Below are 55369 nucleotides of genomic sequence, written 5' to 3' on the forward strand. Positions count from 1 at the left end.
TGGCGAAGCTCTACGAGCTGCACGCCACCCAGCCGGCGGACCGCCCGGCCGTCCGCCTCTGACTCCGGTCAGCGCAGCGCCTTCGCCAGCGCGTCCATGAACAGCCGCACCTTCGGCGGCACGAAGCGCGCCGAGGGATGGACGCCCCACACCGCCAGCGGCTCAAGCTCGCCGTCGCAGAGGCGGAGCGCGACCAGCGCGCCTTGCGCCACCTCCTCCCGCACGTCCCACTCGGACAGGATGGCAATGCCGAGCCCGGCGAGGCAGATGTCCCGCAACCCCTCGATGGAGTTGGCGGTGAAACGGCCGCGCACCCGGATGCGCCGCTCCCGCCCGTCGCCCGCGAAGCTCCAATGGGTCGTGCCGGACAGGCACAGGCACTCGTGCTCCGCCAGATCGACGGTGGCGGCGGGCGTCCCTCTGGCCGCCAGATAGCCGGGCGTGGCGTAGAGGCCCCGCGGGTTGTCGGCCAGCCGCCGCGCGATCAGCGCGCTGTCCTTCAGATGAGCGATGCGGATGGCGAGGTCGATGCCCTGCCCGACGATGTCCACCACCGTGTCGGTCAGCAGCAGATCGACCGAGACCTGCGGGTTGTCTTTCAGGAAGTCCGCGACCACCGGCACCACCACCTTGCGCCCGAAGGCGGCGGAGGCGGTCAGCCGCAGCAGCCCCGACGCCCCGGCGGAGGACGGGCGGACGCTGGCCCGCGCCGCCGCCTCGTTCTCCAGCATCGCCTGGGCGAAGGGCAGCATCGCCTCCCCCTCCGGCGTCAGGGCAAGGGAGCGGGTGGTCCGCTGCATCAGCCGCGCCCCCATGGCCTCCTCCAGCGCGGACAGCCGCCGCGTCGCCATCAGCGGCGAGATGCCCAGCCGCCGCGCCGCCCCGGCGAGGCTGCCGGCCTGGGCGGCTTCCACCAGAACAGCGAGTCCGGCGAGGTCCATTGCTTCACATTCCGACATACAGGCCATTCATTCTGCATGACTGATGCGGATTGTGAAAGTGCGATAGGGTCCGTTCCAAGGTTTTCGCACGTTGAGAACCCCTCTCCCGCCCCGGAAGGGTGAGGGTGCCGCCAAGGATCAGCGCTTCGATCCTTGGCGGCACCCTCACCCGGCGCCTCCGGCGCCACCCTCTCCCGGGGCGGGAGAGGGATTGTCGGAAAGGACCCCCGTCATGAGCATCACCGACACAATGCCCCACACATCGACCCACGCACCGGAACAGACCCGGCTCGGGCGCGGGCTGACCTTCGCCATGGCCACCGCCGCGGGGCTGGCCGTCGCGAACATCTACTACAACCAGCCCATGCTGGGCCTGATCGAGGGCGACCTGCCCGGCCCGCTGACCGGCATGATCCCGACCGCCACGCAGCTCGGCTACGCCGCCGGACTGCTTCTGCTGGTGCCGCTGGGCGATCTGGTGGAGCGGCGGCGGCTGATCGTCGGGCAGTTCCTGCTGCTCGCCGCGGCGCTGGTCGCGACGGCGCTGGCGCAGGGTCCCGCCCTGCTGGTCGCCGCCTCGCTGCTGCTCGGCGTCTCGGCGACGGTGGCGCAGCAGATCGTCCCCTTCGCCGCGCATCTCGCCTCGCCGCAGCGGCGCGGGGCGGCGGTGGGGACCGTCATGTCGGGGGTGCTGACCGGCATCCTGCTCAGCCGCACGCTGGCCGGCTTCGTCGGCACGCATGAGGGCTGGCGCGCCATGTTCTGGCTGGCCGTGCCGCTGGCGCTGGCTGCGGCCGCGCTGATGGCCGTCATGCTGCCGCGCAGCCACCCGAACGCGACCCTGCGCTACCCGGCGCTGATGCGCTCGCTGGTCCATCTGTGGCGGGAGTTCCCGGCGCTGCGGCTGGCCGCGGTCACCCAGGGGCTGCTGTTCGCCGCCTTCACCACCTTCTGGACCATTCTGGCGCTGCGTCTGGCCGAGCCGCGCTTCGGCCTGGGCGCCGACGCGGCGGGGCTGTTCGGCATCGTCGGCGCGGTCGGTATCCTGGCCGCCCCGATGGCCGGACGGATCGCCGACCGCAGCGGGCCGCACCGGGTGATCCTGCTGGGCACGCTGCTGACGCTCGCCTCCTGGCTGCTGTTCGGGCTGTGGACGTCGGTCGCCGGCCTGGTCGCCGGGGTGATCCTGCTCGACTTCGCGGTCCAGGCGGCGCTGGTGTCGAACCAGCACATCGTCTACGCCCTGCGCCCCGAGGCCCGCGCCCGGCTGAACACCATCTTCATGGGCGGCATGTTCCTGGGCGGCGCGCTGGGGTCGAGCGCGGCGACGCTGGCCTGGAACGCCGGGGGCTGGACCGCCGTGACCGGCCTGGGCATCGCCGTCGCCGCGGCGGCCACCGCCCTCCAGCTCGCCGCTCGGCGCCGGTAAGGGGGCCAGAAAATTGGAAGATCGGGGGGGCCTCAGCGCCCCCCGCTCCGCGCCGAGCGTTCCAGGGAGCGGATGTGGGACAGGCCCGGCAGGATCTCGGAGCGGATGAACTCCAGCCGGCGGACCGGGCCGCCGCCGCTGGAGAAACGGGCTTTCCACAGGGCCATCTTCACCGCCAGCCCGCACAGCACCCCGCCGATGGTGACGTGATGGTTGGTGATCAGGTCGCGGATGCTGCGGAAGCTCTGGGCGTTGATGTTGCGCCAGAAATCCTTGGAGCGATTGTCGAAGCTCTCGAACCGCCCGGTGATGGAGGCGGCGATCTCCGTCAGGTCGCGCCCCACCTCGTCGAGCATCCGGGAGTGGCGGGCGTCGCGGCGGACCTCGCTGAAGCCGCGCACCGCGTCCATCCAGGCCAGGAAGGCCTGCACGTCGGGCACGATCTCGTCCAGGCACTGCTTGAAATAGGCCAGCGACAGGAAGATGTCGCCGTACTCTTCCAGGAAGGCCGGGATGTCGGCCATGGCGATGTCCAGCCGGTCGGCCATCATGGTCAGCCGGCGGCGCACCTCCGCCAGATCGGGTTCGGCGAACAGGCGGATCAGGTCCTCGACATTCTGCACCTGCACGTCGTCGCTGCCGTAGACGCTTTCGATCAGCGGCCGCGTGAAGACGCGCATGTAGCGGGTCAATTGCTCGCGGCGGCGTTGCGACAGGCGGAGCGCGGCGTGCTCGTCCACCGCGATCTTCAGGCGGCGCAGCTCGATGCGCAGGGAATAGACGTCGAAGCTGGCGGCCTGGGCGATCTGCCCGATCATCAGCAGGTCGCGGTCCAGCTCGGGCGAGCGGTTGCCGAAATGCAGCGGCAATTGGCTGGGCATCACCTGCCCGCTGCCGGCGTGGACGTCGTTGAACAGCTCCACCACCGTCTGGAGCCGGACATTCTTGATGAGCCGCGCCCGGCGCAGGCCCGGGGTCTCCAGCGGCAGGATGGTCATCGGCAAAATGTGGAGGGAGTCGCGGGCCGTATCCTCGTCCCGGTCGTCCGGGCCGGGCAGCAGGGCCACGACGTGCGGCCAGGCGCCCGGCGGCCTGGCCTGTCGGCTCGGCTGCACAGCCAGTCTCCCGGAATTCGGCTTGCCGGAACGCCGCCGCTCAGAAGCGCGGGAAGTTCAGCAGCGACATGGTGATGGACGGGTCGATGGCGATGATCGAGGAGCGTCCGCGGCTGTTGATCGGCCCGATGTAGGGGAGGTTTGTGGAGGCTCCCGCGGGCCCGCCGTTCTTCAGGTCGTACATGGCCGAGAAGCGGTCCAGGAACTTCCCGAGCTTGTCCGGGTCCTTGAAATCGGCGATGTCGAAGCGCTTCTTCAGCTTGTCGACCAGCCGGTCGAGATCGCCCAGCGCCGACTGCTCGGGAATGTCGAGCGCGGTGAAGACCACCTTCTGGAGCGCGCGGTCGGCCATCACCTGATACCAGTTGGTGATGCTCGGCGCCTTGCGGTCGAAGTACAGCGCCAGACGGACGGCGGGGTTGCTCTCCTCCGCCTTCACCTCCAGCGACACGTCGACGTAGCGGTCGACGATGGCCTTGACGATCGCCGGCTCCTTCAGCGTGGCGCCGCCCGTCTCCTTGAAGGACAGGACGGTGGCCATCTCCTTGAACTTGGCGTCGTTCATGCGGTTGGCCAGCGCCTCCGGGTCCTGCACCCCCTGGTCCAGCACCTTGCGGATCAGGGCGCGGGCGTAGGTCTGGCTTTCCAGGTCGAAGGCCACCATGACGAAGCGGTAGAGCTTGTCGTCCTTCAGCAGTTCCTCGGCGCTGGAGATCTTGCCGATGTTGGCCTCGAAATAGGCGATGTTGCGCTTCACGTCGGGCCGCGAGCGGATCATCGCGTCGTAGCGGTCCTGGTAGCGGACGATCTGGCGGTAGTCCTGGAGCGTGCTCATGCCTTCACCTCCGGGGCCTTCGGCCGCCCGCTCTCCTCCGCGACGTCCTCCGCCGGGTCGGCGTAGGAGGGCGGGATGCGCAGGATCACCTCGCCGGTGTGGGTGTCCAGCACCTCGGTGGACAGGCGGCCGGTGCCGGGGTCGAGGTTGACGCGGTAGGGCGGGATGGGGTCGGGCTGGCGGCGGTTGTTGTCGGATTCCGCCGACACGCGAGCCTCCTCGACCACCTCGGTGGCCTTGACGGCCTCGGCCTGGGCGGCGCGCAGCCGGTCGGCCTGGCGCTGGCGGGCTTCGGCGATCAGGTCGGCGCTGGCGGTGCCGCGCTCGCCGTTGACGCCGGACACGCCGCCGGTCAGTCCCTGGATGGGTGCGGGCATGGCGGTCACGCCTCCACACGGGTCTCGGGAATGCGCTCGTCCCGCGGGGAGCGCTGCGCGTTCAGCAGCCCGTCCTCGTAGGCCATCACCGGCCGCAGGCAGGCCAGCGCCTTGTAGTAGTCGCGATCGCTGACGTTGCGCATCGCCTGCATGATGCGGTCCTGCATCTCCGGATGCATGAAGGCCGTGTAGAGCTTCGCCATCATGCCGGCGACGACGCTGCCGTACTCCTCCGCGGCCTGGGGGTCCAGCAGCATGCTCTGGATCACGAAATAGGCGCGGCGGACCGGGGTGTCGGCCTCGTCCTCCTGCATGATGTCGCTGCCGCGGATGATCTGGGCGAAATTGCTGACGGTCAGCGTGTAGCGGCGGTTCTCGTTCTGCACGACGCAGCCGTTGATGACCACGCGCTCGCAGGGCTTGAGGCGGAGCTTAAGCGCCATGGGCGGCCTCCATCGGAGCGGGGGCCTCCGTCCGGGCGACGCCCTGCAGGCCGCGCATGACCGACCGGTTGATGTCGATCAGCGTGCCCGCGTCGGCCTCGCCGCGCAGCACCTGGGTGGTCTGGCGCGCCACCGAGAAGGACAGCGAGACCAGCCCGGCGCGCAGCGCCTCGGGCAGCGCGTTGCCGTCCTCCAGAAGGTCGGCGCGCAGCGTGTTCCAGAGTTCCAGGTTGCGCCACAGCGCGTCCTTCAGCGCCGCCGACCGCCAGCCGGCGTCGCGGTTGGCCTCCAGGTCCAGGGTGATGCGGAGGAAGACCAGATATTCGATGCGGCGCGGGTCTTCGCACTCGGCCATCGTCTGCTGGTAGGCGGCGATGCTCATGGTCGCACCTTATGCAACGCGCACGGGGGCGCCGGAATGGGGCTGGGGCTGGGCGTGAGATGAAAAAAGGGCCGGCGCCCCGTCGGGAGCGGGACGCCGGCCGGACCGGGTTAGCGGAACAGCGAGAGAATGTTCTGCGGACCCTGGTTGGCGATCGACAGCGCCTGGGTGGCGAGCTGCTGCTGGACCTGGAGGGCCTGCAGGCGGCTCGATTCCTCGTTCATGTCGGCGTCCACCAGGGAGCCGATGCCCTTGTTCATCGAGTCGGTCAGCTTCGACACGAAGTCGTTCTGCACCGACACGCGGTTCTCGATGGAACCGATCACCGCGGCCTTGCCGATGGCCTTGTCGAGCAGGCCGTTGATGACCTCGAGCGACTTGGTGGCGTTGGAGGTCACGTCGATCTGCGTCAGGTCGGCCAGGCCGCCGAAGGCGTCGCTTTCCTTCGAGCCGACCCACAGGCTGTCCACCTTGGCGGTGAAGTTGCCGTCGGTGTTCAGGTCCTGGTCGGTGAATTCCAGCTTGTCGCCGTTGAAGGCCACCTGGAAGTCGCCGCCGGCCGCGGTCAGGGCCGTGTTGACCGCGGTCACGATCAGGCCCTGGGTGGTCGCCAGGTCGGTGGTGTAGTCGATGCCCGACAGGTCCACCGTCACGGCGGACTTGGTGCCCGCCTCGTTGGTGACGTTCAGGGTCAGGTTGCCCAGGCCCAGGTTCTGGCCGTCGATGAAGGTGGTGTCCGGCGCACCGATGGCGATGCCGACGCTGGCCTTCAGGTCGTTGGTGGAGTCCACCTGCTGCTCGATCGTGGCCTTGCCGACGATCGAGGTGACCTGCATGTCCTGGCGCTGGAAGCTGATGTAGCTCGGATCGACCGTGCCGGCGCTGCGGCTCAGCGACGCCAGGATGTCAACGTTCTGGTCCTTGGCCGTGCCGTCGTTGGAATAGGTGATGCGCAGCAGGTTGTCGCCGTTGAAGGAGGCGTCGGCGGCGGCGCCCTTCACCAGCTTGACGAGCTGGTCGATGTCGTTCTGGATCAGCGACTTGTCGACGCCGTTGGTCTGGCCGGCGATGACGCGGGCCTTCAGCGTCTGAAGGTTCTCGACGATGTTCTTGGACGCCACCGACGCGGTGTTGGTCGTGCCCGAACCCAGTTCCAGCGATTCCTTCACCGCCTTGAAGCCGGCGACGTCGGCGCGCATGGTCGTGGCGATCGACCAGTAGGCGGCGTTGTCCTTGGCGTTGTTGACCTTGAGACCGGTCGAAATGCGATCCTGGGTGGTCGCCAGATCGTCGGTCACGCGGCGCAGCGTCTGCAGCGCGGTCATCGCCGAGGTGTTGGTCATGATCGAGGCCATATGTATCTCCATTCGCGAGATGCAGAGCGCCTTTCTGACGCTGGGGCCGGGTGCGCGGGCCTTCCCACTTGGTTTTTATGGGCGCGCAACCGACCATTCGACTGTGACCGACCCCGTTTAAACCGGAGTAAAAAACGGCAAGATTTCCGGGGTGGTGAATTCGTCTTTCAAAGATGGGCATCTTTTAAAAGTAATCGCGCATTTTATAAAAATGCGGCGACCGCACAGGGCGGTTCAGCCCCCATGCCCCGAAGGGCCGCGGCCATGGCGTCTTTTCAAAATGTCGGAAGCGGAACGCAGGGCAGGACTTTTGAAATGGTGCCGTCACTCGGCGGCGACGAGACAGCCGGGGTGCAGGCCGGAGGCGGCGAAGGGCATGGCCGGGAAGCGGCGGGCGGTGGCGGCCGGCGCGGCGGCCGGAGCGGCCTCCTCATGCTCGGGCGGGGCCTCGAACTTGTAGCCGCGCCCATAGACGGTCTCGATGTAGCGGGCGCCGCCGGTGGCCTCGGCGATCTTCTTGCGGAGCTTGCAGATGTAGACGTCGATGACCTTGTCGAGCGGGTCGGCGCCGGACAGGCCATAGACCTCGTCGTAGATGTGCTCCTTGGAGACGACGCGGCGGTGGTGGGCGGCCAGCACGCCGAGGATGGCGTGCTCGCGCTGGCTCAGCCGCAGCCGCTCGCCGCCGACCTCCGGGTCGCGCCCGTCGAGGAACACCGTGAGCTGGCCGACCCGCACCGCGTTGCTCAGCAGGCCGCGCGAGCGCCGCCGCGCCACCTCGATGCGCGCCCGCACCTCGGCGCTGACCACCGGCTTGACCAGCACGTCGTCGGCCCCGGCGTGCAGCAGCTCCACCGTCGTCGTCACGCAGCGCCGGTCGAGCAGGCAGAGGATCGCCGCCCCGACCTGATGCGCCCGTAAGGCCGCCACGCAGCGCGCCGGATCGTCGACGCTGCCCAGGACGATGGCGTCGTAGCCCAGCCCGTCCGCCCCCTGCTCCTGCAGAAGCTCCTCCAGCCCGGCCCAGTCCTGGCGGTCGTAGCGGATCTTCCCCATGCCGAGCTGACGGCCGAGCGCGTCGGCGATCAGGGGGTTCGGTTCAACCAGGACAGCGCGCATGGGATTCTCCGCAACAGGGGTTTCAACTAGAGGGCGGGACGACAAGGCACTTAAAATTTTCCTTAATTCCGAGTGCTTTATTTTCTCACACCCTCAGGTAATAGCCTTCCTGTACCGCGAGTCAACCATCCGGCTTACCTCAAGGGATAATGTTACGGCCCGCTTTTATATGACTTTTAATATCCGTTAAGGCGTAGATTCTTGGCTGCTCTTTGCCTCGAAATTCGAAGCATTTTCCTCCCGAGTTGCCCGCAACGCCGAACCTCGCCGCACGCCGCCCCACAGGCTTGAACCGGGCTTTAACCGGGTTGTATTTGACTGGTGGCGATAGGATGCAAACGGGGGAGAGGAACCGATGCCGACCCGCAACCGACAGGCAATTGCCGGAACCGCCCTTGCGGGCGTCCTCCTGCTGGCGGGCGGCTGCGCAATGACCAGCCCGGCGCCCGACACCGCCTACCGGCAGGCGCTGGAGGCGACGGTGGTTGCCGGGCAATGCGAGGGGCCGACGGTGGAGGCGCTGTGGGCCGCCTATGACCAGTGGTTCGCCGTGGCCGCCAGCCTCGCCTCCTACCACCGCGGGACGGAGGCCGGCGCCCTGCTGCGGCAGGGGGAGGCGTTCCGCATCCTCGGCTGCCCCGCCGCGGCGCGCGACACCTACGAGACGCTTCTGCAACGCTTCCCCGATCCTGATTACGAGCTGGAGCGCAACGCCGCCCGCCGCGGCCTGATGGATCTGCCGATCAACCCGCCGACACCCTTGCTGCGGCCGGCGCCCGCCGTCACCTCGGCCCTGCGCGCGCCCGCCCCGACGGAGCACCGCGACGGCTGATCCGCGGGGCCATCTTGTGGATTCGCGGGGCCGGGCCGTATGGCTGCCATGACGCTCCGCACCATTGTTACCAGGCATGATATATCAGTAACCTGATGGTTAACCGGGCCGAGACCCGGGCCATCCGTTTGCCTGCCGCCCTCCTGCCTGGAAACGCCCCCCGGCCATGCCCGACTGCTCCCGCCCCCCGGAAGGGGTGTCCGCCGCCCAGACCGTGCCGTCCCACGGGAGCGAGCGCCGCGACGATCCCGTACGCGGGATTCTGATGGTCGTTGCGGCGGTCTTCTTCTTCTCCTGCTCCGACGCGACGGCGAAGTATCTGTCCCAGACGCTGCCCTCCATCGAGATCGGCTGGATGCGCTACGTCGGCTTCACGACGCTGCTGCTGCCGCTGATGATCCGCGGCGGTCCGCCGGTGATGAAGACCGCCAGCCCCGGCCTGCAGGTCCTGCGCGCCCTGGGGATGCTCGGGTCGGCGCTGTTCTTCATCATGGGCATGCGTTATCTGCCCCTGGCGGAGGCGGCGGCGACCAGCTACGTCTCGCCGGTCTTCGTCACGGTGCTGTCGATCCTGGTGCTGGGCGAGAAGATCGGACCGCGCCGCTGGGCGGCGGTGCTGGTCGGGCTCCTGGGCGTGCTGATCGTCATCCGGCCCGGCGGGGCGGCCTTCCAGCCGGCGGCCGTCTTCCCCATCCTGTCGGCGATGAGCTGGGCGACCGGCGTGGTCATCACCCGCAAGATGACCGGGCAGGAGCATCCCACCACCACCCTGATCTGGACCGCCCTGACGGGCCTTGCCGTGCTGACCGTGCTGCTCCCCTTCAACGTCGCGATGCCGACTTGGACGGAGGTGGCGCTGGGCGCCCTGATCGGTCTGGTCTCCACCATGGGGCAATGGCTGATGGTCCAGGCCTACCGCTTCGGCGAGGCGTCGGTGCTCGCCCCCTGTTCCTACGTGCAGATCGTCTGGTCCACCCTGCTGGGCTTCCTGATTTTCGGGGCGCTGCCCGACCACTGGACCTTCCTGGGCGCCGGAATCATCATCGCCAGCGGCCTCTACACCGCCCATCGCGAGCGGCTGCGCAAGAAGCAGCAGCAAAACGCCGCATGACCACCCCACGACCAGGGCCAGGGCCAGGGCCCGAAAAGCCTTGCCTCGGACATTGATATATTAGTATACTTGCTCTTGGGAGGCACGGGATTAAAAACCCGTGTTGTTCGAACTCTTTAGCAGGAACCGGCGGGTCGGCCCGCCGGACGGGGGATGGCGATGGGTGAGTCCGCGCGCCGGGTTGCGGCCCTTGGCGAATGCATGATCGAACTGGTGCGCCGTCCCGACGGGACCTTCACCATGGGCTTCGGCGGCGACACCCTCAACACCGCCGTCTATATGGCGCGGCTGGGCGTGGCAACCGATTACGTGACGGCTCTGGGCGACGACGGCAACAGCGACGCCATGGTCGCCACCTGGGAAGCCGAAGGGGTCGGCACCGGCCATGTGCTGCGCGTCCCCAACCGCGTCCCCGGCCTCTACATGATCGAGACGGACGACAGCGGCGAGCGGCGTTTCCTCTACTGGCGCGATTCCGCGCCGGCCCGCGACCTGTTCGTCCTGCCCGACAGCCCGGCGCTGGTCGCCGACCTGGAAAGCTACGACCTGCTCTACATGTCCGGCATCAGCCTGGCCATCTGGGGCGAGCGCGGGCGCGAGGTGCTGTTCCCCATGCTCGACCGCCTGCGCGAGCGCGGCGGCCGCGTCGCCTTCGACACCAACTGGCGCCCCCGCCTGTGGCCCGACCGTGAGACGGCGCAGCGCGCCTACGACGCGATGCTCCGGCGCGCCGACATCGCCCTGCCGGGCGTCGAGGACCTGCGCGGCCTCTACGGCGACGCCGACGCCGACAGCGCCATGGCCCGCGTGCGCGGCGCCGGGGTGACGGAGATCGTGCTGAAGCTGGAGAAGCCGGGCTGCATCGTCTCCGCCCCCGGCGTCGAGGAGACCGTGCCGTCGGAGAAGGTCGCCAAGGTCGTGGACACCACCGCGGCGGGCGACAGCTTCAGCGCCGGTTACCTCAGCGCCCGCCTGAAGGGCCTGGGCCCGGTCGAGGCGGCGCGCTCCGCCCACCGCATCGCCGCCGTGGTCATCCAGCACCGCGGCGCCGTCATCCCGCGCGACGCCATGGCGTCCGTGCTGGACGGCTGATCCCCTGACGGAGGGACCCTCCATGCCCCCAGGCCCAACGCCCACAGCCCTGACGCCCCCTGGCCAGACGTCGACCGCCCCGGGAACCATGAAGCCGCCCCGCGCGTCGCAGCGCGGGACCACGGCGGCGGCGGCGATCTACCGCGATCTGCGGGCCGACATCGTGTCGCTGGCCCGCAGGCCGGGCGACCCGATCGTGGAGAAGCTGGTGGCCGAAGCCTTCGGCGTCAGCCGCACCCCGGTGCGCGAGGCCGTCCTGCGGCTGGCCGACGAGGGGCTGGTGGAGGTCTTTCCGCAGTCGGGCACCTTCGTGGCGCGCATCCCCATCGCCGACCTGCCGGAAGCCAACCTGATCCGCAAGACGCTGGAGCAGGCGACCGTCCGCTTCGCGGCGGAACGCGCGACGCGCAGCCAGGTCGCCGCCCTCCAGGCCAACCTGGAGCGCCAGCGCGAGGTCGACGCCTCGGGCTGCGCCGACGGCTTCCACCAGGCGGACGAGGCGTTCCACGCGCTGATCGCCGACATCGCCGGCTATCCCGGCTTCTGGCCGATCACCCAGCAGGTGAAGGTGCAGATCGACCGCTGCCGCCACCTGACCCTTCCCTATCCCGGCCGCCTGGCGACCGTCATCGCCGAGCACGAGGCCATCGTCGCCGCCATCGCGGACCACGACCCCGCCCGCGCGGTGAAGGCGCTCGGCGACCACATCGACGGCCTGCTGCTGACCATCGACGACATGCGGCACGCCACCCCCTTGTATTTCTCTCCTGCCGAGGCCCTGACATGACCCACCCGCGTCTTGAACCCTCCCTGTCCGGCCCGCGCATCGTCCCGGTCCTCGTCCTCGACGAGCCGGACACCGCGGTCGCCCTGGCCGAGGCGCTGGTCGCCGGCGGCCTGACCACGCTGGAGGTGACGCTGCGCACCCCCGCGGCGCTGGCCTGCGCGGAGGCCATCGCCGCCCGCGTTCCGGGCGCCCTGGTCGGCCTCGGCACGCTGATCCGGCCTGAGCAGTTCGCCCAGGCCCGCGACGCCGGCGCCCGCTTCGTCGTCAGCCCCGGCCTGACCGACCGTCTGGCGGAGGCCGCCAAGACCGCCGGCCTGCCCTATCTGCCGGGCATCGCCACCGTGGCCGAGGCGCTGATCGCCATGGAGCACGGCTTCCGCGAGCTGAAGTTCTTCCCGGCGATGCTGAACGGCGGCGCCCCGGCGCTGCGCGGCATGGCGCCGCTGATGCCGGAGATCCGCTTCTGCCCGACCGGCGGCCTCAAGGCGGAGCATGTGAAGGAGATCCTGTCGCTCCCCAACGTCTTCGCGCTCGGCGGCACCTGGCTGACCCCGGCCGACGCGGTGAAGGAGCGCCGCTGGTCCGAGATCGAGCGGCTGGCCCGCGAGGCCTCCGCTTTGGCCCAGGGCTGACCGGCATGACGGGGCGGCGGCGCGTCGGCGTGATCGGGCTGGGCATGGCGGCGACGCCGCACGCCCAGAGCCTGCGGGATCTGGCGGACCGGGTGGAGGTGGCGGGCTGCTTCAGCCCGTCCGCCGAGCGGCGGGCCGCCTTCGCGGCGCGCTTCGGCCTGCCGGCGGTGGACCGGGCGGAGACGATCCTCGACGACCCCACCGTCTCCGCCGTCCTGCTGCTGACCCCGCCGGACACCCACGCCGACCTCGTCGCCCGCTGCGCCGCCGCCGGCAAGCATGTGCTGCTGGAAAAGCCGCTCGACGCCACCTCGGCCGGCTGCCGCGCCGTGGTGGAGAGCATGGAGCGCGCCGGGCTGACGCTCGGCGTCATGCTCCAGCACCGCTTCCGCGCCGCCGCGGAACGGCTGGCGGAGCTGCTGCGCACCGGCGCGCTGGGCCGTCCGCTGTCGGCCTCCGTCGTGGTGCGCTGGTGGCGCGACGACGCCTATTACGCCCAGCCCGGGCGCGGCATGAAGGCGCGGGACGGCGGCGGCGTTCTGCTGACCCAGGCCATCCACACGCTCGACCTCTATGTCAGCCTGCTCGGCCTGCCGCGCGAGGTCGCCGCCTTCGCCAACACCAGCGGCCTGCGCCCCATCGACACCGAGGACGTGGTGTGCGCCGCCCTGCGCTACGACGGCGGGCTGCTCGCCACGGTGGACGCCACCACCGCGGCCTATCCCGGCTACCCGGAGCGCATCGAGATCGCCGGGTCCGCCGGCTCCGCCCTGTTGATCGGCGACCGGCTGGAGGTGCAGCTGCGCTCCGGCGAGACGGTCCAGGCGGGGGAGACGGCGGGCACGCTGGGCGGCGGGGCCGATCCCATGGCCTTCTCCAACGCCCATCACCGCGCCGTTCTGGCCGACTTCCTCGACGCGCTCGACCACGGCACCCAGCCGCGCGTGTCCGGGCGGGAGGCGCTGAAGGTCCACCGGCTGATCGAGGCGATCCTCAAATCCTCGGAAAGCGGCGCCGTCACGGCGGTTCCGGAAGACTGAGGCGGATACGTCGCTCCCCTCTCCCGCCCCGGGAGAGGGTGCCCGCGCAGCGGGCGGGTGAGGGTCGCGCGAGGATCAAACCCCGATCCTCGGCAGTACCCTCACCCTCCCACCGCTTCGCGGCGGGTCCCTCCCTCTCCCGGGGCGGGAGAGGGACTCGAAGACTCCTCACCTTTCGCTCACGAACTCGTGTCCCGCGCTTGATTTGCCGGGAGCGGCGACCAAGGCTAGATGAGGGACGGGGGGCGCTGTCGCCTCCCGGCGGCTTTCCTGTGGAGAGTGTTCATGCTCATCAAAGTCCGGAGCGCGTCGCAAGCCAGCGAGAACGAGGTGACGCCCCGCGGCCTGTTCCTGTCCCGGCGCTCCATCATCGCCGGCGGCGCCGCAGCCCTGGCGCTCGGCGGCACGGGTGTCCTGCCGGGTCCGGCGCTGGCCGCGCCCTTCCAGGCTCCGCTGACGGTCAGCCCGAAGGACCCCAAGATGGACGCCCAGACTCCGATGAAGTCGGCGACCAGCTACAACAATTTCTACGAGTTCGGGACGGACAAGACCGATCCGTCCGAGAACGCCGGCACGCTGCGCACCCGCCCGTGGGAGATCGCGGTGGACGGCGAGGCCGGCAAGCCCACCACCTTCGGCATCGAGGACCTGCTGTCCTTCCCGCTGGAGGAGCGCGTCTACCGCCTGCGCTGCGTCGAGGGCTGGTCGATGGTCATCCCCTGGGTCGGCTTCCCGCTGGCCGAGCTGCTCAAGCGCGTGGACCCGACCGGCAACGCCAAATACGTCGCCTTCCAGACGCTGGCCGACCGCTCGCAGATGCCCGGCCTGAAATATCCCGTGCTGCAATGGCCCTATGTGGAGGGGCTGCGCATGGACGAGGCCATGCACCCGCTGACCATCCTGGCGGTCGGCATGTACGGCGAGACGTTGCCCAACCAGAACGGCGCGCCGGTGCGGCTGGTCGTGCCGTGGAAGTACGGCTTCAAATCGATCAAGTCGATCGTCCGCATCACCCTGACGCAGGATCAGCCGCCGACCTCCTGGAACCGCTCGCAGCCGCGCGAGTACGGTTTCTATTCGAACGTGAACCCGGAGGTCGACCACCCGCGCTGGAGCCAAGCGACGGAACGCCGCGTCGGCGAGTTCTCCCGCCGCAAGACGCTGCCCTTCAACGGCTATGGCGAGGAGGTGGCGTCCCTCTACACCGGCATGGATCTGCGGAAGAACTACTGAGATGGCCGCAACGTCGAAAGGCCCGGTCGCCCAGGCGCTCGCCTCGCGCTGGGCGAAGCCGGTGGTGTTCGCCCTGGGGCTCGTCCCGCTCGGCTGGATGGTCTGGCTGGGCCTGAGCGGCGGGCTGGGGGCCGAGCCGGTGGCCGAGGCGGTGCGGCAGAGCGGGCTGTGGGCGCTGCGCCTGCTGCTGGTCGCACTGGCCGTCACGCCGCTGCGCATCCTGACGGGTCAGGCGGGGCTGGCGCGGTTCCGCCGGATGATCGGGCTGTTCGCCTTCTTCTACGCGCTGCTTCACGTCTCCGTTTACGTCGGGGTGGACCAGTTCTTCGACTGGGCGGCGGTGTGGAAGGACATCGTGAAGCGGCCCTACATCACCGTGGGCATGGGCGCCTTCGTGATCCTGACGGCGCTGGCCGCGACCTCGACCAACGGCATGGTGCGGCGGCTCGGCGGGCGGCGCTGGAAGGCGCTGCACAAGGCGGTGTTCGTCGCCGGGGCGGCGGGCTGCGTCCATTACGTGATGCTGGTCAAGGGCTGGCAGTACCCGCCCTTCGTCTACGCGGCAATCTTGCTGGGGCTGGTCGCGCTGCGCTACGCGAAGTCGCCGGCGGCGGGGCGGCTCTCCCCGTCCTACCGGACCTGAGCCAGCCTCAGCCCGGCCTTTTGAGCCCGACTGGCAAACACACCCGCATCCCGTCCGTCCCCACGGCCACCACCTCCACCTCCGTCCCGTAGACCTCGCGCATCATCGCGGCGGTGATGACCTCCTCCGGCGTGCCGAAGCGGGCCAGCCGCCCGCCGTGCAGCAGCGCCACCCGGTCGGCGATGGCGAAGGCCTGCTCCGGATGGTGGGTGGAGAAGACCACCGTCAGCCCCTCGCCTCCCTCGCCGTCCGCCAGCCGCCGCACCTGTTCCAGAACGCGCACCTGATTGCCGAAGTCCAGGCTGGCGGTCGGCTCATCGAGCACCAGCACGCGCGGCGCCTGGGCCAGCGCGCGGGCGATCAGGGCCATCTGCCGCTCGCCGCCGCTGATGCGCAGCCAGTCGCGCTCGGCCAGATGCCCGATGCCCAGCCGTTCCAGCGCGGCCTCGGCGGCGGCGTGGTCGGACGCGGCGGGGGCGCTGAAGGCGCCGCGGTGGGCCGTGCGGCCCATCAGCACCATCTCGCGCACGGTGAAGGGGAACTGCCCCGCCCCCGCCTGCGGGACATAGCCGAAGGCCAGCGCCCGGCGGCGCGGCGACCAGCCGGCGGTGTCCTCGCCATCGACGCGCACCCGACCGCCGCGCGGCGGCAGCAGTCCAAGCAGCGTCTTGAACAGCGTCGTCTTGCCGCCGCCGTTGGGGCCGAGCAGGCACAGCACCTCCCCCGCCGCCACGGCGAAGCCGACCCCGGCGCCGACCATCCGCTCGCCATAGCCGAAGGCGAGGTCCTCGACCGACAGCCGCGCGCTCATGACCAGCCGCGCTTTCCGAAGGCGAGCAGCCAGAGGAAGACCGGCGTGCCGATCACCGCGGTCAGCACGCCCAGCGGCAGCTCCACCGGCCCCAAGCTGCGCGCCAGCGTGTCCACCGCCAGCAGATAGGCCGCCCCCAGCAGCACCGCCGTGGGCAGCAGCCGGACGAAGGCCGGGCCGACCATCAGCCGGGCGAGGTGCGGCACCAGCAGCCCGACCCAGCCGACGATGCCGCTGACCGACACCGCGGCGGCGGTCATCAGCGTCGCCGCCGCGATCACCACCACCCGCACCAGCCGCACCGGCACGCCGAGCGCCGTCGCCTCCTCGTCGCCCAGCGTCATGACGTCGAGCCGCCAGCGCAGCAGGACCAGCGGCAGCAGCGCCACCGCCACCGGCGGGACCAGCGCCGCGAGATCGCCGCGGTTGACCGCCGACAGGCTGCCGAGCAGCCAGAAGGTGATCGCCGGCAACTGGTTGTAGGGATCGGCCAGATACTTCAGCAAAGCCACGCCGGAGCCCAGCAGCGCCCCGATCACCACGCCGCCCAGCACCAGGACCAGCACCGGGTCCCGCCCGCGAATGGCCGAGGCGACGGCCAGCACCACCCCCACCGCCAGCAGCCCGCCCGCGAAGGCCATGCCCTGGATGGCGAGGACCGGCAGCGCGGCGAAGATGCCCAGCACCGCCCCCAGCGCCGCCCCCGACGACACGCCGAGAATGTCCGGCGAGACCAGCGGGTTGCGGAACAGCCCCTGATAGGCGGCGCCCGAGGCGGCCAGCCCCGCCCCGACCAGCATGGCGGTCAGCACGCGCGGGCCGCGGATGTCCCAGATCACCGTCTCCACCGCCGGGGCGACGGCGGCGCTCCCGAGCCCCAGCTTCGCCGCGAGCAGCCCGGCCAGCTCCCCCGGCGAAACGGGATAGGCGCCGATGCTGAAGGCGACGCAGACCGCGGCGACCAGCAGCGCGGCCACCCCGCCCAGCGTCAGCGCGAAGGGGACCTCACCCCGGCGGGCGGCTGCCGGCGAGGAGGGCGTCGATCTGCTCCGCGGTGGGCTCCCGGTGGTAGAAGAGGGCATAGAAACGTCGCGTCTCCTCGCGCAGATCCTCCGGAAACAGCTCCGGATAAAGGACGGCGCCCAGCCAGCGCAGGCCGAGCAGGCGGTTGGCGGCGGGCGGGGAATCGATCCAGGTGAAGGGCAGCCCCGGCGAGAGGTAGACGCGCCGGTCGCGCACCGCCTTCACCCCTTGCCACAGCGGGTCGGTCCACACGCTCTCGTAGAAGCCGCGGTCGATGGTGACGATGGCGTCCGGCTGCCAAGCCAGGACCTGCTCCATCGAGACGTTGACCAACCCGCCGTTGCCGAGGTTTTCCGCCGCGACGTTGCGCACCCCGGCGACGTCCAGCGCCTCGACGTTGATCGAGCCGCGGATGCCGGTCTGCAGCCCGCGCGGGCCGCGCGCCATATAGACCTTCAGCCGCTTGCCCTCCGGCACGTCGTCGAAGCGGCGGCGCACGTCGTTCAGCGTCCGCTCGGCGTAGCGGGCCAGCTCCTCCCCCCGCTCCGCCACGCCCATCAGCGCACCGAGCGTGCGGAAGGTGCGCGCGGAGTCGGCGAGATGCCCGTCGATCAGCAGGGTCGGTACCCGCGTCTGCTCCTGCACCCGGTCGGCCAGCGAGACGAAGGTCGGGGCGGTGCTGCCGACATCGACGACGACGTCCGGCTTCGCAGCGACCACGGTTTCCAGGTTGACGGTGTTGCCGCGCCCGGTCAGCCGCCCCAGTTCCGGCAGATCGGCGTAGCGGTCGGGGAGGAAGGGCCGCTCCGGCGGGCTGATCGCCCGCGTCCAGCCCAGCAGTTTCTCGGGCGCCAGCATGTAGACGACGACGGAGGCCGGAGGCCCGGCGGGGAACACGCGCTCCACCCGGTCCGGCACGGTGACGCGGCGCCCCGAGGAGTCGGTGACCATCCGCTCCGCCGCCGCCGGCCCGGCCAGCAGGGCGAGCAGCAGCCCGGCCCCCGCGCCCGCCATCCATCCGTGTCTGCCCGCCATGCCGATCCTGCTTCTTCCGTAGCCGCCCCTCCAAAGCATGGGGTCTGAGCCCGCCACCGTCCATACGACAATCGCCTTTGAATCCCCTCTCCCGTCCCGGGAGAGGGAAGGGGCCCGCGCAAAGCGCGGGAAGGGTGAGGGTCCCGGCAATCGGCAAGCGCCTTGATCCTCGGCTGTACCCTCACCCGCCCGCTTCGCGGGCACCCTCTCCCGAGGCGGGAGAGGGATATTGCCTAGGGACAAGCGCGCCAAGCCGCCCGCGAAGGTCACGCTTTGGCCACGGGCGGCTTCCCCATCCGAACGGATAGGGTGCCGCGGTCCGTCCACAAAACCCGTGCCGCTCCATGACCGCGTCTCCGCTCCGCCGCGTTGCCCTCGCCACCGCCGCCCTGCTCGCGCTGTCCGGCTGCGCCGGGTTCGGTTCGGCGGTCACGGGAGTGACCACGGCGGGCGTGGCGGCGACGGTCGGTTCGGCCACCGGCAACCCGGTGCTGGGCATCATCGCCGGCGCCGGGGCCAGCTACGGCATCGACCAGGGCGTGAAATACGCGGAGCGGCGGATCACCGACAACGTCCACAACGCCGTCGCCCGCGCCGCCGGTCCGCTCGCCGTCGGGCAGGCGGCGACCTGGACGGTGGAGGAGAAGCTGCCGCTGAGCGGCAAGACCGGCACGGTGCAGGTGGCCCGCGGCTTCGGCGAGGCGATCCCCTGCAAGGACGTGGTCTTCACGCTCGACGACGCGCCCGACTTCAACGTCACCACCATCTGCCGGGCCAAGGACGGCCAGTGGCGCTGGGCGCTGGCCGAACCCGCCACCCGGCGCTGGGGCAGCCTGCAATAGCGCCCGGTCCATGCGGCGTACGCATGCGTTCGGCCATGTACGCACGGCCCGCGTTGGGGTAAAGCTCCGCGGGCGTCTGCGTCACGGGAGTCCGCGCATGTTCACGGCCAAAATCCTTCTTCTCGGCTCGGGCGAACTCGGGAAGGAGTTCGTCATCGCCGCCAAGCGTCTCGACTGCGAGGTCATCGCCTGCGACAGCTACGCCAACGCCCCAGCGATGCAGGTCGCCGACGCGGCGGAGGTCTTCTCCATGCTCGACGCGGACGCCCTGCGCGCGGCCATCGCCAAGCACACGCCGGACTTCATCGTGCCGGAGGTCGAGGCCATCCGCACCGAGGTGCTGCACGAGTTCGAGGACGCCGGGCTGACCGTCGTCCCCTCCGCCCGCGCCGCCACCATGACGATGAACCGCGACCGCATCCGCGAGGTCGCCGCGGTGGAGCTGGGCCTGCGCACCTCAAAGTACCGCTACGCCGAAAGCCTGGAGGAGGTGATCGCCGGGGCGGAGCACACCGGCCTGCCCTGCGTCATCAAGCCGGTCATGTCCTCCTCCGGAAAGGGGCAGAGCACCGTCCGGACCGCCGACGAGCTTGAGGCCGCCTGGACCTACGCCGTCGCCAACATGCGCGGCGACCGCCGGAAGGTCATCGTCGAGGAGTTCGTGCCCTTCGAGTACGAGATCACCCTGCTGACCGTCCGCACCCGCGAGGGCATCCTGTTCTGCGAGCCGATCGGCCACCGGCAGGAGCGCGGCGACTATCAGGAATCCTGGCAGCCGGTGCCAATGCCCGCGGCGCTGCTGGACGACGCCAAGGACATGGCGGCGAAGGTCGTGGACAATCTCGGCGGCTACGGCATCTTCGGCGTCGAGTTCTTCGTCACCAAGGACGAGGTCGTCTTCTCCGAGCTATCGCCGCGCCCGCACGACACCGGCATGGTGACCCTGCTGTCGCAGAACCTGTCGGAGTTCGACCTGCACGCGCGCGCCATCCTGGGCCTGCCGATCCCGGCGATCCATGTCCGCGGCCCGGCCGCCTCCGCCGTCATCCTGGCCGACCGCGAGGCCGAGCGCTTCGCCATCGAGGGTCTGGCCGACGCCATGCGCGTGGGCAGCCCGGAGCATGACGTGGACGTCCGCCTGTTCGGCAAGCCGACGACCCGCAAGAACCGCCGCATGGGCGTGGCGCTCGCCGCCGGCACCGACACCGACGACGCGCGCGAGCGCGCGCTGAAGGCCGCTTCGGCGGTCAGCATCCGCTACGAGTGATGTTGCGGAGCCGGGCGCGACCGTCGATCTCCGACGGCGCGACCCGGCTGCGAACCGCCTCTCAGCGCAGAGCCGCGCCGATCATCGGATAGAGAACGTAGATCCCGAAGAGCGCCACCCACAGCAGGGTGAGGAGAACCCGGAATCCCGCCCGCCATCCGCCGTCCGCACGGCGAAGGTCCAGATACTGGGTGAGAATCCGGTCGGCCTTGAGGTTGGCCGCGGCGAGGACGAGTCCGACCCCGAGCGGGCCGAGACCGCCGGTTCCATGCCCGGCCCACATCGAGACGGCGGTGAGCAGCATCAGCACCATCCAGGTGCGTGTCAGGATCGCCATCGCCTCACCTCAGCAGATAGACGATGGGGTAGAGCAGCACCCAGATCAGGTCCACCATGTGCCAGAAGGCGGCCCCGGTCTCCAGGTTCTCCAGGCTGTCCCACCACGTGACGATGCCCAGGATGACGATCCCCGCGGCGACGTGCATCGCGTGGAAGCCGGTCAGCAGATAATAGAGCTGGAAGAAGCTGTTGGTCTCCAGCGTGAGGCCCCGGCCGATCTTGTCGCCGTATTCGACCGCCTTGATGGCGAGGAACAGGCCGCCGAGGGCCATCGCGCCGAGCATCGCCACCCTGTGGGAGCGGCCCGAGCCCCGGCGCCGCACGGCGACGGCGACCAGCCAGCCGCTTGTCACCAGGACCATGGTGTTCACGCCGCCGAGCAGACGGTCCAACTGCCCCTGCGACGCGTCGAAGGTCGCCGGGTCGAGGGCGCGCGCCACCGCGAAGCCGATGAACATCGCCCCGAAGGCCGCCAGCTCCCCCAGGATGAGAATCCACATCATGGGGTTGCCGGGCAGGCTGGAGAGGGGTCCCCAATCGGCGGCCTCCCCGTCCGCAGCTTCCTCCGCAGCGACCACCGTCGTCGGCGCGGCCGTTTCCGTCATGTCCGCTGTCCTTCCGGAAGTGATGACCGGAAGGGACCATGACGCGGGCCAGTGGCGCCGTCTTTGCCCGGGGGCAAACTCGCGGCGGGTTGCCGATCAGCTGGCGCTGATCATTTGGCGCCGGTCACTGATAGCCGCCCTTTTCCGCGCGCTCCCGCGCGGCGTCCTCCTGGGCTTTGGTCATTTCGTCCTTGGTCGCCGCCGGCTGGTCCTCGGGCTTGCCCGCCGCGCGGTCGTTCTCGGCTTGCGGTTGGGAGTCGGTGTTGCGGTTGTCGCCCATCGCGTCATCCTCCGGCATGAGGCGGACCGCTGCGGCCCGCCGTAAGCCTCACCAACACCCCCAGGCACCGGTCGTCTCGCCCCGCTCACGGGATCAGGCGACGATGCCGGCGTCGTGCAGGCGGCCGATCTCGGCGGACGGCAGGCCGAGCAGGTCGGCCAGCACCGCGTCGGTGTCCTGCCCCAGCACGGGCGCCGGCCGGTGGTCGGTGCGCTCACCCAGGCCGGGGAAGCCGAGGGGCGAGCCGGGGACCAGCAGCGGCCCGACCTCCGGCTGCTCGACCTCGCGGAACAGCGGGTTGGCGGTGGAGCAGCGCGCGTCCTCCGCCACCAGCTGGCCGAAATCCCGGTACGGCCCCCACAGCACCCCCGCCCCGGCAAAGGCGCTCTCGACCTCGGACAGGGTGCGGGCGGCGAACCAGGGGGCGAGCACGGCGGAGATGGCGTCGCGCGCCACGAAGCGCCCGCCCTCGTCGTTCATGTCCACGTCCATCAGCGGGCCGATCATCGCCAGCCGCTCGGTCAGCCCGGTCGCCTTGCCCAGCGCCTTCCACTGACGGTTGGAGATGGCGACGACCATCGCCCGCCGGCCGTCGGCGGTGGCGAAGTCGCGCCCATAGGCGCCGTAGAGATCGTTGCCCATCGGCGGCCGCACGGCGCCGTTCACCCGGACGTCGGCGAGGTAGCCAAGGTTGCCGACCGTTGCCAGCATCACATCGGCCAGCGCCACCGTCACCTCCTGCCCGCGCCCGGTGCGGCGGCGGTGCCGCTCCGCCGCCAGCAGGCCGGTGGCCAGATAGAGGCCGGCGGCGACGTCCCAGGCCGGCAGCACATGGTTCACCGGCTCGCCGCCGCGGCCGGTCGCCATCGGGAAGCCGCTGGCGCAGTTGACGGTGTAATCGACCGCCGCCGACCCGTCCGGGTTGCCGGTCAGCCGCAGCATGATCAGGTCGTCGCGCTTGGCCGACAGCGCCTCGTAGCCCATCCAGCCGCTGGCCGGCAGGTTGGTCAGCAGGAAGCCCGCGTTCTCGCCCGAGGCGGTGATGATCGCCTGGGCGATCTCCCGCCCCTCTGGCCGGTCGAGCGCCAGCGTCACCGACCGTTTCGCCTTGTTCAGCGCGGTCCAGTAGAGGCTGGTGCCGTTCGGCGCCACCGGCCAGCGCCGGTAGTCGATGTTGCCGCCGATGGGGTCGATGCGGATCACCTCCGCGCCCAGCTGGGCCAGCGTCATGCCGCCCAGCGGGGCGGCGATGAAGGCCGACACCTCGACGACGCGCAGATCGGAGAGAAGCGAGGACATGGGAGTCTCGATCCAGATGGAAACAACGTGGTGGACGGGTGCCCCCACCCCGACCCTCCCCCGCTTCGCAGGGGAGGGGACCATTCTCCCTCCCCTGCGAGAGCGGGGGAGGGTCGGGGTGGGGGCTAACGGACGACGCGCCTTACACGCAGCGCCCGCCGTCGATCTCCAGCACCACGCCGGTCAGGAAAGCCGCCTCGTCCGACGCGAGGTAGAGGGCGGCGTTGGCGACGTCGGTCGGCTGGCCCAGGCGGCCCAGCGGCACGATGCCCATCATGCGCGCCCGCTTCTCCGGCGTGTCGCCGCCCATAAAGGTGGCAAGCAGCGGCGTCTCGGTGGCGACCGGGGCGAGCGCGCAGACGCGGATGTTGTCGGGCGCCAACTCCAGCGCCAGCGACTTGGTGATGTTGTGCACGGCACCCTTGGTCGCGTTGTACCAGACCAGGCCCGGACGCGGCCGCAGGCCGGCGGTGGAGCCGAGATTCAGGATCACGCCGGACTTCTGCGCCCGCATGGTCGCGACGACCGCCTTGGAATAGAGGTAGATCGACTTGACGTTCAGCGCGAAGACGCGGTCGAACTCCTCCTCCGTCACGTTCTCGAAGGGGCCGTTGGCGTGGGTGGAGCCGGCGTTGTTGACCAGGATGTCCAGCCGCCCGAACTTCTCGACGGTGGCGGCGATGGTCATCTCGACATCGGCCATGCGGGTCACGTTGGCGGCGATGCCGATGGCGGACTCGCCCAGCCGTTCCGCGACCGCCTTGGCGGCATCGCCGTTGATGTCCACGACCGCCACGCGGCCGCCCTCGCGCACGAAGGTCTCGGCCATCGCGAGGCCCAGCCCCTGCGCCGCACCGGTGATCAGGGCGACCTTGCCGTCCAGACGCTTCGTCATTCTTGTTTCCTCCCCAAGGGATTATGTGGTGTTGGGGAGGCTATCCGCGCCGCACCGGCCGTGCTATGGACCATCCGTCATAGCTGCTATCAGCCCGCACAGCCGTGTTGCGCGACAGCGCATCAGGGGGCGCTGTTCTCTCCGGCGCTGCCGGGGGCGACGACCTTGCCCTTCAGCACGCCGTTGGCGACGCATTTCGCCACCTCGGCGTGGATCAGCCGCAGCAGGGCGCGCGTCGCCTTCGACACCGGCTGGTGCAGCGGCGTCGCGGTGACGAGCATGGCGTGCATGTCCTTCGAGCTGATTTCGCGGGCGATCAGCCGGCCCTGGCGCACCTCGCGGTGGACGGCGCCGAAGGGCAGGATGGTCGAGCCCATGCCCTCCTCCACCAGCTGCTTGATGGCGGTGACGGAATCGATCTCCATGTCGACCTGGAGGTCGATGTCGGCCCGCCGCACCGCCGCGTCGACCACCCGGCGCAGGCCATTCTCCAGCCCCGGCAGGACGAAGCGCAGGCCGCCCAGAGTCTCCACCTCGACCGGCCCGTCGTCGTCGGCCACCGCGTCCTTGGCGGGCTGGACGAGCAGCAGATTCTCGACGAGCAGCGGCGAGGACAGCATGCTGCGCCCGCGCCGGGCGTCGTAGAGCACGGCGAGGTCGAGCCGCCCGCCCTCGACCCACTCCAGCAGCGTGCCGCTGAACACCTCGTGGATGCGCAGCGTGGCGTCGGGGTAGTTCTCGTGGAAGCGGCGGGCCAGCGGCGCCCCCAGCGTGGCGCAGATCGACGGGGGGAGGCCCAGAGTGACCGACCCGGTCAGCCGTTCCGACTGGTCCTGGATCTCCTCCTTGATCTCCGACAGCGCGCCCAGCAGATGGCGCACCACGTCGTAGAGCTTGCGCCCCTGCTGGGTCAGCGAGACGCCGCGGCCATGGCGGTAGAACAGGCTGGTGCGCAGCTCGTGCTCCAGCTTCTGGACCTGCCGGCTGAGCGCCGGCTGGGTGATGCCAAGCTTGACCGACGCCTTGGAAAAGCTGCCAAGGTCGGCCACCTGAACAAAGTAGCGCAGTTCCAGAAGTTCCATCGCGGGACAGGTCTCGTCGTTCGGCCTCCGGGTCGGATAGCGAATACGCCGGTATGACACAAGCGGAGTCCTGACAGGTCAGTCCTGCCCGGCCCTCCGCCGTGTCTCGCGATCAATTGCGCCGGGTGAGCAGACCACGCGCCACAACCTGGGCCTGGATTTCCGCCGCCCCTTCGAAAATATTCAGAATACGGGCGTCGCACAGCACACGGCTGATCGGATACTCGACCGCGTAGCCGTTGCCGCCGTGGATCTGCACCGCGTTGTCGGCGTTCGACCAGGCGACGCGCGCCGCCAGCAGCTTGGCCATGCCGGCCTCGATGTCGCACCGGCGGTCGCTGTCCTTCTCCCGCGCGGCAAAATAGGTGAGCTGGCGGGCAATCATCGTCTCCACGGCCATCCAGGCGATCTTGCCGGCCACCCGCGGGAAGGCGGCGAGCGGGCGGCCGAACTGGAGGCGCTCCTGGGCGTAGCGCAGACCAAGCTCCATCGCGTTCTGCGCCACGCCGACGGCGCGGGCGGCGGTCTGCACGCGGGCGGATTCGAAGGTCGCCATCAGCTGCTTGAAGCCCTGGCCCTCGACGCCGCCCAGCAGGTTTTCGCGCGGCACCGCGAAGCCGTCGAAGCCGATCTCGTACTCCTTCATGCCCCGATAGCCGAGAACCGGGATCTCGCCGCCGCTCATGCCCTCGGCTGGGAAGGGGTCGGCCTCGGTGCCGCGCGGCTTCTCGGCCAGCAGCATCGACAGGCCGCGGTAGCCGGGGGCGTCCGGATCGGTGCGCACCAGCAGGGTCATCAGGTCGGAGCGGCTGCCGTGGGTGATCCAGGTCTTCGCCCCGGTGACGCGGTAGGTGTCGCCGTCCAGCACGGCGCGGGTGCGCAGACTGCCCAGGTCGGAGCCGGTGTTGGGCTCGGTGAAGACGGCGGTCGGCAGGATCTCGCCGGACGCGAGGCGCGGCAGCCAGCGCGCCCGCTGCTCGGCGGTGCCGCCCAGGCGGATCAGCTCGGCGGCGATCTCCGCGCGGGTGCCCAGCGAGCCGACGCCGATGTAGCCGCGCGACAGCTCCTCCGTCACCACGCACATGGCGAGCTTGCCCATGCCGAGCCCGCCGTCTTCCTCCGGCACGGTCAGGCCGAAGACGCCCATCTCGGCCATCTGTTCGACGACCGGCATCGGGATCAGCTCGTCCTTCAGGTGCCACTCGTGGGCGTGCGGCTCCACCACGTCGGCGACGAAGCGGCGGAACTGCTCACGCACCATGTCGAGCGCCTCGTCCTCCAGCGCCGCCTCGCCGAAGCCGCCGCCGTGCAGCGCGTCGGCCAGCAGCTCGGCGATGCGCAGCCGCAGGGTGGAGGCGTTGCCGGCGGCGATCAGCCGATGCACCGCGCCGGTGCGGAAGGCCGCCCGCTCCGCGTCGTCCAGCCCGAAATCGGCGGGGCGGACGATCTCGCCCTGGCTCATCGCCAGACCGCCGTCAAGCTGGGCCAGATACTCGCCGAAGGCAGCCTGGAGCATGCAGGCCTCCAGCTCGCCCAGCCGGCCGGCGCGGTCCAGCCGCTCCGCCCAGCCCTGCATCTGGCGCAGCGCCTCGGCGTAGGTCGCCACCCAGGCGAAGCCGTGCGCCGCCACCTGATGGCGGTCGAGCGCCGCCGCATCGACGCGCCCGTCCGGCGCCACCAGCGCGGCGACGCCGCGCTCGGCGGCCTCGGCCAGCCGCGCCACCGCGTCGAGCGCCGCCGCCGTGGTGGACAGCAGGTCGGGCAGCGGAACCGGGCCGTTGGAGGTTGGGGTGGACGACATGGCGCGTTTCCTCGGTTCTTGTTGTTCGGTTCAGTCCATACATCCGGCCCTCTCCCCTCCGAGGAGAGGGATTCCAGGGCCGGGGCGTCAGTCCGCCGCGATCGTCTCGCGGGGCGGGAGGGACGCGGCGATCCCGGCGAAGGCCTGCTCAACGAGCCGGCGCTGGTCGGCCTCGTGGTCGCCGTGGAAGCTGCCGGCGGGGGACGCCGCCTCGTCGCGGGCCACGCAGGCGACGCGCGGTTCGGCGCAGCCGGCGGCGGCGCGCAACGCCTCCAGACGGCGGTCCAGATAGGTCCAGGCGCCGAGATTGCACGGCTCCTCCTGCACCCAGACGCAGGACGCGCCCGGCCAGCGGCGGAACAGCGCCGACAGCGCGGCGTCGGGCAGAGGATACAGCATTTCCAGCCGGACCACCGCCACACCGTCGGCACCGGTTTCCGGCCCGCGCTCGGCCCGCTCGCGCTCCAGCTCGTAGGCCAGCTTGCCGCTGCACAGCAGGATGCGCTCGACCCGCGCCCCGGCGGTGGCGATCACCGGCTGGAAGGCGGTGCCCGGCGCGAGTTCGGCCAGCGTCGACACGGCGGCGGGCAGGCGCAGCAGCGTCTTCGGGCTCAGCACCACCAGCGGCTTGCGGTCGCGGCGCAGCATCTGCCGGCGCAGCAGGTGGAAGTAGTTGGCCGGGGTGGAAGGATGGGCGACGCGGATGTTGTCGCGCGCCGCCATCTGCAGGAAGCGCTCCGGCCGGGCGGAGGAGTGTTCCGGCCCCTGCCCTTCCAGCCCATGCGGCAGCAGGATGACGAGGCCGGAGGGCTGGCGCCATTTGTCCTCGGCGCTGACGATGAACTGGTCGATCATGATCTGCGCGCCGTTGGCGAAATCGCCGAACTGCGCCTCCCAGATCACCAGCGCGTCGGGCCGCTCCAAGCTGTAACCGTACTCGAAGCCGAGAACGGCGTATTCCGACAGCGGGCTGTTGACCACGTCGAACCGCGCCTGCTCCATCCCCAGATGGTTCAGGCTGACATGGCGGCGCCCCGTGACGGTGTCGGTCAGCGCGAAATGGCGGTGCGAGAAGGCGCCTCGCACCACGTCCTGGCCGGTCAGCCGCACCGGCGTCCCCTCGGCCAGCAGCGTGGCGAAGGCCAGCGCCTCGCCGGTCGCCCAGTCCAGCGGCTCCTCGGCGCGGCGGCGGATGACGCGCTCCACCTTGCGGTCCACGGCAAGCCCGTCGGGAATGGCGGCCAGCGCCGCCAGCAGCCCGCGCAGCCGGTCGTCGGCGATGCCGGTGTCCGGTTCGGCGGGAAGCGTGCCGGCCGGGGCGAAGGGCGCCCAGCGCCCGCCGGGGAAGCCGTCGTGGTTCGGCCGGTGGTCGGAGGCCGCGGCCAGCGCCTCCTGGAAGCGGGTCTTGTGCCCGGCGGCCAGCGCCTCCGCCTCCTCGGGGCCGACCAGCCCGTCGGCGGCCAGCCGCTGCGCGTAGAGGGCGCGGGCCGGCGGGTGGGCGTCGATCGCCTTGTAGTCGAGCGGTTGGGTGAAGCGCGGCTCGTCGATCTCGTTGTGGCCGTTGCGGCGGTAGCCGACGAGGTCGATCACCGCGTCGCGCCCGTGCGCCTGCCGGAAGGCCACGGCGAGGTCGGCGGCGCGCAGCGCGGCGTCGGGATCATCGGCGTTGACGTGCAGGATGGGGCTGTCCACCGCCTTCCACAGGCCGGTGCAGTGGAGCGAGGTCCGCGCCTCCTCCCGCTCGGTGGTGAAGCCGATCTGGTTGTTGACGATGACGTGGATGGTGCCGGCCACGGTGAAGCCTGGAACGCCGGACAGTTGCAGCGCCTCCGTCACGCTGCCCTGGCCGATCACGCTGGCGTCGGTGTGCAGCAGCACGCAGAGCACCCGCTTGGCGTCGCCGCCCTGCGACCGTTCCAGGTCCTGGCGCGCCCGCGCGCGGCCGAGCGTGACCGGGTTGATCGCCTCCAGGTGCGACGGGTTGGGCGACAGGGTCAGGGCCAGCGACCGCTCGCCGAAGGACAGGGTGCTCTCCACCCCCATGTGATAGGGCACGTCGGCGGGAACCGGCGGGTCGGCCAGGAAGGGGTGCATGCCCTTGATGCCGGCGAACAGCTCGACCAGCGGCTTGCCCAGCGCGTTGGCCATCAGGCTGAGCCGGCCGCGGTGCATGGTCCCGACCTGCACCTCGGTGACGCCCGCCGCCGCCGCCGCCGCGAGGATGCGGTCGAGCAGCGGGATCAGCGTCTCCATGCCCTCCGCCCCGAAGCGCTTCTTGGTCGGGTAGCGGACGCCAAGCAACCGCTCGAACTCCTCCGCCGCGGTCAGCAGCGCCAGCGCGCGGCGGCGCGCCTCGGCGGGCGGAGCGGTCTCCGCCCCCTCATAGGCGTCGCGCAGCCAGGAGCGCAGAGCCGGATCGTCGATGTGCGCGGTCTCCAGCGTCAGCGTGCCCTGGTAGAGCCGGCGCAGGCGCGCGGTCTGGGCGTCCTCGGACGCGGAAGATTCGAGGGGCGCAGAGCGGCCCAGCGGGTCGAGCGCGGCGGCGGCGTGGCCGCGCTGGCGGATCTCCTCCTGCCGCAGCGGAACCGTCGGATCGCCGGCCGGACCACCTGACGGTGCTCCGGCGGGAACGGCGCCCAGCTCGTCCAGGATCTGGAAGACGGCGCGCCAGCTCACGTCCACCGACGCGGGGTCCTCGCGGAAGCGTTCCTGCAACGCTTCGAGATAGGCGGCTCCGGCGGCGTTGAGCGGAGAGGACAGCCTAGACATGGCGCACACCGTTCATGCGATTGAACATCCGTCGGTTTGATGGCGGTCGGAGACCAGTTGCCCCCAGCTTATCGACCCATCGCGCGGTGCGGAGCGCATGGCGTGCCTGTAGCAGATATTCATTGCGGGCATAGCAAACCGTCCGCGCCCGCACCGGTTGGGGCGGGCCGCCGCGGGTTTCGGGTGAAACCGTTCGTACCGCTGATGGCTTGCCGCGCTTATGGCTGATATGCCGGCAAAACGCATTCCGCTGTCCGGCCGCCTGATCCACTGTCAGGGTCACCACACCCTCCCCGGCCACCCACCGGGGACCAAGCGTCCTCGGACCAGCATCGCGTCGTCCGGGCAACAAAAATCTCGGCCACAAAAATCTCGGGAGGAATATCCACATGAAGCGCCGTCAATTCTTCAAGGGTGCCGCCGTCGTTGCCGGCGCCTCCACCCTCGCCGCCCCGGCCATCGCCCAGTCGGAGCCGACGATCCGCTGGCGCTGCGTGTCCAGCTTCCCGAAGAACATCGAGGTTCTCTACGGCAGCGCCGAGGTGATGGCGAAGAACATCGCCGAGGCCACGGACGGCAAGTTCCAGATCCAGGTCTTCGCCGCCGGCGAACTGGTGCCGGCGCTGCAGGCGCTCGACGCCGCCAGCAACGACACGGTGGAGATGGCCCACACCGCGTCCTACTACTATGTGGGCAAGGACCCGAGCTTCGCGTTCGGCTGCTGCCTGCCCTTCGGCCTGAACACCCGCCAGCAGAACGCCTGGTTCTACCACGGCGAGGGCGGCAAGCTGCTGGAGGAGTTCTACGCCGGCCACAACCTGAAGGCGCTCGCCGGCGGCAACACCGGCTCCCAGATGGGCGGCTGGTTCCGCAAGGAGATCAAGAATGCGGAAGACCTCAAGGGGCTGAAGTTCCGCATCTCCGGCCTCGGCGGCCAGATCCTGTCCAAGCTGGGCGTCGTGCCGCAGCAGGTCAGCGGCGGCGACATCTACCCGGCGCTGGAGCGCGGCACCATCGACGCCGCCGAGTTCAATGGCCCCTACGACGACGAGAAGCTCGGCCTCTACAAGATCGCGCCGAACTATTATTACCCGGGCTGGTGGGACGGCACCTCGCTCCAGCACTTCTTCATCAACACGAACCGCTGGAACAGCCTGCCCAAACATTACCAGGCGGCGCTGACCTCGGCGGCGGCGCTGGCCAACGTCGACAGCGTGGCGCGCTACGACGTGCTGAACCCGGCGGCGCTGAAGCGCGTGGTGGAGAAGGGCGCCAAGCTGCGCGCCTTCCCGCAGGACGTGCTGCAGGCCAGCCACAAGGCGGCCATGGAGCTTTACGACGAGCTGTCGGACAAGAACCCGACCTTCAAGAAGTTCTACGAGAGCTACCGCCGCTTCCAGACGGATTCGAACCTGTGGAACCAGGCGTCGGAATACGCCTACGACAGCGCCGTCCTCCGCCTCGCCCGGCGCTGATCCGGCACGTCCTCAACCATGACCGGGGAGCGGGGCCGCCGCTCTCCGGCCGTGGCATCGTCGCGTTTCGCGCGACCGGCTTTTTCGGGAGGGCCTGCCCACCATGCCGAGCCCCAACGCTTCCCCCTTCATGACGGCCCTGGTCGGGGCCTGCCGGCTGGTCGACGCGGTCACCGCGCGGCTGGGCAAGGCGATATCCTGGCTGATCGTGCTGGCGATCCTGGTGTCGGCCGTCAACGCGGTCGTCCGCAAGATGTTCGACGTCAGCTCGAATTCCTGGCTCGAACTGCAATGGGTGCTGTTCGCCGCCGTGTTCCTGCTGTGCTCCCCCTGGACGCTGAAGGAGGACGAGCACATTCGCATCGACATCGTGAACGCGCAGCTCGGCAAGCGCGCCCGCGACACCATCGACCTGTTCGGCCATCTGACCTTCCTGCTGCCCTTCAGCTTCGTGATGCTGGTCACCTCCTGGCCCTTCGCCATCGCCTCCTACATGATCGAGGAGCAGTCGATGAACGCCGGCGGCCTGCCGCAATGGCCGGCGAAGATGCTGATTCCGCTGGGATTCACCGTGCTGTTCATCCAGGGCCTGTCCGAGCTGGCCAAGCGCGCCGCGATCATGTCCGGCCATCTGGAGGACGACCAGCAGCGGGCCGGCGGCCATCAGGCGGCGGCCGAGGCCGAGGCGGAACGGCTGCTGGCGGCCGAACGCGAGCGCACCACCCACCCCGACACCCTTCCCAGCCGGTGACCGCGCGATGAGCACGACCTCCCCCACCCCTTCGCCGCGCGCCGTCCGGCTGTCCGTCATCTCCCTGGTGCTGCTGGCGGTGGTTGCCGTGGCGCTCTACGTGCTGCCGGTGCCCGGCGCCGCGGCGCTGGCCGAACAGGACGGCTGGCGCGGCTGGTTCGGCCACAACATGGCGCCGATCATGTTCGCCACGCTGGTCGGCATGCTGCTGCTCGGCTATCCGGTGGCCTTCGCGCTGGCCGCCAACGGGCTGCTGTTCGGCCTGATCGGCATCGAGATCGGGCTGTTCCGCCCCGACCTGTTCCAGGCGCTGCCCGAGCGCGTCTACGGCACGATGAACAACGACGTGCTGCTGGCCGTGCCCTTCTTCACCTTCATGGGTCTGGTGCTGGAGCGGTCCGGCATGGCCGAGGATCTGCTCGACACCATCGGGCAGCTCTTCGGCTCGATCCGCGGCGGTCTGGCCTACGCCGTCATCTTCGTCGGCGCGCTGCTCGCCGCGACGACCGGCGTTGTGGCCGCCTCGGTGATCTCGATGGGCCTGATCTCGTTGCCGATCATGCTGCGCTACGGCTACGACCGCCGTCTGGCGTCGGGCGTCATCGCGGCGTCGGGCACGCTGGCCCAGATCATCCCGCCGTCGCTGGTGCTGATCGTCATGGCCGACCAGCTCGGCCGCTCGGTCGGCGACATGTACGAGGCCGCCTTCGTCCCCGGCCTGCTGCTCGCCGGCCTCTACGCCCTCTACGTCTTCGTCGTCTCGATGATCTGGCCCAAGGCCGCCCCCGGCCTGCCGCCGGAGGCCATCGCCCACCGCGAGCCGAACGGCGCGCGCGGCGTCTGGCAGCTCGGCCTGCTGGCCCTGTTCTCGGGCACGGTCGCCACCTGGGTGATGGGCCGCACCGACGTGAAGTCGGGCGCCGACTACGTCGTGCTGCTGCTCTCGGTGGCGGTGCTGGTCGCCTTCCTGGCAGCCGCCTTCAACCGCGGCTTCGGCGCGCAGCGCCTCGTCCTGCAGACCGTCGCCACGGCGGCGCTTACCGCGGCGGCGGCGTGGCTGACGGTCAACGAGTGGACCACCCTGGCCCTGATCGGCGATTCCATCGCGGCGGGCGCGCTCTACGCCCTAACGGTGGCGGTGGTGGAGCGGGCGACCGGCCGGCGCCTGATCTCCCGCATGGCCGAGCAGGCGACCTTCGTCATGGTGCCGCCGCTGGCGCTGATCTTCCTGGTGCTGGGCACCATCTTCATCGGCCTCGCCACCCCGACCGAGGGCGGCGCCATGGGTGCGGTCGGCGCGCTGGCGCTCGCGGCCATGAAGAAGCGCCTGAACTTCGACATGGTGCGGCAGGCCACCTATTCGACGGCCAAGCTGGCGGCCTTCGTGCTGTTCATCCTGATCGGCGCGCGGGTGTTCTCGCTGACCTTCTACGGCGTCAACGGCCACATCTGGGTCGAGGAGCTGATGGTCTCCCTGCCCGGCGGGCAGATGGGCTTCCTGATCGCGGTCAGCGTGATGGTCTTCCTGCTGGCCTTCTTCCTCGACTTCTTCGAGCTGGCCTTCATCGTCATCCCGCTGCTGGCCCCGGCGGCGGAGCGTCTGGGCATCGATCTGGTGTGGTTCGGCGTCATCCTGGCGGTGAACATGCAGACCAGCTTCATGCACCCGCCCTTCGGCTTCTCGCTGTTCTTCCTGCGCTCGGTGGCGCCCAAGCTGCCCTACATCGACCGCATCACGAAGAAGGAGACGGCTCCCGTCCTGACCAGCCAGATCTACTGGGGCGCGGTGCCCTTCGTGGTCATCCAGCTCGTCATGGTGGCCCTGGTGATCGCCTTCCCGCAGATGGTCATGCACTACAAGTCGACCGCCACCAAGCTCGACGACAAGCAGATCGAAGAGCAGTTCAAGGGCCTCGGCGGCGACCTGAACGACGACCTGCCGCCGCTGGAATTCAAGTGATCGAGACTGAGGAAGGGAGCACGACATGCGCATCGCCGTCGTAGGGGCCGGGGCCGTTGGCGGCGCGCTGGCCGGGTATCTCGCCGCCACGGGCCGGCACGAGTTGTCGCTGCTGGCCCGCGGCGCCCATCTCGCGGCGATCCGCGACGGCGGGCTGACCGTGCAGACGCCGAAGGGAACGCTGACCAGCCGGCCGCGGGCCAGCGATTCCGCCGCCGACCTCGGCCCGCAGGACGTGGTGATCGTCACGGTGAAGGGGCACGGGCTGCCGGCCCTGGCCGCGTCCTTCCCGGCGCTGTGCGGGCCGGACACGCTGGTGGTGGCGGCGCAGAACGGCATTCCCTGGTGGTACCTGTACGGTGCTGGGGACGGGGTGACGCCGGAACCGCTGGAGGTGGTCGATCCCGGCGGCGCCGTCTGGTCGGCCATCGGTCCGGAGCGGGTCGCCGCCTGCGTGATGGAGGTGCTGCCCGCCCGCATCGTCGGGCCGGGCGTCGTCGCCCACACCGCCCTGCCGGTGCTGGCCTTCGGCGCCCCCCGGCCCGGCGACCACGCGGAGAAGCTGGCGGCCCTGGCCGACTCCTTCAACGCGGCGGGCGCCACCGCCCGCCTGCCCGCCGACATCCGCGTGCCGCTGTGGAGCAAGCTGATGCTCAACATGGCGGTCGGCCCTACCAGCGTGCTGACCGGCGCCACCATGGGCGCCATGGAGCAGGCCCCCGGCATGGCCGCCGTCCAGGGCCGGCTGATGCGCGAATGCCTGAATGTGGCCCATGCCTGGGGCGTCGCCCTGCCCGACGACATCGACGAGCGGCTGAGCCGGGGCAGCGGCGTGCCCGGCCACAAGCCGTCGATGCTCCAGGATTTCGAGGCGGGGCGCAGCATGGAGATCGACCCCATCGTGACCACCGTCCTGGAGCTGGCCCGCCGCCGCGGCGTGCCGGTGCCGACCATCGAAACATTGTGGGCGCTGACCGCCCTGAAGGAGCGGGTGGCGCGCGCCGACTGAGCGCACCTGCCCCCACCCTGACCCTCCCCCGCTTCGCGAAAATCCCCCTCCCCTGCGCAGCGGGGGAGGGCCGGGGTGGGGGCAAGGACCAGCGCCACCAAAGAACGTCCCCGGAGAAAAAACGACATGTCCCCCGCTTCCGATCGCATCACCAACTTCATCGCCGGCTCCTGGCGTCCGGGCCGTGAGCGGCTCGACATCTTCAACCCGTCGAATCTGGACGAACTGGCCGGCTCCTACTCGCTCGCCGGCGCCGACGATGTGGCGGAGGCCGTCGCCGCGGCGCGCGCCGCCCAGCCGCAGTGGCGCGCCGCCACGGTGGAACAGCGCTCGCTGGTGCTCGACGCCATCTCCCGCGCGCTGTTCGACCGCAAGGACGAGCTGGCCCGCATCGCCGCGACCGAGGGCGGCAAGACCATCCCCGACGCGCTGGGCGAGATCACCCGCGCCGCCCACCTCGCCCGATTCTTCGCCGCCGAGGCGCTGCGCGCGCCGGGCGAGACGCTGGGCTCGGTCCGGCCCGGCGTCGAAGTCGACGTGACGCGCGAGCCGGTCGGCGTCATCGGCCTCGTCACGCCCTGGAACTTCCCGGTCGCCACGCCGATGTGGAAGATCGCCCCGGCGCTGGCCTTCGGCAACGCGGTGATCTGGAAGCCGTCGGAGAAGACCCCCGGCATCTCCATCGCCGTCACCCGCCTCATCGCGGAGGCGCTGGAGGCCCAGGGCATGCCCGCCGCGCTGTTCAATCTGGTGATCGGCGCCGGCCCGAACGTGGGCGCCGCCGTGGTCGACGCGGTGGACGCCGTGTCCTTCACCGGCTCGGTCAACACCGGGCGGCGCATCGCCGTGCGCTGCGCGGAACGGATGATCCGTGTCCAGCTGGAGCTGGGCGGCCAGAACCCGCTGGTCGTGCTGGGCGACGCCGACCCGGAGCGCGCCGCCGAGATCGGCGTCAACAGCGCCTATTTCCACGCCGGCCAGCGCTGCACCGCCACCGGGCGCTTCATCGTCGAGGATTCGATCCACGACGCCTTCGTCGCCGCGATGACCGAACGGATGGCGGCGCTGCGCGTCGGCCACGCCCTGCAGCCGGAAACGCAGATCGGCCCGGTCATCGACGAGTTCCAGCTCACCAAGAACCTGCAATACATCGACACCGGCCTGAAGGAAGGCGCGCAGCTGGCCTCCGGCGGCGGGCGGCTGGACCGGCCGACGCGCGGCTGGTTCCTCGCCCCGACGCTGTTCACCGAGACCAGCAACGCCATGACCATCAACCGGGAGGAGGTGTTTGGCCCGGTCGCCAGCGTCATCCGCGTCAAGGATTACGAGGAGGCCCTGGCCGTCGCCAACGACACCGACTACGGCCTGTCGTCGGGCATCATCACCAACTCGATGAAGCACGCCCGCCACTTCCAGGCCAACATCCAGGCTGGCATGACCATGCTGAACCTGCCGACGGCCGGCGTCGACTACCACGTCCCCTTCGGCGGCCGGAAGATGTCGAGCTACGGCCCGCGCGAGCAGGGACGCTCCGCCATCGAGTTCTACACCATCATCAAGACGGCCTATCGCGCGCTGTGACGCGGAACCGAAGCCCAGGGAGAGCCTTCTTGTCCAACGACACCCTGATCACCGGGCGGCCGGACTTCGCGACGGCCGTGCTCGCCCCCATCCACGCCATCGTCGGCGACCGCGGGCTGATCACCGATCCCGGCACCATGCAGCCCTTCATGGAATCCTGGCGCGACGGCTGGGTCGGACGCTCCCCCGCCGTGGTGCTTCCCGACAGCACCGAGGCGCTGGCCGCGGTGGTGCGCATCTGCGCGGAGACGCGCACGCCCATCGTGCCTCAGGGCGGCAACACCGGCCTGACCGGCGCCAGCCAGCCGCACGCCGACGGGACGGAGATCGTCCTCTCCACCAACCGGCTGAACCGCATCCGCGAGATCGACATCGACAACGACACGATGACGGTGGAGGCCGGCTGCATCCTCGCCAACATCCAGAACGCGGCGCGCGACATTGGCCGGCTGTTCCCGATGAGCCTCGCCGCCGAGGGCTCCTGCCAGATCGGCGGCAACATCGCCACCAACGCCGGCGGCGTGCAGGTCGTGCGCTACGGCAACATGCGCAACCTCGTCGCCGGGCTGGAGGTGGTGCTGCCCGACGGGCGGATCTGGGACGGGCTGCGCGGGCTGCGCAAGGACAACGCCGGCTACGACATGAAGCAGATCTTCATCGGGTCGGAGGGCACGCTGGGCATCGTCACCGCCGCGGTGCTGAAGCTGTCGCCGCTGCCGCGCGCCACCGCCACGGCGCTGGTCGCGGTGTCGGCCCCCAGCGACGCCGTCGATCTGCTGACCCGCGCCAAGGGTGTCGCCGGCGACCGCATCATCACCTTCGAGCTGATCCAGCGCGACTGCATCGACGTCGCCCGCCGCCACGTGCCGGACGTGCCCGACCCGCTGCGCGACCGCTATCCCTGGTACGTGCTGGTCGAGCTGGCTGACCAGGACGGCGGCAACCGCCTGATGGAGATGCTGGAAGGCATCCTGGAGGCGGGCATGGAGGCCGGTGAGGTGCTGGACGGCGTCGTCGCCGCCTCCAAGGCCCAGGCCGATTCGCTGTGGCGCATCCGCGAGGGCATCCCCGAGGGCCAGAAGCGCGAGGGCGTGTCCTTCAAGCACGACGTGTCGGTGCCGATCTCCCGCGTGGCGCGCTTCCTCGACCGCGCCAACGCGGCGCTGGAGCGGGAATGCCCGGGCATCCGCCCCTTCGCCTTCGGCCATCTCGGCGACGGCAACATCCACTTCAACCCGATCCAGGCGGAGGGCGGCGACCCGGCCGAATGGAAGGCGAAGCTGGCGGCGGTCAACGCCATCGTCCACGACATCGTCGTCGAGCTGGGCGGTTCCATCTCCGCCGAGCACGGCATCGGGCGGCTGCGCATCGACGAGATGCCGCGCTACAAGTCCCCGGTCGAGCTGGACATGATGGCGACGCTGAAGCGCGCCTTCGATCCGCACAACATCATGAATCCCGGCAAGATCCTGCATCATGAATCCCGGCAAGATCCTGCGCGCCTGAGCGCGGTTCCGCCAGTCAAGGATTGATCCCTATGAAGGTCCTCGTCCCGGTCAAGAGGGTGGTCGATTACAACGTCAAGATCCGCGTCAAGGCGGACGGTTCCGGCGTTGAGACCGCCAACGTGAAGATGAGCATGAACCCCTTCGACGAGATCGCCGTCGAAGAGGCCGTCCGCCTCAAGGAAGCCGGCAAGGCGACCGAGGTCATCGTGGTCACCGTCGGCCCGACCGCCGCGCAGGAGACGCTGCGCACCGGCCTCGCCATGGGCGCCGACCGCGGCATCCTGGTCCAGACCGACGCCGAGACGCAGCCGCTGGCCGTCGCCAAGGTGCTCAAGGCCCTGGTCGAGAAGGAAGGCCCGACGCTGGTCATCCTCGGCAAGCAGGCGATCGACGACGACTGCAACCAGACCGGCCAGATGCTCGCCGCCTTGCTGGGCTGGCCGCAGGGCACCTTCGCCTCCAAGGTCGCGCCGGGCGAGGGCTCGGTCACCGTGACCCGCGAGATCGACGGCGGCCTGGAGACCGTGCAGCTGACGCTGCCCGCGGTGGTCACCGCCGACCTGCGCCTCAACGAGCCGCGCTACGCCTCGCTGCCCAACATCATGAAGGCCAAGAAGAAGCCCATCGAGACGCTGGCCCCCGACGCGCTGGGCGTCGACGTGGCGCCGCGCCTGACCACGCTCAAGGTCGCCGAGCCGGCCAAGCGCAAGGCCGGCGTCAAGGTCGCCGACGTCGCCGCCCTGGTCGACAAGCTGAAGAACGAAGCCCGCGCGATCTGAGGGGCCAGTGCGCCTTGAAGGGAAAGTGATCTGACATGTCCATTCTCGTCATTGCCGAACATGACAACGCCGCGCTGAAGGCCGCCACGCTCAACGCGGTCAGCGCCGCCGCCAAGATCGGTGGGGAAGTCCATATTCTGGTTGCCGGCCAGGGCGCCCAGGCCGTCGCCGAAGCCGCCGCCAAGGTGGCCGGCGTGTCCAAGGTGCTGCTGGCCGACGACGCGGCCTACGCCCACCCGCTGCCGGAGAACGTCGCGCCGCTGGTCGTCAATCTCGCCAAGGGCTACGGCCATGTGCTGGCCGCCGCCTCGTCGGAGGGCAAGAACCTGCTGCCGCGCGTCGCCGCGCTGCTCGACGTCGCGGCGATCTCCGACATCACCGGCGTGGTCTCCGCCGACACGTTCGAGCGGCCGATTTACGCCGGCAACGCCATCGCCACGGTGAAGTCCGCCGACCCGATCAAGGTCGTCACGGTGCGCACCACCGCCTTCGAGGCGGCCGCCGCCACGGGCGGCTCGGCGACGGTGGAGAGCATCGCCGGGACGGGCGACGCCGGTTCGGCCAAGTTCGTCGGCCAGGAGCTGACGAAGTCGGAGCGTCCGGAGCTGACCCAGGCCAAGATCGTCGTGTCGGGCGGCCGCGGCATGCAGTCGGGCGACAACTTCAAGCTTCTGGAGGCGCTGGCCGACAAGCTGGGCGCCGCGGTCGGCGCCAGCCGGGCGGCGGTGGACGCCGGCTTCGTGCCGAACGACTACCAGGTCGGCCAGACCGGCAAGATCGTGGCGCCCGAGCTGTACATCGCCGTCGGCATTTCCGGTGCCATCCAGCACCTCGCCGGCATGAAGGACAGCAAGGTCATCGTCGCGATCAACAAGGACGAGGAGGCGCCGATCTTCCAGGTCGCCGACTACGGCCTCGTCGCTGACCTCTTCAAGGCGGTGCCGGAGCTGGAGCAGGCGCTGTGACGCCATAGGCCTCGCCGGCTCCCCGGCCGTCAGGCGCGACGGTCGGGGGCGTCCGGGAAACCGGCGCGACTCCGCGCATCCACCGCGGCCACCGCCTCGGCGTGGCAGGAGGGCGGGTGCCAGGCGAGGCCGCGCCCGACGATCCCATCCTCCCCCGCCGCGTGCAGGGCGGCCAGACAGACCGGGGGCACCGGGCCGCCCAGCAGCACGGCGCGGGCGTCCAGCCCGACGCGCCGTCCGTGGGCAGGATGGTCGGCGCAGAGCAGCCGGTGCGCCGCCGCGATGGCCGTCTCGGCCGCCGCCCCCAACTCCGCCCGCAGCAGCGGGGCGGCGTCGAGGGCCAACGCGCCGAAGCCCAGCGCGTCGATGACGGCGCTGTCCCCGATCGCCGGCAGGCGCGGGCGGGGAATTCCGCCGGGAGGGCCGATGTCCGGCCCCTGCGGGGCGGCCACCGGCGCGCTCGCCCAGCCCTCGCCCATCATGCCCGATAGGCGCAGCCCGAAGCGCACCCCGTTGCCGCCCGCCGCCGTCACCAGCGCCGCCCCCGGCACGCCGTCGCCGGCCAGCATCACCGCCTTGCAAGCGGCCATCCACGGGTTGAGAAAGAACTGCCCGGCCTCCTTCAGGAAGGCGCAGACCGCGCCGGTCCCGCCCAAACGCGCCACCAGCGTTTCGGTCAGCAGCGCCGAGGCCACCCCGACGCGCCCGTGCAGCTCGTCCCCCTGCTCCATCGCCTCACGGGCGATGCCGGTCAGCGCCACCGGCCCGATCCCGGCCAGCGCCGGGCCGACCGCGCCGTGCAGCAGGCGCAGCCGCTCCACCACCGCCCCGCTGACGATGCCGAAGCGCAGGGCGGGGCCGCCGCCCTCGTTGAGCGGGCTGTAGGCGCGGGCGCCCGAGCCGCCGGCATCCTCCACCACATGCAGCCACATCGACCGCGACACGACGGCGGCGAGCGGGGTGACCACGCCGAAATCCTGCGCCGGACGCAGGGTTACGGCGCCGCTGCGCACCAGGGCGCGGGCCTCCTCGACGCCGTCGGCCATGCCTTCGAACAGCAGCGCGGCGGCGGCGGCGTTGAGGATCGGTGGGCAGATCTCCGCCGGATCGGCGAAGGGCGGTCCGGCGTGCAGCAGCGTGTGGCGGTCCAGCCCGATCCGCTCCCCGGCGGTTCCGGTCTCCGTCCACACCGGATCGGCGGCCAGCATCCGCTCCACAGCCCGCGCGGTGGCATCGTTCATCGCGTGTGTCCTTTGCGTACAATCCCTCTCCCGTCCCGGGAGAGGGTGCCCGCGGGAGCGGGCGGGTGAGGGTCGTGCGAGGATCAAGGCACCGGTCCTTGGCGGCACCTCACCCTCCCACGCTGACGCGTGGGTCCCTCCCTCTCCCGGGGCGGGAGAGGGGATGGTTCACCTCATGGCAGATGCAGCGGGGCGCGGCCGTAGCCGTTGCTGGCGTCCACCAGATGCAGCAGGTAGCGCAGGAAGACCGCGCGGTCCTCCTTCGGCAGGGGCGCGATGGTGCGGTCGTGGGCGCGCTGGGCCTTCTTGTCCATGCGGCGCAGCAGCTTCCGGCCCTCCGCGGTGATGGCGGCCAGCTTCATGCGCTTGTCGACCGGGCTGGCCCGGCGCTGGATCAGCCCGCGCTCGGCCAGCCGGGCCAACACGCCCGCCGTGGTCGTGCGGTCGATGCCGATCTGGGCGCCCAGCGTCACCTGATCCAGGTCCGGGCGGTCCATCAGGGCGGTCAGCACGCTGTACTGGACGGGGGTGATGTTGAACTCCGCGCACTCCTCCATGAACATGGCGACGTGGATCTGGTGCAGGCGGCGGATGAGGAATCCGGGACGCTCCGCCAGGACGCGGTACGCCTCTTCGATCAGGGGGTCGTCTAAGGTCATCGCGGGCGATCCGTCGGAGCGGGTTTGGGAGAGCGGCGAACAAAGAGAGGATGGCGGCGGGCCGGAGAATCGGCAACCGGGCCGGAAGGCCGTGACGTCTAGCCCATCAGCGACACATGCGCCGCGACGATCCGCCAGCCCTCCGGCATGCGGACCCAGGTGTGGCTCTGCCGCCCCACGCGCTCGGTGGAGGGCCGCGTGAATTCGGTGTTGGCGGTCGCCATGTCGCGGCCATAGGTGGTGACGACGGTGTTGCGCAGGCTCCGGTCCAGCCCCGCCGCAGGGCGGCCCTGGCGGAAGGCGGCGATGGCGTCGTAGCCGTACAAATTCTCGCCCACGCCGTAGCGCAGGGTCGCCGGGTGGTTCCAGAACAGCTCGTCCAGAACCGCCACGTCGTTGCCGGTCAGCGCGCGCTCGTAGCGCTCGAAGGCGGCGGTGACCTCGGCCACCACCTCGGGGATGTTGATTTCAAGCGTCATGCGAAGAGGTCCTCGGCGATGGCGAGAAGCGCGGAGTCGCTGCCGCGCGGGCCGATGAGCGACAGGCCGAGCGGGCAGCCCTGGAGCCGCGCCGCGGGAATGGAAACTTGCGGCAGGCCGGCCAGACCGGCGGGGCAGAGGATCGCCAGCGCCCGACCGCGCTCCGCGTCCACCGCCGCCCCCGACGAGCCGCGCAGCGGCGCGATGCCCGGCGCGCTGGGCAGGACGATCAGCCCGTCCGCCCCCAACAGCTCGTCCATCCGCCGGCGGATGCCCTCCCGCGTCTGCACCGCCGCGCGGGCCAGCGCGGGGTCGAGCGTGGCCGCCGCGGCGAAGCGGTCGCGCACGCCCGGCCCGAAGGACGGCTTCACCGCTTCGATCCAGGCGCCGTGCGCCGCCCAGGCCTCGGCGGCCTGAATCGTCTGGAAGACGGGGCGCCATCGGTCCAGCCCCTCTGGGGCCAGCGTCACGCCGTCCGCCGACCCGAACCGCTCGCGCAGCCGCTCCACGGCCGGGGCGAGGGCGGCGCGCACCGCCTCCCCCGCCACGGCGAAGGCGTCCTCGGCGACCAGCAGGCGGCGGAAGGCCAGATCGGGCCCCAGGGTGGACGACGGCGGCAGCAGCACCGCCCCGACGCGGCGGAGCAGCGCCGCCTCCCACGCGAACCAGCCCACCGTGTCGAAGCTCGGCGCCAGGGGAACGGAGCCGTCCAGCGGAACCGCCCCGTGGGTGGGCCGGATGCCGTAGAGGCCGCAATAGCTCGCCGGCAGGCGGACCGATCCGCCGGTGTCGGTCCCGATGGCGAAGTCCACCGCCCCGCCCGCCACCGCAGCGGCCGACCCGCTGGAGGAGCCGCCGGGGATGCGGCCGGGCGCCTTCGGATTCTCCGGCGTGCCGTAATGGGCGTTCTCGCCGGCCAGGCTCCAGGCCAGCTCGTCGGTCAGAGTCTTGCCGGCGACGCGCGCCCCGGCATCGAGCAACCGCTGCACGGCGGGCGCGGTCTCCCGCGGGATCTCGTGGGTGCGCAGCCAGTCCGGGTTGCCGGCGCCGGTGGGCAGGCCGGCAATGTGGAACAGGTCCTTCACCGCGAAGCGCAGCCCGGCCAGCGGGCCGTCCGCGGCTCCGGCGACCTCGGTCCGGCCGTAGGGGACGAAGGCGTTCAGGGGGTCGTTCGGCATGATGCGGTGGTCAATCTCACGTTCGCAAACGGCACTGCAATCCCCTCTCCCGCCCCGGGAGAGGGATTATCGGGAACGACTGTGGTTGTCTTGCAGAGAGCGACCGCCGAAGAGGCCACGCAGCCAATCCTTCAACATCACCCACAGCAGATTGCCAGCGTTCAGTTCCTTGGCAGGTTCGGGGGCGGCCTCGGGGACGGGTTCGGGAACCGGGGCGGCCACCGCGTCCGAGGACGCAGCCTCCACCTGTTCCACCGCCGGCGCGGTCGCGGCGAGCTTGGCTTCCAGGTTGCGGGCGAACTCGGCGGTCAGGCGGTTGGCGATCTCCTGCACGATGGCGCCCCGGCTGAACTGGGCCAGCACGCCGGTCAGCGTGAAATCGACGGTCAGGTCGATGCGCGTGCCCGGCCCTTCCTCCAGCACCGCGAAGGTCACGTCGGCCTTGGCGCGGGAGTTGTTCTTGGGGTCCGTGCCCTGGCCGTGGATGACGCCGGTGTGGGTCGCCTCGTCCATCGTCAGCGTGCCCTCGCCGGCGAAGGCGGCGGCGATCGGGCCGAGCTTCACGCGCATCTGCCCGAAGATCCGGTCGCCCTCGCGCGGCTTGGTCAGCGAGGCGCCGGGCATGCAGGCGATCACCTGCTCCACATCGCCGAGCAGCGGCCAGACGCGGGCGCGCGGGAAGTTGACGGCAAGGGTCTGGGTCATGGTCGGCATGGGCTTACCCCGCGTTCGTGTTGCGCGCGTCGATGACGCGGCGGATGGCGTTGACGATCCCGACATAGCCGGTGCAGCGGCACAGGTTGCCGCTCATCGCCGTGCGGATCGCCGGGTTGTCGGCGTCCGGGCGGCGCAGCACCACGTCGCGCGCCGCCACCAGCATCCCCGGCGTGCAGAAGCCGCACTGGAGCCCGTGCTCGGCGGAGAAGGCCTCGCGCAGCTCCGCGGCGACAGGGTCGTCGTCCAGCCCCTCGACCGTGGTGACGGACCGCCCGTCGCAAGCCACCGCGAAGGTGATGCAGGAGCGCGCCGGCTCCCCGTCGATCAGGATGGTGCAGGCACCGCACACGCCGTGCTCGCAGCCCAGATGGGTGCCGGTCAGCAGCTCCCGCTCGCGCAGGAAGTCGCCGAGATGCTGGCGCGGCGGCACGCTGGCCTCGACGCGCGTGCCGTTGACGGTCAGGGAAATGGTTTTGGCGTGGGCGCTCATGACATCACCTGCGCGATGGCGCGCTTCAGCGCGACGGTGTGGGTCCGAAGGGCGATGGGGTCGTCCGCGGCGGGGCTGCCGGCGAGATGAGCGGCCATGGCCGCCTCGGTGCAGCCGTCCGCGAACAGGGCGGGGCCGTCGATCACCACCGGCTTGCCGGAGGTCGCCCCGGCGACGCAGCGCTGGACGCCGCGGGCCGGGTCGATCAGCACCGCGCCGGTGGCGTGGGAGAACTCGCCGGTCTTGCGGCAAACCTTGTAATAGCCCCAGCGCGCCCGGTCGGACAGGGCGGGCACATGGATTTCCGCAACGATCTCGCCCGGCTGCAGGGCCGTCTCGAAGACGCCGAGGATGAAATCGGTCATCGGCACGCTGCGCCGTCCGTCCCGACCGGCCAGCACCACGTCGGCGCCGAGCGCGGTCAACACGTTCACCCAGTCCGCCGCCGGGTCGGCGTGGGCGAGGCTGCCGCCGATGGTGCCGCGGTTGCGCACCGCGCGGTAGGCGATCACCGCCGCCACGCTGGGAAGCACGCCGCGCGTCACGTCCGGGTAGTCGCCGTCCTCCAGCCGCGCGTGGGTGACGCAGGCCCCGATGACCAGCCGGTCGCCCTCCCGGCGGATCGCCTGAAGCTCGGCGATGCGGGTGATGTCCACCAGCAGCTCCGGCTGCGCCAGCCGCAGGTTCAGCATGGGGCCGAGCGACTGGGAGCCCGCGACGGGCCGCACCATCACATCCTCGCGCGACAGAAGCTCCAGCGCCGCGTCCAGCGTCGCCGGCTGCGCGTAGTCGAAATCGACCGCCTTCATGCCGCACCCCGCTCGCCCGCAATGGCGGAGAGAATCACTTCGGGCGTCATCGGCGCGTTCGTCACGGTGACGCCCAGAGGCTTCAGCGCGTCGTTGATGGCGTTGCAGATCGCGGCCGGCGGGGCGATGGCGCCACCCTCGCCGATGCCCTTCACGCCGAACTCGGTGTAGGGCGAGGGCGTCAGCATGTGGATGATCCTCACGTGCGGGACCTCGGTGAATCCGGGGATCAGGTAATCCGCGAAGGTGGAGGCGAGCGGCTGGCCCTCCGCGTCGTAGGGCATCCGCTCGTAGAGCGCGGTGCCGACGCCCTGGGCGACGCCGCCGTAGATCTGGCCGTCGACGACCATCGGGTTGACCATGGTTCCGGCGTCCTCGACCACAACGTAATCGAGGATTTCGACCTGCCCGATCTCCGGGTCCACGGCCAACGCCACGGCGTGGGTGGCGTAGGAGAAGGTGCCGTGGTCGCTGCCCGGCTTGTAGCCGGCGGTGACCTCCAGCCCGCCGCGGTCCACGTCGGCGGGAAGGAGCTGAGGCGCGCGGTACCAGGTGTGGGCGATCTCACGGATGGTCACCGCGGCGGCCCCGGCCTTCACCGACCCGCCCTCCAGAACCACCCCGTCCGGACCGGCCTGCATCAGATGCGCGCCGATCTTGCGCAGCCGCTCGGCGAGCGTGCGGCAGGCAGTAGCGACGGCGCCGCCGGCCATGACCATGCTGCGCGATCCCCAGGTGCCCGTCGAATAGGGCGTCAGGCCGGTGTCGCCGTGCACCAGCTTGATCTTCTCCAGCGGGATGCCCAGCACCTCGTGCGCGACCTGGGCGAAGGTGGTCTCCATGCTCTGGCCGTGCGACTGCACGCCGACGCGCAGTTCCAGCCCGCCGTCCGGGGTGATGCGGGCCTGCGCCTGCTCGTGCCCCGGCACCATGGGGATGCCCCAGCCGTGATAGACGGCGGTGCCGTGGGCCGACTGCTCGCAATAGGTGGCGAAGCCGACGCCGATCAGCCGGCCGTCCAGCTCTCCGTTTTTCTGGCGGGCGCGCCAGCCCTCCAGCTCGATGGCGGCGACGGCGCGGCGGACGGATTCGGGATAGTCGCCGCTGTCGAAATGCTTCTTCGTCACGTTGTCGAAGGGCATCTTCTCCGGCGGGACGAGGTTTTCCAGCCGGACCTGCCACGGCTCCCGCCCAACGGCGTCGGCCACGGCGTCGATCATCTGCTCCATGGCGAAGCACACGCCGGTGCGCGCCACGCCGCGGTAGGGAACGATCGGCGGCTTGTTGGTGCAGACGGAGAAGGTGCGGCAGCGGTAATGCGCGAAGTCGTAGGGGCCGGGCAGGATGCTGCCGACCTGTGCGGCCTCCAGGCAGGCGGAGAAGGGATAGACGGAGTAGGCGCCGGCATCGACCCAGGCGTCGGCCTCAATCCCCAGCAGCCGCCCGCGCGAGTCGGCGTAGGCGGTGATCTCGTAATGGTGCTCACGGGCGTTGGCGGCGGCGACCAGATGCTCCCGCCGGTCCTCGGTCCAGCGGACGGGGCGGTCGAGCCGCATGGCGATCCAGGCGGCCACGATCTCCTCCGGCTGGAGCAGGCCCTTCCAGCCAAAGCCGCCGCCGACATCCGGCGCCACCACGCGGATCAGCCCCTGGTCGAGGTCCAGGCATTCCGACAGGCCGGCGCGCACGATGTGCGGCATCTGGGTCGAGGTGGTCAGGACGAGCTGCTCGACGTGGCGGTCCCAGTGGGCGACCGCGCCCTTGCCCTCCAGCGGCACCATGCACTGGCGCGCCGTGCGGATGGTGCGCGACACCTTCACCGGGGCGGTGGCCGCGATCTCCGCGATGTTCCCGCCGACGTTCGTCTCCAGGAAGACGTTGTCCGGCCAGTGGTCGTGCACCTTGGGCGCGCCCGGCGTCACCGCCTCCAGCATGTCGGAATTCACCGGCAGCTCGGCGTAATCGACGAAGACGGAGGCCGCGATGTCCTCCGCCTCGGCGCGGGTGGCGGCGACGCAGACGGCCACCGGCTCACCCACGAAGCGCACCTTGCCGTCGGCCAGCGCCGGCTGCTCCGACACCTTGAAGCCGGGCAGGCCCGACACGGCGCGGATCGGCTTGACGCCGCCCGCCGCCAGATCCGCCCAGGTGAAGACGGCGCCGCGGTGCTCCTCCGGGATCTCGATGCCGGTGATGGTGGCGTGGGCGACCGGGCTGCGCACGAAGGCCAGCTCCTTCATGCCGACCAGGGCGATGTCGCCGACGAAGCGGCCCCGCCCGCGCAGCAGCCGGTCGTCCTCCTTGCGGCGGACCCGCGCGCCGACACCGGAACCGGCGGTGCTAACCTCTCCCATTCCCTGACCCTCTCGTTCTTCTTCTCAGCCGCCCAGATAGGCGCGCTGGATGTGGTCGTTGGCGAGCATGGCCTGCCCGGTTCCCTGCTCCATCACCTGCCCGCTTTCCAACAGGTAGGCGCGGTCGCACATGTCGAGCGCGGCGTAGGCGTTCTGCTCGACCATCAGCACGGTGGTCCCTTCCCGGCGGATGTCCGACACGATCTCGAAGGTGCGTTCCACGAGGTTGGGGGCGAGGCCGAGCGACGGCTCGTCGAAGAGCACGATCTTCGGGCGCGACATCAGCGCCCGCGCGATGGCCAGCATTTGCTGCTCGCCGCCCGACATGGTGCCGGCGGGCTGGTTCAGCCGCTCCTTCAGGCGGGGGAAGCGGTGGAACAGCCGCTCCATGTCCTGCACCACCGCCTGATGGTCTCGGCGCAGATAGGCGCCCATTTCCAGGTTCTCGCGCACGGTCAGGTGGGGGAAGACGCGCCGCCCCTCCGGACAGTGGGCCACGCCCAGCGCCAGCACAGTGCGGGGTGCTGCATTGCCGATCTCCCGCCCCTCGAAGGTGATGCGGCCGGACGCCAGCGGCAGCAGGCCGCTGATGGCGCGCAGCGTGGTGGTCTTGCCGGCGCCGTTGGCGCCGATCAGGGTGACCAGCTCCCCCTCCTCCACCGTCAGCGAGACGTTGCGGAGCGCCGGGATCTGGCCGTAGCAGACGGTGATCCCCTCAACCTTTAGCATGCTTCACCCCCTGGCCCAGATAGGCCTGGATCACGTCCGGATTGGCGCGGATGACCTCCGGCGGGCCTTCGGCGATGATGCGCCCGTGGTTCAGCACCACCACGCGGTCGGAGATGGTCATCACCATGCGCATGTCGTGCTCGACCAGCAGGATGGTCACGCCGCGGTCGCGGATGCGCTGGACGACGCCCATGAAGGCCTCCGTCTCCGACGGGTTCAGCCCGGCGGCGGGCTCGTCCAGCAGCAGCAGCTTCGGGTCGGCGGCCAGCGCGATGGCGATGCCGAGCAGCCGCTGCTCGCCGTAGGCGAGGTTGCCGGCCAGCTCGTCGGCGCGGTGCGACAGCCCGACGAAGGCCAGGATCTCCGCCACCGCCGCCCGCATCCGCTCCGTCTCCGCCCGCACCGAGGCGAGACGCAGCAGCGCCCCCCAGGTCTCCGCCCGGCCCTGCCGGTGCATCCCGGTCAGCACATTGTCGAAGACGGTGCAGCCGGCGAAGATGCTGGTGCGCTGGAAGGTGCGCACGACGCCCAGGCCCGCGATGCGGTTGGAGGACAGGCGCGTCAGGTCGGTGCCGCGGAACAGCACCTTGCCGCCGGTCGGCTTCAGGAAGCCGGTGATGACGTTGAAGGCGGTCGTCTTGCCCGCCCCGTTGGGGCCGATCAGGCTGACGATCTCCCCCTCCGGCACGGCGAAGCTCATCGAGGCGATGGCGATCAGGCCGCTGAAGTGCACGGCGACCTCGCGCACTTCCAGGATCGGCGCGTCGGCGGTGTCGAGGGCGAGGCTCATGCCGAGGTCTCCTTGCGCAGGCCCAGCGCCGTTGCGGCGACGCGCTTGCGGCGGCCGGCGAACCAGTTCTTCACCGCCGGAACGATGCCCTGCGGCAGGAAGAAGACGACCACGATCATGGCGACGCCGTAGATGATCCACTGCACCTCGGGCCGCGCCACCTCGCGCAGCACCTCGGGCAGGATGCCGAAGGCGAGGCCGCCGACGATCGGCCCGGCGAGCGTGCCCTTGCCGCCCGTCACCACCATGATGACCATGGTCACCGTGTAGATGAACATGAAGACGTCCGGATCGACGATGCGGATGTAGTGGGTGTAGAGCCCGCCCGCGGCCCCGGCCATGCCCGCCGCGATCACCGTGGCGACGACGAGATAGCGCGTCACGTCGATGCCGACCGAGCGCGCCAGCGACTCGTTCTCGCGCAGCGCCACCAGCGCCCGGCCCACCCGCGACTGCACCAGCCGCTGGATCACCAGGAAGCAGACCACCGCGACCGCCAGCACCAGAAGGTAGTTGTATTCCTTCTTGTAGAGCGGGATCACCCCGTCCCACGGCAGCCAGACCGACAGCGGCGGGATGTTGTTCAGCGCCATCGGCCCCTCGGTCAGGTCCACCCAGTTCAGCGCGACCATGCGCATGACCTGGGCGAAGCTGATGGTGACGATGACGAAGTAGGCCCCGCGCACCCGGAAGGCGAGCTTGCCGATCAGGAAGCCGAACAGCGCCGCCACCAGGATGCCGCCGAGGAAGGCGACCCACACCGGCTGCGGCCCCAGCACGAAGGGTTCCGCCCCGCCGAGATCCAGGTCGAAGCCCAGCGACAGCAGCGCGCTGGTGTAGGCGCCGATGCCGAAGAAGGCGATGTGGCCGAGGCTGAGCTGCCCGGTGTAGCCGAGCAGCAGGTTCAGGCTCATCGCCCCGATGATGAAGATGCCGGTCGAGGTCAGGACGTAGAGGATGTACTGGTCGCCCAGCCACAGCGGCCCGACCGCCATGAACAGGACGAACAGCCAGGGGAGGAGACGCGTCGTCATCCGATCCGCTCCTTCATGGCGAAGAGACCCTGGGGCCGCACGATCAGCACGGCGATGATCAGCAGGAAGCCCATGGCGTCGCGGTAGCCCGACGACAGGTAGCCGGCACCGAATTCCTCGGCGAGCGCCAGGACAAAGCCGCCGATGGTGGCGCCGGGGATGTTGCCCAGCCCGCCCAGGATGACGATGGCGAAGGCCTTCAGCGCCACCAGATCGCCCATGGTCGGCGTGACCACGAAGATCGGGCCGAGCAGCGCCCCCGCCGTGGCGGCAAGGCCGGAGCCGAGCGCGAAGGTCAGCGTGTACATCAGCCCGCGGTTGACGCCCATCAGCGCTGCCGTGTCCGGGTCCTGGAAGGTGGCGCGCATGGCCACGCCGAGCTTGGTCCGGTTGATGAGCAGGTAGAAGCCGCCCAGCAGCAGCAGCGCCACACCCAGGACGAACAGCCGGTTCATGCCCACCGACACCGACCCGATCACCACCGGCTCGGTCGGGAAGGGGCTGGGCACGGACTTCGCGACACCTCCCCAGACCAGCTGCTCGCCGGCCTGCATAGCGATGCCGGCGCCGATCATCACCAGCATGGTGGTGTCGATGTCCGCGCCCTTCAGCGGGCGCAGCAGCGTGAATTCGATCAGCGCGCCCAGCGCCATGCCCAGCAATGCTGCCATCGCCAGGGACATGAAGAAGTTCAGCCCCATCATCCCGGCCAGCATGTAGGCCATGTAGGCGCCGAAGGTGTAAAGCTCGCCATGGGTGAAGTTGACCACGCGCATGATGCCGAAGATCAGCGTCAGGCCGATTCCCAGCAGCGCGTAGGTCCCCCCCAGGACCACGGCGTTCAAAAGGTGCTGCAGATGCGCTTCCACCGCGTGTCTCCATCCTTCTGTTCTTCCCTCTCCCCTCCGGGGAGAGGGTCAGGGTGAGGGGGCAGCGTGGGCTGCAAGCCCGCGCCAGGGGATTGCCAAGGGGCAGCATGCCCCTTGGTGGTGCGCCCAGAGGCGCACCGGCCCCCTCACCCTCCCCGCGCCTGCGGCGCGGGTCCCCTCCCTCTCCCCAGAGGGGAGAGGGCGTTTTTGGCAGGGATGCTTACGGCATCGTCACCTTGCCGTCCTTCACCTGGACAACGTAGACGTTGGCCTCGTTCTGGCCGCTCTCCTTGCCCTCCGGGCCGTCCTTCTTGAAGGCGATGTCGCCGTTCACGCCGTCCAGCTTGACGGTCCACAGCGCGTCGCGGATGGCCTGCGGCTCAGCCTTGCCGGCCGTCTTGATGGCTTCCACGATGGTCATGATGCCGTCAAAGCCGCGGTAGCCCTCGGTCAGGCCGGCGAAGTCGTAGCCCTTCTTGTTCCAGCCATCGACGAAGGTCTTGGCGACCGTCGGGTGGACGGCCTTCTCCGGGAACCAGGGGGCGAAGAACAGCGTGAAGTAGCCGCCGTCCGCCGCCGCACCCGCCTGCGCGATGAGCTGGTCGGGGGAGGAGGAGCCGCCGTTGGTGATGATCCGGTGCGGCAGGCGCAGCTCCGCCGCCTGCTTCAGGATCAGGGTGATCTGCTCGACGCCGGTGGTGACGAACAGCGTGTCGCCGCCCGACTGCTTGATGCTGGAGAGCTGGGCCGACAGGTCGGTGGCCTCCGGCGCCATCGTTTCGGTGACGCCGATCTTGACGCCCTTGGCCTGGAGCATCTTGCGGAACTCGTCCGCCGAGCCGCGGCCGAAGTCGTTGTTCACCGCCAGGAAATCGGCCTTCTGGATGGCCGGCTGGAAATGGTCCAGCTTCTCCGCGAAGGACTTGGCCTCCATGGCGGAGGTCGGGGCGATGCGGAAGACCCACGGGTTGCCCGAGGTGGTGATCTTGGTCGAGGAGGAGGTCTCCACCACCATCGGCACGCCGTACTCCACCAGCTTCGGCATCACCGCCAGGGTGAAGGTGGAGCTCCAGGCGCCCATCAGCACCGGGACCTTGTCGCGCACGATCAGCTTCTCGGCGGAGGCGACGGCCTCCTTCGGGTTGCTCTTGTTGTCCTCGATGATCAGCTGGATCTTCTTGCCGAGAACGCCGCCGTTGGCGTTGACGACCTCCTCCGCAACCCGCGCGCCGTTGGCGACGTAGTTGCCCGACGCGGCGACCGCGCCGGTCAGCGGCTGGGTGACGCCGATCTTGATCGTCTCCTGCGCAAAGGCCACGCCCGGCGCCAGCAGCGCGGCGCTCAGCAGCAACGCCGTGGTCTTCATCGTCCGCATGTCGTCTAGCCCCCTCTTTTTGATTTGAACCGTCAGTTGGCAGCGGTCACTTGATGGTGGTCACCCGGTGGCACTCACCAGGCGGCGACCGCGCCGTCGCTGCGGGGATCGGTCGCCCCCTCCAGCGTTCCGTCGGCATGGCGGACGATGGCGCCCGCATGCCCCATGGTGCTCGTGTACGGATCGAGCAGTTCGACCGCGTGCCCGGCGTCGCGCAGGGCGGCGACCAGGGCGGGGTCGAAGCGGCTTTCCAGCTTCAGCGTCACGCTGTCCTCGCCCCAGGTGCGGCCGAGCAGCCAGCGCGGCGCCGTGACGGCGGCTTGCAGGCCCTGCCCGAACATCGCGTAGCGGGAGAAGACGGCGGCCTGCGTCTGCGGCTGCCCCTCCCCGCCCATGGTGCCGTAGACCATGCTGCGCCCGTCGTCGAAGCGGGCCATCGCCGGGTTCAGCGTGTGGAAGGGCTTGCGGCCCGGCGCCAGCGCGTTCCAGCCATCCTCGGCCAGACGGAAGGAGGCGCCGCGGTTCTGCCAAGTGATCCCGGTCTCCGGCAGGACGAGGCCGGAACCGAATTCGAAATAGACGCTCTGGATCATGCTGACGGCGCGGCCCTGCCCGTCGATCACGCCCAGCCACACCGTGTCGCCGGGCTTGGCGACGTGCGGCCAGGGCAGCGCGCGGGCGCGGTCAATGTTCGCCGCCAGCCCGTCCAGCACGGCGGCGTCGAGGAAGCTCTGCGCTTCCCGCCCCATGTAGGCCGGATCGCCGACCTCGCGGTCGCGCACCAGAAAGGCCTGCTTGGTCGCCTCGATCAGACCGTGGATGTGGTCGAAGCTTTCGCCCTCCGTCACCCCCAGCCGGTCGAACAAAGCGAGGATCATCAGCGAGGCCAGACCCTGCGTCGGCGGCGGGTGGTTGAACAGCCGCGCCCCGCGCACGTCGACCGACAGGGCCGGGCGGCGGTGCGCCGCGTGACCCGCGAGATCCGCCGCGTCCACCGGCGAGCCGGCGCGCTGCAAATCCGCCGCGATGACGGCGGCGAGCGGCCCGCGGTAGAAGCTGTCCAGCCCCTCCGTCGCCAGCCGGCGCAGCGTGGCGGCCAGTGCCGGCTGCTTCAGCGTGGAACCTTCCAGCGGCACCGCACCGCCCGGCAGGAAGGTGCCGGCGAAGCCGGGCACGTCCTTCAGCTCGTGCAGCTTCTGGCGGGTCAGCCCTTCCTGGCTGGCGGTGACCGGGATGCCCTGCTCGGCGTGGGTGATGGCCTCGTCCAGGATGCGGGCGAGCGGCAGCGGCTCGGCCCAACCGGCGCTGACGGCCAGCGCCTCGCGCCAGCCGTCGATGGTGCCGGCGACCGTGTTCGCCGCCAGCGGCCCGCGCCAGGGCACGGTGGCGTGGCCGTGGCGCCGGTAGAGGTCGAGCGAGACGGCCTTGCCCGCCCCGCCGCAGGCGTCGATGGCGACGGGGTCGCGTCCCGGCTCGGCGATCAGCCAGAAGCCGTCGCCGCCGATGCCGGTCATGTGCGGGTAGACGACGGCCAGCGCCGCGGCGACCGCGACCGCCGCCTCGACGGCGGTGCCGCCGTCGCGCAGGATCTGGAGGCCGGCTTGGCTGGCGAGATGATGCGGGGAGGTGACCATTCCCCGGCGGCTGCGCGGCGTGTTCAGCATGGAAACCTCAGGGAAGAAGGCCGTAGATCATCCGCGCCGCCGTCAGCCCCAGGAACAGGGCGAAGACGCGGCGCAGCGCGCGGGTGTCGAGGCTGTGGGCGAGCCGCGCGCCGAGCGGCGCCATCGCCATGGAGGCCGGCAGGATCAGCGCCAGCCCCAGCAGGTTGACGTAGCCCAGGCTGAAATCCGGGCGGCCCGGCACGTTCCAGCCGGTCAGCACGAAGCCCACCGTTCCCGGCACGCCGATGATGAAGCCGAGCGCCGCCGCCGTGCCGACCGCGCGGTGGATCGGGTAGCCGAACAGGGTCAGGATGGGGACGCTGAGCGTGCCGCCGCCGATGCCCATCATGGCGGACACCATGCCGATGCCGCCGGCCAGCCCCTGGCGCGGCGCGCCGCTCGGCAGCCCGTCGGCGATGCGCCACTCGGGCTTGCCGAACAGCATGTGCAGCGTGACCAGGACCGCCATCCCGGCGAACACCGCCGTCAGCACCGGGCCGCGCACCACGCCGGCCACCGCCGTTCCCGCCAGCACGCCGAGGAAGATCGCCGGCCCCCAGGCCCGCAGCAGGTCGCCGTCCACGGCGCCGCGCCGCCGATGGGCGCGCAGGGAGGTGAGCGAGGTGGCGATGATGGTGGCGAGCGAGGTGCCGACCGCGACGTGCATGCGCACGGCCTCGTCCACGCCCAGCGCGGTGAACAGGTGATAGAGCACCGGCACGATCACGATGCCGCCGCCCACCCCCATCATGCCGGCCGCCAGCCCGGCGAAACCGCCGGCCAGCAGCAGCCCGCCGCCGAGGATGGGAAGCTGCGGCACCGCCGCGATCCCCAGCCCGGTCACGGGATGCCCCGCCGCATCTGCAGAAACCCTCTCATTTTTATGGATATCCGACTTTTTCCGTTGGTTTCCCCTCCCTTTGCGAACGCCGTGCCAACCGGCAGAACACTGCGCATTTCGGTTCTGCGGGAGGACGGGTGTGGCGCGGCGCAAGGGTTGGAAATCGCCCTAATGTTGGGCAAACGGATTGAGGGGAGGGCACCGCGGCTCTTGGGAAACGCACCCTATCACATTGAAAAACAATCAATAATCGTGAATTTCGGGAACGTTGGCTCTCCGCTTCATTCGTGCGCAACCTCTGCCTGCTGCGCGGGCATTAATCAGTATACTGACGATATGGCGGCACCTGTGGATGGCCCGTGCATGCCCCACCGCGGCGACGGCCACCAGCCCCTGAAACCCTGCAAAACCCCTGGTTTTCGCTTCGGTCTCTGTGTTGGTGCACAAATCGGTGGCAGGGCGCGATGCCGAAGCGCCGCACCACAAATCATCAGCATACTGCGGAAAACGGCGCATCGAAGGGCGGCGGGCGCATGCCGTGGTATGCCGTATTGTGCGTATTTTGACCACCGAATGCCCAACAGGCGGTCATTCGTCAGTATGCTGAAGTTTTGTGCGCCCCGGCGCTTCCACCCCGCCCTGGCATGCCCCTTGCTGAAGAAGCGGCCAGATAAAAATCAGCGCAAGAAGGTGGGTTA

55 protein-coding genes (2 of these 55 running past the window's edge) are annotated in these 55369 nt (G+C 70.4%); 21 read left to right on the forward strand and 34 right to left on the reverse strand.

Annotation, left to right across the window (positions count from 1 at the left end):
- Positions 1-62, forward strand: partial view of a hypothetical protein gene (locus D3869_RS28645; RefSeq protein ID WP_137143060.1) — the final stretch only. Its footprint begins 547 nt before the window's first position; only the last 62 of its 609 coding nucleotides appear in the window; its start codon lies off the left edge, out of view; it ends in the stop codon at positions 60-62.
- 6 nt (positions 63-68) lie between these two features.
- Here D3869_RS28645 and D3869_RS28650 read toward each other — a convergent pair whose 3' ends face one another.
- Positions 69-941, reverse strand: a complete 873-nt coding sequence (locus tag D3869_RS28650; RefSeq protein ID WP_137143061.1) for a LysR family transcriptional regulator — start codon at positions 939-941, stop codon at positions 69-71.
- Between the two features lie 232 nt (positions 942-1173).
- On the opposite strand from D3869_RS28650, the gene D3869_RS28655 reads away from it, so the two are divergent.
- Positions 1174-2370: an MFS transporter gene (locus D3869_RS28655; RefSeq protein ID WP_247896033.1), complete on the forward strand. Its 1197-nt coding sequence runs from the start codon at positions 1174-1176 to the stop codon at positions 2368-2370.
- Positions 2371-2402: 32 nt separating this feature from the next.
- Here D3869_RS28655 and D3869_RS28660 read toward each other — a convergent pair whose 3' ends face one another.
- The 7 genes from D3869_RS28660 to D3869_RS28690 form a co-directional block, all read right to left on the reverse strand.
- Positions 2403-3437, reverse strand: a complete 1035-nt coding sequence (locus D3869_RS28660) for a hypothetical protein (protein WP_137143156.1) — start codon at positions 3435-3437, stop codon at positions 2403-2405.
- An 88-nt stretch (positions 3438-3525) separates the two neighbouring features.
- On the reverse strand, positions 3526-4320 hold the full coding sequence (locus D3869_RS28665) for a DUF1217 domain-containing protein (protein ID WP_137143062.1): 795 nt from the start codon (positions 4318-4320) through the stop codon (positions 3526-3528).
- Positions 4317-4697 (reverse strand): flagellar protein FlaG, encoded by a 381-nt coding sequence (locus tag D3869_RS28670; protein WP_137143063.1) that lies wholly within the window; start codon positions 4695-4697, stop codon positions 4317-4319. The genes D3869_RS28665 and D3869_RS28670 overlap by 4 nt, the downstream gene beginning before the upstream one ends.
- A 5-nt stretch (positions 4698-4702) precedes the next feature.
- Entirely contained in the window at positions 4703-5140 is a 438-nt protein-coding gene (locus tag D3869_RS28675; RefSeq protein ID WP_137143064.1) for a flagellar biosynthesis repressor FlbT, read from the reverse strand.
- Entirely contained in the window at positions 5130-5522 is a 393-nt protein-coding gene (flaF, locus tag D3869_RS28680) for a flagellar biosynthesis regulator FlaF (protein WP_119510515.1), read from the reverse strand. Before flaF ends, D3869_RS28675 begins: the two co-directional genes overlap by 11 nt.
- 110 nt (positions 5523-5632) lie before the next feature.
- Positions 5633-6877, reverse strand: coding sequence for a flagellin (locus tag D3869_RS34575; RefSeq protein ID WP_137143065.1), 1245 nt, complete (start codon positions 6875-6877; stop codon positions 5633-5635).
- Between the two features lie 324 nt (positions 6878-7201).
- Positions 7202-7996, reverse strand: coding sequence for a response regulator transcription factor (locus D3869_RS28690; RefSeq protein ID WP_137143066.1), 795 nt, complete (start codon positions 7994-7996; stop codon positions 7202-7204).
- A 355-nt stretch (positions 7997-8351) separates the two neighbouring features.
- Here D3869_RS28690 and D3869_RS28700 point away from each other — a divergent pair, with 355 nt between their 5' ends.
- From D3869_RS28700 to D3869_RS28735, 8 genes are all read left to right on the forward strand, one after another.
- Positions 8352-8828, forward strand: coding sequence for a hypothetical protein (locus D3869_RS28700; protein WP_137143068.1), 477 nt, complete (start codon positions 8352-8354; stop codon positions 8826-8828).
- Between the two features lie 166 nt (positions 8829-8994).
- Positions 8995-9939: a DMT family transporter gene (locus tag D3869_RS28705; RefSeq protein ID WP_137143069.1), complete on the forward strand. Its 945-nt coding sequence runs from the start codon at positions 8995-8997 to the stop codon at positions 9937-9939.
- A gap of 159 nt (positions 9940-10098) precedes the next feature.
- A complete protein-coding gene (locus tag D3869_RS28710; protein ID WP_137143070.1) occupies positions 10099-11031 on the forward strand; it encodes a sugar kinase in 933 nt (310 codons plus the stop codon).
- Between the two features lie 88 nt (positions 11032-11119).
- A complete protein-coding gene (locus D3869_RS28715; RefSeq protein WP_137143071.1) occupies positions 11120-11818 on the forward strand; it encodes a GntR family transcriptional regulator in 699 nt (232 codons plus the stop codon).
- Positions 11815-12450: a bifunctional 4-hydroxy-2-oxoglutarate aldolase/2-dehydro-3-deoxy-phosphogluconate aldolase gene (gene eda, locus D3869_RS28720; protein ID WP_014199635.1), complete on the forward strand. Its 636-nt coding sequence runs from the start codon at positions 11815-11817 to the stop codon at positions 12448-12450. The genes D3869_RS28715 and eda overlap by 4 nt, the downstream gene beginning before the upstream one ends.
- Positions 12451-12455: 5 nt before the next feature.
- Positions 12456-13490: a Gfo/Idh/MocA family protein gene (locus tag D3869_RS28725; RefSeq protein WP_137143072.1), complete on the forward strand. Its 1035-nt coding sequence runs from the start codon at positions 12456-12458 to the stop codon at positions 13488-13490.
- A gap of 285 nt (positions 13491-13775) precedes the next feature.
- Positions 13776-14723, forward strand: a complete 948-nt coding sequence (msrP, locus tag D3869_RS28730) for a protein-methionine-sulfoxide reductase catalytic subunit MsrP (protein ID WP_137143073.1) — start codon at positions 13776-13778, stop codon at positions 14721-14723.
- A gap of 1 nt (position 14724) precedes the next feature.
- Positions 14725-15366, forward strand: coding sequence for a sulfite oxidase heme-binding subunit YedZ (locus D3869_RS28735; RefSeq protein WP_137143074.1), 642 nt, complete (start codon positions 14725-14727; stop codon positions 15364-15366).
- 7 nt (positions 15367-15373) lie between these two features.
- Here the strand turns inward: D3869_RS28735 and D3869_RS28740 are convergent, their stop codons facing one another.
- The 3 genes from D3869_RS28740 to D3869_RS28750 are packed head-to-tail and all read right to left on the reverse strand — an operon-like array spanning position 15374 to position 18235.
- Positions 15374-16177 carry an ABC transporter ATP-binding protein gene (locus D3869_RS28740; RefSeq protein WP_137143075.1) on the reverse strand — a complete coding sequence of 268 codons (804 nt, stop codon included), beginning with the start codon at positions 16175-16177 and terminating at the stop codon, positions 15374-15376.
- A complete protein-coding gene (locus tag D3869_RS28745; RefSeq protein ID WP_137143076.1) occupies positions 16174-17154 on the reverse strand; it encodes a FecCD family ABC transporter permease in 981 nt (326 codons plus the stop codon). The genes D3869_RS28740 and D3869_RS28745 overlap by 4 nt, the downstream gene beginning before the upstream one ends.
- A 28-nt stretch (positions 17155-17182) precedes the next feature.
- On the reverse strand, positions 17183-18235 hold the full coding sequence (locus tag D3869_RS28750; RefSeq protein WP_247896035.1) for an iron ABC transporter substrate-binding protein: 1053 nt from the start codon (positions 18233-18235) through the stop codon (positions 17183-17185).
- 344 nt (positions 18236-18579) lie between these two features.
- Here D3869_RS28750 and D3869_RS28755 point away from each other — a divergent pair, with 344 nt between their 5' ends.
- Together D3869_RS28755 and purT are read left to right on the forward strand one after the other, a co-directional pair.
- The gene (locus D3869_RS28755) at positions 18580-19077 is read left to right on the forward strand and encodes a hypothetical protein (protein WP_137143077.1); all 498 of its coding nucleotides are present in this window, start codon (positions 18580-18582) and stop codon (positions 19075-19077) included.
- Between the two features lie 97 nt (positions 19078-19174).
- Positions 19175-20344, forward strand: a complete 1170-nt coding sequence (purT, locus tag D3869_RS28760) for a formate-dependent phosphoribosylglycinamide formyltransferase (protein ID WP_137143078.1) — start codon at positions 19175-19177, stop codon at positions 20342-20344.
- 61 nt (positions 20345-20405) lie between these two features.
- On the opposite strand, the gene D3869_RS28765 is transcribed toward purT, so the two are convergent.
- The 8 genes from D3869_RS28765 to D3869_RS28795 all read right to left on the reverse strand — a co-directional run bounded on the left by D3869_RS28765 (position 20406) and on the right by D3869_RS28795 (position 29414).
- On the reverse strand, positions 20406-20681 hold the full coding sequence (locus D3869_RS28765; protein ID WP_137143079.1) for a cytochrome C oxidase subunit IV family protein: 276 nt from the start codon (positions 20679-20681) through the stop codon (positions 20406-20408).
- A 4-nt stretch (positions 20682-20685) separates the two neighbouring features.
- Positions 20686-21288, reverse strand: a complete 603-nt coding sequence (locus tag D3869_RS28770; protein ID WP_137143080.1) for a cytochrome c oxidase subunit 3 — start codon at positions 21286-21288, stop codon at positions 20686-20688.
- Between the two features lie 124 nt (positions 21289-21412).
- On the reverse strand, positions 21413-21568 hold the full coding sequence (locus tag D3869_RS33310) for a hypothetical protein (protein ID WP_175426651.1): 156 nt from the start codon (positions 21566-21568) through the stop codon (positions 21413-21415).
- Between the two features lie 93 nt (positions 21569-21661).
- Positions 21662-22867 carry a CoA transferase gene (locus D3869_RS28775; protein ID WP_040137917.1) on the reverse strand — a complete coding sequence of 402 codons (1206 nt, stop codon included), beginning with the start codon at positions 22865-22867 and terminating at the stop codon, positions 21662-21664.
- A 142-nt stretch (positions 22868-23009) separates the two neighbouring features.
- The gene (locus D3869_RS28780; RefSeq protein ID WP_014199621.1) at positions 23010-23762 is read right to left on the reverse strand and encodes a glucose 1-dehydrogenase; all 753 of its coding nucleotides are present in this window, start codon (positions 23760-23762) and stop codon (positions 23010-23012) included.
- Positions 23763-23884: 122 nt separating this feature from the next.
- Positions 23885-24844, reverse strand: a complete 960-nt coding sequence (locus tag D3869_RS28785) for a LysR family transcriptional regulator (protein WP_137143081.1) — start codon at positions 24842-24844, stop codon at positions 23885-23887.
- 112 nt (positions 24845-24956) lie between these two features.
- On the reverse strand, positions 24957-26645 hold the full coding sequence (locus D3869_RS28790) for an acyl-CoA dehydrogenase family protein (protein WP_137143082.1): 1689 nt from the start codon (positions 26643-26645) through the stop codon (positions 24957-24959).
- Positions 26646-26732: 87 nt separating this feature from the next.
- Complete coding sequence (locus D3869_RS28795) at positions 26733-29414, reverse strand: 2-oxoglutarate dehydrogenase E1 component (protein ID WP_137143083.1); 2682 nt, start codon at positions 29412-29414, stop codon at positions 26733-26735.
- A gap of 389 nt (positions 29415-29803) precedes the next feature.
- Here D3869_RS28795 and D3869_RS28800 point away from each other — a divergent pair, with 389 nt between their 5' ends.
- From D3869_RS28800 to D3869_RS28835, 8 genes are all read left to right on the forward strand, one after another.
- A complete protein-coding gene (locus D3869_RS28800) occupies positions 29804-30889 on the forward strand; it encodes a TRAP transporter substrate-binding protein (RefSeq protein ID WP_137143084.1) in 1086 nt (361 codons plus the stop codon).
- Between the two features lie 130 nt (positions 30890-31019).
- A complete protein-coding gene (locus D3869_RS28805) occupies positions 31020-31640 on the forward strand; it encodes a TRAP transporter small permease subunit (RefSeq protein ID WP_137143158.1) in 621 nt (206 codons plus the stop codon).
- Positions 31641-31809: 169 nt separating this feature from the next.
- Positions 31810-33600 carry a TRAP transporter large permease gene (locus tag D3869_RS28810; RefSeq protein WP_137143159.1) on the forward strand — a complete coding sequence of 597 codons (1791 nt, stop codon included), beginning with the start codon at positions 31810-31812 and terminating at the stop codon, positions 33598-33600.
- Positions 33601-33625: 25 nt separating this feature from the next.
- Complete coding sequence (locus D3869_RS28815; RefSeq protein WP_137143085.1) at positions 33626-34609, forward strand: ketopantoate reductase family protein; 984 nt, start codon at positions 33626-33628, stop codon at positions 34607-34609.
- A gap of 126 nt (positions 34610-34735) precedes the next feature.
- Complete coding sequence (locus D3869_RS28820; RefSeq protein ID WP_137143086.1) at positions 34736-36190, forward strand: aldehyde dehydrogenase family protein; 1455 nt, start codon at positions 34736-34738, stop codon at positions 36188-36190.
- A gap of 137 nt (positions 36191-36327) precedes the next feature.
- Positions 36328-37722 (forward strand): FAD-binding oxidoreductase, encoded by a 1395-nt coding sequence (locus D3869_RS28825; protein ID WP_247896067.1) that lies wholly within the window; start codon positions 36328-36330, stop codon positions 37720-37722.
- A 5-nt stretch (positions 37723-37727) separates the two neighbouring features.
- Positions 37728-38477: an electron transfer flavoprotein subunit beta/FixA family protein gene (locus D3869_RS28830; RefSeq protein WP_137141367.1), complete on the forward strand. Its 750-nt coding sequence runs from the start codon at positions 37728-37730 to the stop codon at positions 38475-38477.
- 35 nt (positions 38478-38512) lie between these two features.
- Entirely contained in the window at positions 38513-39442 is a 930-nt protein-coding gene (locus D3869_RS28835) for an electron transfer flavoprotein subunit alpha/FixB family protein (protein ID WP_137143087.1), read from the forward strand.
- A 29-nt stretch (positions 39443-39471) separates the two neighbouring features.
- Here D3869_RS28835 and D3869_RS28840 read toward each other — a convergent pair whose 3' ends face one another.
- From D3869_RS28840 to D3869_RS28905, 15 genes are all read right to left on the reverse strand, one after another.
- Positions 39472-40683, reverse strand: a complete 1212-nt coding sequence (locus tag D3869_RS28840) for a DUF1116 domain-containing protein (protein WP_137143088.1) — start codon at positions 40681-40683, stop codon at positions 39472-39474.
- A gap of 173 nt (positions 40684-40856) precedes the next feature.
- On the reverse strand, positions 40857-41342 hold the full coding sequence (locus D3869_RS28845) for a MarR family winged helix-turn-helix transcriptional regulator (protein ID WP_137143089.1): 486 nt from the start codon (positions 41340-41342) through the stop codon (positions 40857-40859).
- Between the two features lie 98 nt (positions 41343-41440).
- A complete protein-coding gene (hpxZ, locus tag D3869_RS28850; protein WP_137143090.1) occupies positions 41441-41821 on the reverse strand; it encodes an oxalurate catabolism protein HpxZ in 381 nt (126 codons plus the stop codon).
- Positions 41818-42999, reverse strand: coding sequence for an amidase (locus D3869_RS28855; RefSeq protein ID WP_137143091.1), 1182 nt, complete (start codon positions 42997-42999; stop codon positions 41818-41820). Before D3869_RS28855 ends, hpxZ begins: the two co-directional genes overlap by 4 nt.
- Before the next feature lie 66 nt (positions 43000-43065).
- Positions 43066-43713, reverse strand: a complete 648-nt coding sequence (locus D3869_RS34215; protein ID WP_247896036.1) for an SRPBCC family protein — start codon at positions 43711-43713, stop codon at positions 43066-43068.
- Between the two features lie 4 nt (positions 43714-43717).
- Entirely contained in the window at positions 43718-44206 is a 489-nt protein-coding gene (locus tag D3869_RS34220; protein ID WP_247896037.1) for a (2Fe-2S)-binding protein, read from the reverse strand.
- Positions 44203-45015 (reverse strand): FAD binding domain-containing protein, encoded by an 813-nt coding sequence (locus D3869_RS28865; protein WP_137143092.1) that lies wholly within the window; start codon positions 45013-45015, stop codon positions 44203-44205. The genes D3869_RS34220 and D3869_RS28865 overlap by 4 nt, the downstream gene beginning before the upstream one ends.
- Entirely contained in the window at positions 45012-47369 is a 2358-nt protein-coding gene (locus D3869_RS28870; RefSeq protein ID WP_137143093.1) for a xanthine dehydrogenase family protein molybdopterin-binding subunit, read from the reverse strand. The genes D3869_RS28865 and D3869_RS28870 overlap by 4 nt, the downstream gene beginning before the upstream one ends.
- 24 nt (positions 47370-47393) lie before the next feature.
- Entirely contained in the window at positions 47394-48098 is a 705-nt protein-coding gene (locus D3869_RS28875; protein ID WP_137143094.1) for an ABC transporter ATP-binding protein, read from the reverse strand.
- Entirely contained in the window at positions 48085-48888 is an 804-nt protein-coding gene (locus D3869_RS28880; protein WP_137143095.1) for an ABC transporter ATP-binding protein, read from the reverse strand. Before D3869_RS28880 ends, D3869_RS28875 begins: the two co-directional genes overlap by 14 nt.
- Positions 48885-49922 (reverse strand): branched-chain amino acid ABC transporter permease, encoded by a 1038-nt coding sequence (locus D3869_RS28885; protein WP_119509658.1) that lies wholly within the window; start codon positions 49920-49922, stop codon positions 48885-48887. The genes D3869_RS28880 and D3869_RS28885 overlap by 4 nt, the downstream gene beginning before the upstream one ends.
- The gene (locus D3869_RS28890) at positions 49919-50791 is read right to left on the reverse strand and encodes a branched-chain amino acid ABC transporter permease (protein ID WP_094306999.1); all 873 of its coding nucleotides are present in this window, start codon (positions 50789-50791) and stop codon (positions 49919-49921) included. Before D3869_RS28890 ends, D3869_RS28885 begins: the two co-directional genes overlap by 4 nt.
- A gap of 220 nt (positions 50792-51011) precedes the next feature.
- Complete coding sequence (locus tag D3869_RS28895; RefSeq protein ID WP_094306998.1) at positions 51012-52166, reverse strand: ABC transporter substrate-binding protein; 1155 nt, start codon at positions 52164-52166, stop codon at positions 51012-51014.
- A 74-nt stretch (positions 52167-52240) separates the two neighbouring features.
- Complete coding sequence (locus tag D3869_RS28900; RefSeq protein ID WP_137143096.1) at positions 52241-53830, reverse strand: gamma-glutamyltransferase family protein; 1590 nt, start codon at positions 53828-53830, stop codon at positions 52241-52243.
- 7 nt (positions 53831-53837) lie between these two features.
- Positions 53838-54674 (reverse strand): sulfite exporter TauE/SafE family protein, encoded by an 837-nt coding sequence (locus D3869_RS28905; protein WP_137143097.1) that lies wholly within the window; start codon positions 54672-54674, stop codon positions 53838-53840.
- A gap of 694 nt (positions 54675-55368) precedes the next feature.
- On the opposite strand from D3869_RS28905, the gene D3869_RS28910 reads away from it, so the two are divergent.
- A protein-coding gene (locus tag D3869_RS28910) for an amidohydrolase/deacetylase family metallohydrolase (protein WP_137143098.1) crosses the window boundary here: on the forward strand, position 55369 shows a 1-nt sliver of it. The gene runs 1271 nt beyond the window's last position; only 1 of the gene's 1272 nt is visible here; only part of the start codon is in view: it crosses the right edge, with 1 base visible at position 55369; its stop codon lies beyond the right edge, outside the window.

This window comes from Azospirillum brasilense (genome assembly GCF_005222205.1).
Lineage (GTDB): Bacteria > Pseudomonadota > Alphaproteobacteria > Azospirillales > Azospirillaceae > Azospirillum > Azospirillum brasilense_G.

Excerpts from the sequence above, each read along its gene's own strand:
- D3869_RS28655 (WP_247896033.1), top strand. The coding sequence starts at position 1,174 with ATGAGCATCACCGACACAATGCCCCACACATCGACCCACGCACCGGAA.
- eda (WP_014199635.1), top strand. The coding sequence starts at position 11,815 with ATGACCCACCCGCGTCTTGAACCCTCCCTGTCCGGCCCGCGCATCGTC.
- D3869_RS28835 (WP_137143087.1), top strand. The coding sequence starts at position 38,513 with ATGTCCATTCTCGTCATTGCCGAACATGACAACGCCGCGCTGAAGGCC.
- D3869_RS28815 (WP_137143085.1), top strand. The coding sequence starts at position 33,626 with ATGCGCATCGCCGTCGTAGGGGCCGGGGCCGTTGGCGGCGCGCTGGCC.
- D3869_RS28740 (WP_137143075.1), bottom strand. The coding sequence starts at position 16,177 with ATGAGCGCGCGGCTGTCGGTCGAGGACCTCGCCTTCGGCTATGGCGAG.
- D3869_RS28805 (WP_137143158.1), top strand. The coding sequence starts at position 31,020 with ATGACGGCCCTGGTCGGGGCCTGCCGGCTGGTCGACGCGGTCACCGCG.
- D3869_RS28675 (WP_137143064.1), bottom strand. The coding sequence starts at position 5,140 with ATGGCGCTTAAGCTCCGCCTCAAGCCCTGCGAGCGCGTGGTCATCAAC.
- D3869_RS28725 (WP_137143072.1), top strand. The coding sequence starts at position 12,456 with ATGACGGGGCGGCGGCGCGTCGGCGTGATCGGGCTGGGCATGGCGGCG.
- D3869_RS28765 (WP_137143079.1), bottom strand. The coding sequence starts at position 20,681 with ATGGCGATCCTGACACGCACCTGGATGGTGCTGATGCTGCTCACCGCC.
- D3869_RS28770 (WP_137143080.1), bottom strand. The coding sequence starts at position 21,288 with ATGACGGAAACGGCCGCGCCGACGACGGTGGTCGCTGCGGAGGAAGCT.
- D3869_RS28795 (WP_137143083.1), bottom strand. The coding sequence starts at position 29,414 with ATGTCTAGGCTGTCCTCTCCGCTCAACGCCGCCGGAGCCGCCTATCTC.
- D3869_RS28780 (WP_014199621.1), bottom strand. The coding sequence starts at position 23,762 with ATGACGAAGCGTCTGGACGGCAAGGTCGCCCTGATCACCGGTGCGGCG.
- hpxZ (WP_137143090.1), bottom strand. The coding sequence starts at position 41,821 with ATGACGCTTGAAATCAACATCCCCGAGGTGGTGGCCGAGGTCACCGCC.
- D3869_RS28880 (WP_137143095.1), bottom strand. The coding sequence starts at position 48,888 with ATGAGCCTCGCCCTCGACACCGCCGACGCGCCGATCCTGGAAGTGCGC.
- D3869_RS28800 (WP_137143084.1), top strand. The coding sequence starts at position 29,804 with ATGAAGCGCCGTCAATTCTTCAAGGGTGCCGCCGTCGTTGCCGGCGCC.
- D3869_RS28885 (WP_119509658.1), bottom strand. The coding sequence starts at position 49,922 with ATGACGACGCGTCTCCTCCCCTGGCTGTTCGTCCTGTTCATGGCGGTC.
- D3869_RS34215 (WP_247896036.1), bottom strand. The coding sequence starts at position 43,713 with ATGCCGACCATGACCCAGACCCTTGCCGTCAACTTCCCGCGCGCCCGC.
- D3869_RS28865 (WP_137143092.1), bottom strand. The coding sequence starts at position 45,015 with ATGAAGGCGGTCGATTTCGACTACGCGCAGCCGGCGACGCTGGACGCG.
- D3869_RS33310 (WP_175426651.1), bottom strand. The coding sequence starts at position 21,568 with ATGGGCGACAACCGCAACACCGACTCCCAACCGCAAGCCGAGAACGAC.
- D3869_RS28670 (WP_137143063.1), bottom strand. The coding sequence starts at position 4,697 with ATGCCCGCACCCATCCAGGGACTGACCGGCGGCGTGTCCGGCGTCAAC.
- D3869_RS28715 (WP_137143071.1), top strand. The coding sequence starts at position 11,120 with ATGAAGCCGCCCCGCGCGTCGCAGCGCGGGACCACGGCGGCGGCGGCG.
- flaF (WP_119510515.1), bottom strand. The coding sequence starts at position 5,522 with ATGAGCATCGCCGCCTACCAGCAGACGATGGCCGAGTGCGAAGACCCG.
- D3869_RS28830 (WP_137141367.1), top strand. The coding sequence starts at position 37,728 with ATGAAGGTCCTCGTCCCGGTCAAGAGGGTGGTCGATTACAACGTCAAG.
- D3869_RS28845 (WP_137143089.1), bottom strand. The coding sequence starts at position 41,342 with ATGACCTTAGACGACCCCCTGATCGAAGAGGCGTACCGCGTCCTGGCG.
- D3869_RS28790 (WP_137143082.1), bottom strand. The coding sequence starts at position 26,645 with ATGTCGTCCACCCCAACCTCCAACGGCCCGGTTCCGCTGCCCGACCTG.
- D3869_RS28870 (WP_137143093.1), bottom strand. The coding sequence starts at position 47,369 with ATGGGAGAGGTTAGCACCGCCGGTTCCGGTGTCGGCGCGCGGGTCCGC.
- D3869_RS28810 (WP_137143159.1), top strand. The coding sequence starts at position 31,810 with ATGGCGCCGATCATGTTCGCCACGCTGGTCGGCATGCTGCTGCTCGGC.
- D3869_RS28825 (WP_247896067.1), top strand. The coding sequence starts at position 36,328 with ATGCAGCCCTTCATGGAATCCTGGCGCGACGGCTGGGTCGGACGCTCC.
- D3869_RS28785 (WP_137143081.1), bottom strand. The coding sequence starts at position 24,844 with ATGGAACTTCTGGAACTGCGCTACTTTGTTCAGGTGGCCGACCTTGGC.
- D3869_RS28855 (WP_137143091.1), bottom strand. The coding sequence starts at position 42,999 with ATGCCGAACGACCCCCTGAACGCCTTCGTCCCCTACGGCCGGACCGAG.
- D3869_RS28750 (WP_247896035.1), bottom strand. The coding sequence starts at position 18,235 with ATGGCGGGCAGACACGGATGGATGGCGGGCGCGGGGGCCGGGCTGCTG.
- D3869_RS28650 (WP_137143061.1), bottom strand. The coding sequence starts at position 941 with ATGGACCTCGCCGGACTCGCTGTTCTGGTGGAAGCCGCCCAGGCCGGC.
- D3869_RS28735 (WP_137143074.1), top strand. The coding sequence starts at position 14,725 with ATGGCCGCAACGTCGAAAGGCCCGGTCGCCCAGGCGCTCGCCTCGCGC.
- D3869_RS28710 (WP_137143070.1), top strand. The coding sequence starts at position 10,099 with ATGGGTGAGTCCGCGCGCCGGGTTGCGGCCCTTGGCGAATGCATGATC.
- D3869_RS28840 (WP_137143088.1), bottom strand. The coding sequence starts at position 40,683 with ATGAACGATGCCACCGCGCGGGCTGTGGAGCGGATGCTGGCCGCCGAT.
- msrP (WP_137143073.1), top strand. The coding sequence starts at position 13,776 with ATGCTCATCAAAGTCCGGAGCGCGTCGCAAGCCAGCGAGAACGAGGTG.
- D3869_RS28895 (WP_094306998.1), bottom strand. The coding sequence starts at position 52,166 with ATGCGGACGATGAAGACCACGGCGTTGCTGCTGAGCGCCGCGCTGCTG.
- D3869_RS28755 (WP_137143077.1), top strand. The coding sequence starts at position 18,580 with ATGACCGCGTCTCCGCTCCGCCGCGTTGCCCTCGCCACCGCCGCCCTG.
- D3869_RS28665 (WP_137143062.1), bottom strand. The coding sequence starts at position 4,320 with ATGAGCACGCTCCAGGACTACCGCCAGATCGTCCGCTACCAGGACCGC.
- D3869_RS28705 (WP_137143069.1), top strand. The coding sequence starts at position 8,995 with ATGCCCGACTGCTCCCGCCCCCCGGAAGGGGTGTCCGCCGCCCAGACC.
- D3869_RS28690 (WP_137143066.1), bottom strand. The coding sequence starts at position 7,996 with ATGCGCGCTGTCCTGGTTGAACCGAACCCCCTGATCGCCGACGCGCTC.
- purT (WP_137143078.1), top strand. The coding sequence starts at position 19,175 with ATGTTCACGGCCAAAATCCTTCTTCTCGGCTCGGGCGAACTCGGGAAG.
- D3869_RS28900 (WP_137143096.1), bottom strand. The coding sequence starts at position 53,830 with ATGCTGAACACGCCGCGCAGCCGCCGGGGAATGGTCACCTCCCCGCAT.
- D3869_RS28700 (WP_137143068.1), top strand. The coding sequence starts at position 8,352 with ATGCCGACCCGCAACCGACAGGCAATTGCCGGAACCGCCCTTGCGGGC.
- D3869_RS34575 (WP_137143065.1), bottom strand. The coding sequence starts at position 6,877 with ATGGCCTCGATCATGACCAACACCTCGGCGATGACCGCGCTGCAGACG.
- D3869_RS28875 (WP_137143094.1), bottom strand. The coding sequence starts at position 48,098 with ATGCTAAAGGTTGAGGGGATCACCGTCTGCTACGGCCAGATCCCGGCG.
- D3869_RS28820 (WP_137143086.1), top strand. The coding sequence starts at position 34,736 with ATGTCCCCCGCTTCCGATCGCATCACCAACTTCATCGCCGGCTCCTGG.
- D3869_RS28775 (WP_040137917.1), bottom strand. The coding sequence starts at position 22,867 with ATGTCCTCGCTTCTCTCCGATCTGCGCGTCGTCGAGGTGTCGGCCTTC.
- D3869_RS34220 (WP_247896037.1), bottom strand. The coding sequence starts at position 44,206 with ATGAGCGCCCACGCCAAAACCATTTCCCTGACCGTCAACGGCACGCGC.